Genomic DNA, 55,907 nt, shown 5'->3' with positions numbered 1-55,907 from the left:
CAGGGCTTGAGCAGGGTCTTGATGGCGCGGCGCTCGTCCATCGCCTTGTAGCCCTCGGCGACCTGCTCCAGGGGGAGGGTGAGATCGAAGACCTTGCCCGGGTTGATGCGGCCGGACAGGACCAGGTCGATCAGCTCGGGCAGGTAGCGCCGCACGGGGGCGGGGCCGCCGCGCAGGCCGACCTGGGAGAAGAACAGTTCCAGGCCGTCGACGGCGACCTCGTGCGGGACGCCGACGAAGCCGACGTTGCCGCCCGGGCGGGTCACGTGCAGGGCCTGCTGCATCGACTGGGCGGTGCCCACGCACTCAAGCACGCTGTCGGCGCCGATCCCGCCGGTCAGCTCCCTGATCCGGGCGATGCCCTCCTCGCCGCGCTCGGCCACGATGTCGGTGGCACCGAACTCGACGGCCAGCTTCTGCCGCGACTCGTGCCGGGACATGGCGATGATCCGCTCCGCGCCGAGTTCCTTGGCGGCGATGACCCCGCACAATCCGACCGCTCCGTCGCCCACCACCACGGCCGTCGAGCCGGGCTCGACCTCGGCGGCCAGCGCGGCCCACCAGCCGGTGCCCATCACGTCCGAGACAGCCAGCAGACCGGGCACCAGCTCGGCGTCCGGGTGCTCGTCGGTGGCCACCAGGGTGCCGTGGGCGTTGGGGATGCGCACGTAGTCGGCCTGGCAGGTGCTCATGAACTCGCGGTTCAGGCAGGAGGACTGCCAGCCCTTGCGGCAGTTGGCACAGGTGTTGTCGGAGGTCGCGAAGGAGCCCACGACGAACTGGCCCGGCTTGACGTGGGTGACCTCGGACCCGGTCTCCTCGACGATGCCGACGTACTCGTGACCCATCGGGTGCGGATCACCGATGGGTTCCGCGCCACGGTAGGGCCACAGGTCAGAGCCGCACACGCAGGTGGCGACCGTACGGATGATCGCGTCCGTCGGCTTGAGGATCCTGGGCTCGGGGGCGTCCTCCAGCCGGATGTCGCCGGGGGCGTGGATCACGGTTGAGCGCATGTCTTTTCTCCTGATGCCTTTCACGGGTGGCCCTTGCCGGTCGGTGGCCGCTTCAGGAGTTCCATCGTGAATCTCGCCGGATTCCTCGACGGTGGCCGATGAAGATGGCCAATGGGGATGCAGAAGCGTCGACGGCCTGTCAGGAATAATCGCCGGTTTACGACTCTGTCACCGCCCGCAGGGCCCGTACGGCAGAGCATTCCACTCCATGGCAGGCGTATCCAGGGATAAAACCCTCCTACCCAGCCGAGTGGCGGACCGCGCACACTGGCCAGTATGAACAGCAGCGCGCACCGTAAGGAGCTGGGCGAATTCCTGAAGGCCCGCCGGGCCGAGCTCAGCCCCCGTACGGTCGGGCTGCCCGAAGCCGACCGGCGCCGGCGCGCGGCGGGGCTTCGCCGTGACGAGGTCGCCGTGCTTGCCGGCATCAGCACCAGCCACTACACGCGCCTGGAGCAGGGCCGTACGACCACCTCCGCGTCCGTGCTCTCCGAACTCGTACGAGTCCTGCACCTGAGCGACGACCACCGTGACCGTCTGTTCGAACTGGCCGGGCGGGAGCCCGGCGGGGCGCGGCGGCGGGCCCCGCAGAAGGCGCACCCCCGCCTGCGCACTGTCCTGAACGAGCTCAGCTTGGCCCCCGGCATGATCCTGAGCCGACACCTGGACATGCTGGCGTGGAACCCGATGGCCGCCGCCCTGCTGGGCACCGACTTCGCGAAAGTCCCCGGGCCGGAGCGCAACTACGTCCGGCGGCTCTTCACCGACCCGGCCATGAGGGCCCTGTATGCCGACTGGGAGGACTCCGCCCGCAACGCCGTGGCGGTCCTGCGGCAGCAGGCCGCGGCCTGCTGCGACGACCGGAGGCTGACCGCGCTCGTCGGGGATCTCTCGGTGCGGGACGACCAGTTCCGCCAGTGGTGGGGAGGCCGCCATGTGCCGCCCCGGACCGGCGGCACCAAGGTGCTGAACCACCCGGTCGCCGGCGAACTCACCCTCGCCTGGGACGCCCTCACCTGCGTGGCCGACCCCGACCAGAAGCTGATCGTCTGGAGCGCCGAACCGGGCTCGCGCACTTACGACGGACTGCGCTTTCTCGCCTCATGGTCGACGACCCGAACCATGAATTCGTAAAACCAGCAGACAGGTCCGGACCGAAACGGGGACGGCAAAGCCAGGGACCAATCCTTCCTACCTTCGCATTTGAATTCCGTGCCATCCTTCCAGAGCGCACGATTCACGCAACTCTTTTCGAGGAGCAATACCCCCATGTCCTCTCCCTCCCGTCCCATGGTCGCCGTCGCCTTCCATTCCGGATACGGCCACACCGCTGTCATCGCCGAGGCCGTGGCGCGCGGTGCCGCGGAAGCCGGTGCCGATGTGATCTCCATTCCCGTGGACACGATCACCGACGAGCAGTGGGCGCGGCTCGACGCCGCCGACGCGATCATCTTCGGTGCCCCCACCTACATGGGCACCGCCTCCGCCGCCTTCCACGCCTTCGCCGAGGCCAGCAGCAAGCGCTGGTACAGCCAGACCTGGGCCGACAAGCTCGCCGCCGGTTTCACCAACTCCGGTGCCAAGAACGGCGACAAGTCCTCCACCCTGGGCTACTTCTTCACGATGGCCGCCCAGCACGGCATGCACTGGGTCAGCCTCGGCGTCCAGCCCGGCTGGGCCTCCAGCGAGGGCAGCGAGGACGACATCAACCGCCTGGGCTACTTCGTCGGAGCCGGCGCCCAGACCCCGGTCGACGCCGGCCCCGAGGCCGTCCACAAGTCGGACATCGCCACCGCCGAGGGCCTCGGCGCCCGGGTCGCGCAGCAGACCGCGTACTTCCGCGCGGGCCGCACGGTCCTCGCCGCCTGAGCCCGGGACAACCCCGTACAACCCCAAGGAGCACAGCCATGTCCGACTCCCCGAACGTCGCCCTGGTCCGTCGTCTCTACGACTCCGGCATGGCCGCCGACGTGGTTGCCGAGGTCATCGACCCCGACATCGTCTGGGACATCACGCCCGGCTTCCCCTACGGCGGTGTCTACAAGACCTGGGCGAGCGCCGGCGCCGACTTCTTCGGCCGGCTCGCGCCCCGCTTCACCTCCTTCGGCGCGGTGGCCGAGGAGTTCTACGGCGCCGACGGTGACCACGTCTTCGTACGCGGCCACTACCACGCCGTGTCCAAGTCCGGTGAGGAGGCGGACGCCCGCTTCATCCACCTGTGGAAGGTGAGCGGCGGCAAGCTCACCCACCTTGTCCAGGCTGCCGACAGCCACGTCGTCCAGCAGGCCGCGAACAACTGACCGCCCCCACCTCATCCCGCAGGGAGACACTCATGGCGAAGATCCTCTTCCTCATCACCGCCGCCGACCACTGGACCCTGGCCGACGGGTTCGAGCAGCCGGCCGGCTTCTGGGCCGAGGAGGCCATCGGCCCGTACGGCGTCTTCAAGGAGGCCGGATACGAGATCGCCGCGGCCACCCCGGGCGGCGTCCCGCCCACCGCCGACGCCCTCAGCCTCACACCGGACTTCAACGGCGGCGAGGAGGGCGCGGAGAAGATGAAGACCGCGCTGCGCGAGGCCACCGAGCTGGCCAACCCGATCCGCATCGAGGACGTGAACATCGACGACTACGACGCGGTGTTCGTGCCCGGCGGCTGGGGCCCGATGGAGGACCTCTCCGACGACGCCGCGGCCGGCAAGCTGCTGGTCGACTGGCTCGCCTCCGGCAAGATCGTCTCGCTGGTCTGCCACGGCCCCGCCGCTCTGCTGTCCACCGTGGACGCCGACGGCAAGTCCCCCTTCGCCGGCTACCGCCTGACCGGCCTGTCCAACTCCGAGGAGATCCAGAACGGCCTCGCCGACCGCGCGAAGTGGCTGCTCCAGGACCGCCTCGTCGCGGACGTCGGCGCGGACTACCACAAGGGCGAGGAGAACTTCGCCCCGCACCTCGAGGTGGACCGCACCCTCATCACCGGCCAGAACCCCGCCTCCGCCGTCCCCCTGGCCCAGCAGGTCGTCAAGGCCCTCGGCTGACGAGACCCCGCACCACCGCTCAGAGAAAGAGGTAGTACTGATGGACAGCAACGCGACTCTCCCCAGCGTGGGGCAGACCTGGCTGGCGGACCTCGGCCCCGACACCCCGCTCGGCCACTTCACCGTCGAGATCACCTTCGACTCGGCCACCCAGGTCAGCTTCGAGGTCACCGGCGGTGCCATCAAGGGCCGCAAGCAGACGATGGAGTACACCACAACGCAGCTGCGCGACGGCCTGTACGTCGTGCGCTGGACCGAGCCCGACGCCGGTGACCACGTCACCCACATCGAGGACTACACCGAGGGTACCTGCATGGCCAGCTCCGTCATCGGGGGCGAGTTCGTGCAGCTCCACGGGAAGTGGACGCGCGTCCGCTGAACCCACTCTTGGCGGTGGCGATCCAGGGACAAATCTCTCCCCCTGACAACGCAGGCATTCAGTGCCAGGGTGAGGGCATGAACCGCGATCCTCACCGCCACGATCTGGGGGAATTCCTCAAAGCGCGCCGCGCCGAGCTCGACCCGGCCGCCGTCGGTCTGCCCGACGGCGGCTCGCGGCGCGTGGCGGGCCTGCGCCGTGAGGAGGTCGCCGTACTCGCGGCGATCAGTACCGACTACTACGCGCGCCTCGAACAGGGCCGTATCCAGCCCTCGCCGTCTGTGCTGGAGTCCCTCGCGCGCGTCCTGCACCTGGACGACGACCAGCGGGCCTACCTGTACGAGCTCGCGGCCAAGGAGGAGTTCCGCCCGCCGCCCCGCCGTCGGCCGCGCCCCAGGACGCAGCCGCAGCTGCAGCGCATGATCGACGACATGGCGCACACCCCGGCCTTCGTGATCGGGCCGCGCACCGAGATCGTCGCCTGGAACGCCATGGGCGCCGCCCTGATCACCGACTTCGCGCAGATCCCGGAGAAGCAGCGCTACTACATCAGGCTGCTCATCACCGACCCCGCGATGCGCGAGCTGTATGCGGACTGGGAGGGCGTCACCCGGCTGGCCATCGCCCAGATGCGGATGCACAACACCAACAACCCCGGGGATGCGCAGCTCGCCGCCCTGGTGGGCGAACTCTCCGTCCGCGACGACCAGTTCCGCCAGTGGTGGGGCGCCCACCACGTCGCGGTCCGGGACACCGGCACCAAACACCTGCGCCACCCCGTGGTCGGCGACCTCCACCTGGACTGGAGCGCCGTCACCTGGGCCGCCGACCCCGACCTGCAGATCATCGTGTGGACCGCCGAGTCCGGCACCGCGACCCACGACAGCCTGCGCATGCTGGCCTCCTGGGCGGCCGACCCCAGCCGCTCCACGACCAACTCCGCCTGACAGACCCCGATATACCTCCGTCGCTGCGCCTGCGGCGGAGCCCGGCTCAGCGGTGAGCCCGGATTGCGCATGGGGATGGTGGTAGCCGGTCGCGCGGTGCAACTGGCGACATCCGGCTCGTCGTTGCGGAACGGGGAGGCTGTCCCTCGCAGCCTCCGATCGAGGTTCGGCGCCTTGCGTGACCTGGGTAGCAGTCCGCAGGCCCGTCCAGCCGTGGACACCCACCGTGCATGCGTTGCTTCGGCACCTGGAGAAGGTCGGCTTTGCCTACGCGCCGAGGCCGCTGGGAATCGACGACGAAGGGCGTGAGGTCCTCACCTTCATCGAGGGTGAATCCGGCCCGTCGGGTTGGGCCAAGGTCGTGGACCGGCAAGGCCTGAGGAACTTCGCCCGGCTGTTGCGCGACTACCACGACGCTTGCCGGAGCTTTTCACCCCCGCAGGAGGCGACCTGGTCCACGGACGAAGGGAACCCGGGCAACGATGTCGTCTGCCATGGGGACTTCGGCCCCTGGAACGGCACCACGCCTGCACGACGTGGCCTATGCGCTGGAATACGTCGCGCCGTTCCGCGACGACGCCGAGTGCCTGCGCTGGCTGCGGCACCCGGCTCCGCCCGACCGCCGTTCGCGGCTGGAAGACTTCCGCAGCGCGTACGGCCTCGACTCGACCGTGGGGATCGTCGACGCCGTGATCGCCAGACAGATACACAATGCCGACCTCGTACGCCTACTGGCCGAGCGAGGGCACGAGCCTCAGGCCACCTGGGCCGCCGAGGGGCTCCTGACCGAACTCGAGAACAGAATCGAGTGGAGCAAGGCCCACCGGCATCTGGTCGAGTAGGTCGCTCCCTCCGTCGCGCCAACTCACTGAGGAGTTACGAAATCACGGGCCGCCCGCCGATGGCCAGGCCACATGTCGTCGTACGCCGCGTCGAAGAAATGCGCCTGCGGCCCGCGCAACGCGGACCCGTCGGATGTCCCGTCCTTGGCTGCCTCCGCAAGGCTGGCGGTATACCGATAGGCAGCTCCCCGCAGGAGTTCGTTTCGGGCTGCCAAGTCGATCTCAGCGTGCGCCAGCCACAAGTCATCGACGAGCTGGTCGAGCCCGGCACCGGCACCGGCGGCTGCGGCGCCCGAGCATGCGAGCGCCGCCTTCTCCACCTGCGACGCGAGGCGCAGGAACTTCAGGACCGCGTCCTTGAGTTCCGCCCGCACCGAGCACAACACCTGCCAGCGATAACAACGCCGGCCCCAAGGTTCCCCAAGATCCCATGACTGGAGTCTCTCAACAGGGGGCTCGGCGCTGCGGCACGCGCAGTGAGAGCCAACGTCCAACGACCTGGACTTTACGGCGAGTTCGCAGACCCCCTCGCCGAAGCAGCGCGACAGGGCGTACTCACCGCTTCAGGAGTGGCCGACAGTCATCGGTTCACGTGCGTGCGGTCCTCGCGGCCGACCGTCAGGCGAGCCGGGTAGTAGGGGACGTAAGCCGCGCCGTCCAGTCCGAGCGCCGTCGCGGACTTCTGGAGTGCGCCCGGCGTTGCCGCGTCGTCCCAGTGGCCGGTGTCGACGCGGTGTTCGAGGGCGTGAAGGGCGGCGACGGTCTCGGCGGTGGTGAAGGCGCAGTGGCCCTGCCGCTCCACGAAGGCCTGACGGAGCAGGGCGCCGTCGCCGGCGGCGCGTATGCGTGCGGCGAAGCGGTTTTCCTGCTGGGCGGGTACGAGGTTGTCGGCGGTGGTGTGGATGTCGAGGAGAGGTACGCCGAGGCCCTGGCCGGCGGAGGAGGTGCGCTGGGCGGTACGGACCGCGGCCGGGTCGGCGGTGATGGCGGCGCCCTTGGTCAGGGATGTCAGGTCGGCGCGCAGGTCGAGACCGGCTGCCTGGTAGAGGGCGCGGACCTGGGGCGCGTGTTCGGAACCGGCGAGCAGACGGACGTAATCGATGCCCTTGTTCCAGGAGTTGTTGCCGCCGACGGACTGCTCGATCGCGTACCGGCCACCCTCGACGAAGGAAAGGATGCCCTGCGCGAACCAGTCGTACTGCTGCGCCTCCTGGCCCGCCCAGTCGGTCGGGGCGGGTTTCGTCTTGCCGGGTGACCAGGCGGGCAGGTTGAGGAACGCCGCGGCGAGCGCGATGCGGGCGCGGCCCTGCGCGGTGGCCTGCGCGGCGGTGACGGCGTCGGTGAGCGTCTTGGCGGTGGCCGCGGCTTCGTCGAAGGAGCCGAAGTGGACCAACTTGACGTCCTGCTCCGGCAGGAACAGGCGGGCGATGGTGTACTCGGCGTCCAGTTGGTAGTTCTCCAGGTCGTTGGCGCCGGCGACCAGGCCGCACTGGCCGAGCGCGCCGTCGATGCGGCCGGCGCCGTCGCGGGCGAGCTGGGCGTTGACGAGTCCGCCCATGGACTGGCCGATGGCGAGGGTGCGGTGGGGTGTGCCGATCTTCGCGGTGACGGCGTCGATGGTGGCGAACTGGTCGCGTTCGGCGCTGTTCAGGGCCCACATCGAGCCGTTGGGGTCGTAGGAGGATCCGGCCATGGCGTAGCCCTGGGCGAGGAGTTGGGTGCGTACGGCGTCGGTGGGGGCGTCCTGGGCGACGGTGGGGCCGAAGCCGTGGCTGAAGATCAGCAGGGTGCCGTTCCACTGCTCGGGGACGTCCGCGACCCAGGTGGCGCCGTCGGCGAGGGTGCCGGTGAGCCGACCGGAAACGGCAGTGTCCGGCTGAGCCGCCGAGGGGAGGGTGGTGAGGGCGGCGGATGTCAGGGTGGCGAGGGCGGCCAGGGCGATGCGCAGACGGGTGCGGCGGGGACGACGGATGTGGGTGTGGGTGTGGGTGCGGGTGTCGGCGGGCATGGGGCGGCTCCTGGGGGCGGGGGTGGAGCAGAGGCTCAGTGCACTGAACGAAGCGTCAGGGAATCTAGGGCTGATTCCTTGCGGTCGTCAATAAGTTGCACAACATCGGAGTCGAGGCTCGCCGGGCTGAACTGAGCCCCCCGGACAGGGACTTCCCGACGGCGGCCGACTGCGGCCGGCGCCGGCACTGGCGCTGCGGGCGAGGAGGTCGCCGTACCCGGGTCGGGGGCTGGAACCCGACCAGCCGTCGCCCAGCTGCCCACGATGCGTGCCCGCCACCCGGATGCCCCGCGGCGTGCCGCCCTGGCCGACGAACTCCCCGCGCGGGACAGGCTGTTCCGGTCGGACACGGCCGGCAGCAACGCCCACACGGCAAGGCCCGTCACCGCGTTCACCGCCAGCACGACGACCGGCGAACGCACCTGCCACCTCAGGACGCAGACCCGTGTGACAACCAGCGCCAAGGCCACGATCAGCCGCCCGACCCCCACCGCACACCCCGAGCCACCGGGGCCGACAGTTCACCCTGAGCCTCGCCGACAAATCCGTCGTACGGCCGCATGCTGCTGTCCCCCGGTGACGACGTCATCCTCGGCCCCGATGGCGAACGGCGCGGCCGGACAGCCATACGGCGTCCGGCCGCGCCGCCCCTCGCACCGCGTCAGCTCGTCGCGCGTACCGCGTCGCGGATCAGGTCGGCGACAGCCTTCGGCTGGGACACCGCCACGGCGTGCGAGGCACCCTCCAGTTCGACGATCGTGGCCCCGGCCCGCTTTGCGCCGAAGCGCTCGACCTCGGGGTTGATCGCCTCGTCGGCGCCGGCGACGAGCGCCCAGGACGGCTTGGTACGCCACGCCGCAGCGGGCGCGGTCTCCTCGAACGCCGCCGCGACCAGCGGGCGTTGGGCCGCCGCGAGGACCTTGGTGACGTCCGCGGGCACATCGGCGGCGAACACCGACGGGAAGGCGGCCTCGGCGATGGTGACCTCCACGGCCGGGTCGCCGCCCGGGACCGGGTACGTCCACTCCTTGAGGTTGCTGACGAGCGGCGACAGCGGGAAGCGGCCCTGCAACTCGCCGAGGCTCTCGCCCTCTTCGAGGACGTAGGCCGCCACGTAGACGAGGCCGACGACGTTCTCGGTGACGCCGGCGACGGTGATGAGCGCGCCGCCGTAGGAGTGGCCGACGAGGACGACCGGGCCGTCGATCTGGGACGCCACGGAGGCGATGTAGGCCGCGTCAGAACCCAGACCGCGCAGCGGGTTGGGTGGCGCGATCACCGGGATGCCGTGGCTCTGCAGTTCCGCGATGACCCCGGACCAGCTGCCGGCGTCGGCGAAGGCGCCGTGCACGAGCAGGACGGTGGGAGTGGTGGGCATGGTCGGTTCTCCTTCTCGGTTCAGCCGTGCAGTGCGGTGCGCAGGGTGTCGATGGCCTGTTTGATGGCGGCGTCGGCGGCGTGGGTTTCGCGCAGGGCGTTGAGCATGACGAAGTCGTGGATGATGCCCTGGTAGCGGATGGCGGTGACGGGGACGCCGGCGGCGCGCAGTTTGGCGGCATAGGCCTCGCCCTCGTCGCGCAGGACGTCGGCCTCGCCGGTGATGACCAGGGCCGGGGGCAGCCCGGCGAGCTGGCCGGTGCTGGCGCGCAGCGGGGAGGCGGTGATCTGGGCGCGTTCGGCTGCGTCGGTCGTGTACTGCTGCCAGAACCACTGCATGGCGTCGCGGCGCAGGAAGTAGCCCTCGGCGAACTGGTGGTAGGAGGGGGTGTCGAAGCGCGCGTCGGTGACCGGGTAGAACAGCACCTGCTGGATCAGGGGGACATCGCCGCGCTGCTTGGCCATCAACGTCAGCGCGGCGCTCATGTTGCCGCCGACGGAGTCGCCGGCCACCGCGATGCGGGTGGCGTCCAGGTGCTGGGCCGTACCGTGCTGGACGATCCATTGGGCGACGGCGTAGTTCTGCTCGATGGCGATCGGGTAGCGGGCCTCGGGTGAGAGGTCGTACTCGGGAAAGACCACGGCTGCCCTCGCGCCCACGGCGAGTTCGCGGACCAGGCGGTCGTGGGTGTGGGCGTTGCCGAAGACCCAGCCCGCGCCGTGGATGTAGAGGATCACCGGGAGGGTGCTGGTGGCGCCTTCGGGTCGGATGATGCGGGTTTGGATGCTGCCGGTGGGGCCGCCCTCGACGGTGATCCACTCCTCGTCGACGGCGGGCAGGGCGATCTCCCCGGACTGCACCTCGTCGACCGCCTTGCGGCCCTCCACCGGGCCGAGATCGAAGAGGTAGGGCGGGTTCGCGGTCGCCTCCGCGAAGGCGGCTGCTGCCGGCTCCAGCACCGGCCGGACCGGTTCGACGGCGTCGGACATGTGGTTCTCCTCAGTGTTCGGATGAGCTCTGTCGGGACGTTAGGACGACGGGAGCGGCGGACTTTGCGCGCCAGTGCACCGGTACTGGTCCGGCAGTGCACTCGGGAGACCCGGCCGCTGCCCGCGGTACTGCGCGGGGGACATCCCGTACTCCTTTCGGAAGGCATGGCTGAAGTGGGCGGGGCTGACGAATCCCCACCGGCCGGCCACGGCGGCGATGGTCAGGTCGGCCGCCGTGGGACGGCCGAGTTCGGCCCTGCACACCTCCAGCCGGCGTCGGCGGATCCAGCCGCCGACCGTGGCGCCCTGCTCCTGGAACAGCTTGTGCAGATAGCGCACCGAGATGCCGTGCTCGTCGGCGAGTGCACGGGGCGTCAACTCGGGTTCGCCGAGGCGGGTTTCGATGGTGGCCTTGACGCGGTCGACCATCGTGTTCTGCCCGGCGTCGGCCGGCTCGGTGGTGCCCAGCCGGTCCGCCGCCAGTGTGGCGAGGACGTCCGAGACCGCGCCGGCGAGCTCCTCGCGGGCGGCCGGTACGGCGGCCAGGATCTCCTGCGTCAGTCCGGACAGGAGCGGGAGCAACAGCTCGGCCGGTCCGCCGGGCGTGCCGCCGATGACCTTCGCGGTGACACTGCGTATCTCGGTCTCCGCCAGCCGCAGCGTCGGACGCGGAACCATCAGGCCTTGTGCCCGCTGTCGCTGCGGCAGCATGAGGCGGAAGGGCCGGCTCGCGTCGTAGAAGGCCAGGGCTCCCGGGTGCAGGTGTGTGCGGCGGCCGTCCTGGACCAGGAGGGCGGTGTCTTCCAGTTGGAGGCGGGCGAAGAGGTGTGTCCTGCCGTCCGCCGTGTCCCGTGCCGTTCGCGCGGCCTCCACGGCGTCGCACTCCTCGGCCGCGACCTGGAGTGCGCCGAGTTGGAGCAGGCGGAGGGAGCCCTGCCAGGATTCCGGGTCCGCACGGGTGGTCAGCCGGAGGTCGCCGTAGGCGGTCGAGAAGAGCCGCTTTCCGCGCGGCAGTCCGCTCAGGTCGCCCGGCACCAGTCCTCCTCCGCGAAACGCCGCGCCCGCTCGCCCTGCAGCCAGTCGGTGGGGGAGGTGCCGTACTCCCGGCGGAACGCCCGTCCGAAGTGCGCGGTGCCGCTGAATCCCCAGCGGCGGGCGACGCTGCCCATGCTCGCGGCTCCGGTCAGCTCCCTGCGGCACTCCTGGAGCCGTAGCCGGCGGATCCAGTGGCAGACCGTCGTGCCCTCCTGCTCGAACAGCCGGTGCAGATAGCGCACCGAGATGCCGTGGGCGCGGGCGATGACCGCGGGGCTGAGGTCGGGCTCCGCCAGGTGCCAGCGGATGAAGCTCTGGACGCGCAGCAGGAACACCCGGTCGGCGCCGGGAAGCCCGGCCGGTTCGTCGCCCAGGTGCTGTGCGGCGGCCGCGGCCAGCAGGCTCACGGCGCTGTCGGCCATCCGGCCGGCCACCGGTCCGGAGTAGGACCCGCACGTGTCGGCCAGTCGCGACATGAACGGTGACAGCAGGGCCGCGAGCCCGCTCACCGGACGTATGGCCCGTGCCGTGATCCGTGCCAGGGCCGCCTCCGAGTGGCCGAGGAGGTCGCGTGGCACGGCGAAGACCTTCTGCTGGAACCGTTGCGGAAACCGTGTGCGGTAGGGGCGGAGCGTCTCGAAGAACGCGATGTCGCCGGGCCTCAGTTCCGTGCACCGGCCGTCCTGCTCGACCTGGGCCGTGCCGCTGTCCTGCACGGCGACGAAGACGTGCTCGCCGTCGCCGCGGGCGACATGGCGCGGGGAGCGGTGGATCTCTCCCGGGTCGCAGTCGACCGTGGTGACGCGGAGGACGCCGAGACGGTCCGTACGCATGGTGGCGTCGACGGCCCCGGCCTCGGTGGTGATGTCCATTCCCACGAGCGTGGCGAGTACGGCGTCACGCCAGAAGTCCAGGCTCTCGCGCACCGGCACGCAGCTGGTGGAGAACACCTGGCCGTGTGACCGTACCGCGGAGTCGTCCTCTGTGAAGGAATCGTGGACGGCTGGCATACCCGTCAGCCTGGTGCCGGTCTCGCCCGGCACGAGCAGGGGCTGCGGCCCGTCGATGCAGTGCTGCACCGCATCGAACGCCGCTTGCCGACCCACTGCCGAACTCCCGCTTCCTGTGACCCACCCGATGACCGGGATGCTGTCAGGGCCGCGCCGAGCGCCGCTTCTGTCATGTGACCGGTCATGCGCGGCGGCCTGGCAGGATGGGGGTGCAAGGGGGGAGCGGATCTTCATGGACTCGGGTGCCTTCGGTGCCGGGCGGGCGCACGGGCCGGCGATCCTCGGCAGGGATCGTGAACTGGCGCGCATGACGCGGCTGATCGACGCCGCGGCCGGCGACGGCCCCAAGGTGCTCGTGCTGACCGGTGAGCCGGGGGCGGGCAAGAGCACCCTGGTCGACCGGGCCGCCGTACAGGCCGCGGAGCGCGGCCTGCGTGTGCTGCGGGTCCGTGGCTGCGAGGGTGAGCAGGACCTCGGCTTCGCCGGGGTGCACCAGCTGCTGCGGCCGGTCCTCGGCGCGATCGACGGGCTGCCCGGGCGCCAACGGGACGCCCTGTCCCATGCGCTGGGTCTGGGCGAGGCCGACGAAGCGGCGGCACCGGACCCGCTGTTGATCAGGACCGCGGTGCTGACGCTGCTCTCGGAGGCGGCGGCGGAGCGTCCGCTGCTGATCGTCGTGGACGACGCCCACTGGCTGGACGTCGGCTCCCTGGACGCGCTCGCCTTCGTCGCACGGCGTCTCGACGGGGAACCCGCCGCCCTGCTGCTGGCGGCACGCGAGGAAGCGGTGCCGGCCCGCTTCGACCGTGACTTTCCCCATCTGGCGGCCGGCCCGCTGGACCGGGCCGCGGCCGGGCTGCTACTGGACAGCGGGCCACGGCCGCCGCAGGGCCGGGTCCGGGCGCGGATCCTGGAACTGGCGGCGGGCAACCCCCTCGCCCTCATGGAGCTCGCCCGGGCCTTCGCCAGGGATCCGGGCATCCGGGACTTCGGCGCCGCGGGTTCGCTGCCCCTCACCGCCCGGCTGGAGCAGCTCTTCGCCGCCGACCTGCCCGCCCTCCCCGCCCCGACGCGCCGCGTCCTGCTCGTGGCGGCGGCCGCGGGCACCGCACAGCTCTCGGACGTCCTGGACGCCGTGCCCGACGCGGGCACACCGCAGGTCTGGGAACCCGCCGAACAGGCGGGTCTGGTGCGGGTGGAGGCCGGCCAGGTCCGGCTGCGCCACCCCCTGGTCGGCTCCGCCGTCTACCAGGCGGCGTCCTTCGCCGAACGCCGCGAGGCCCACCTGACTCTCGCCGCCGCGCTCACCCACGAACCGGACCGTCGTGCCTGGCACCTGGCCGCCGCCGCATCCGGACCGGACGAGGACGTGGCCCGCACCCTGGCCGAGAGCGCGGAGCGCTTCCAGCAGCGTGGCGGACACGCGGCCGCGGCCACCGCACTCGAACGCGCCGCCGAACTCACCCCCGATCCGCGGCAGCGGGCCCGGCGGCTGCTCGCCGCGGCCACGTCGGCCATGTACGCCGGGCATCCGCAGTGGGTGGGGGAGAGCGCCGGCCGCGTCACCACACTGACCGACGACCCCCAGCTCCTCGCCGAAGCCTCCCTGCGCGCCGGCTGGTCCCTCGCCGTGACGCTGCGGCACGACGACTCCCTGGCCTTCCTGCTGCCCGTGGCCGAATCGATGGCCGCCTCGGCACCGGCGCTCGCCCTGAGCGCGCTGGGCACGGCCGCGACACCGGCGTACAACTCGGGCGAGCCCCGCTACCGGCACGAACTCCAGCGGATCAGCGACCTCATCGCACCGCAGCCGGACGAGACCGACCGTGTCTGGCCCCGGGCGGCCGGCAGCCCCTTCACGGACCGGCAACAGAACCTGAAGAACCTCGCCCACGTCGTGGACACCCTGCCCGAGGGCTCGCTGACCGGGCTCGTCTCACTCGGCGGCGCGGCCTGGATCCTGGACGAGACCGACGAGGCCGTACGCCTGCTCGGGCAGGCCATGGACCAGCTGCGCCGCGCCGCCACCGCCGGCGCCAACTGCACCGTCGCGCAGGCCCTCGCCCTGGCCCACTTCGAGAGCGGAGCCTGGGACGCGGCCCGATCCGCCGCCGAGGAAGCCTTCTGGATGGCCACCGAGGCGGGCGCGGACAACGTCGCCGTGGGCTCACCGCTCCTCCAGGCCACCCTGCTCGCCGCCCGAGGGGACCACGCGGGCGCGCGAGCACAGGCGGAGGACGCCGTACGCGGCCGGGACCTGCGCAAGTCCCGCAGCCTGTACGTGCGTCACCGCCACGCCCTCGCCCTGGCGGCCCTGGCGCAGAGTGACCACGAGTCGGCGTACGGCCACCTTCGCCGCACGTTCACCGACGATGCCCGCCCGGCCCCCGTCCACTACCACGCCTCCCTCTACCACCTCGCCGATCTCGCCGCCGCGGCCGTCCGCACCGGACAGACGGACGACGCCCGCACCGTGCTCCACGCCGCCGAACGAACCCTGGAGGAGGACCGCTCCGCCCGCCTCGCCGCGATCGTGCACCGGGCCCGGGCCCTGCTCAGCGACCCCGAGGACGCCGAGCCTCACTTCCGCGCGGCCGTCCAGGACCCGGCCACCGCGCGGTGGCCCTTCGAACACGCCCTCGCCCACCTCGACTTCGCCGAGTGGCTACGGCGCCGCCGACGCAACGCCGAAGCCCGCCCCCACCTCACCACCGCCCTCGACATCTTCGGACGACTGGACGCCCGCCCCTGGGCCGAGCGCGCCACCGCGGAGCTGCGCGCAACGGGCGTGACGGTGACCGCTCCCGCCGCACACGAAGCCCTGGCCGACCTGACACCGCAGGAGTTGCAGATCGCCCACCTGGCCGCGGAAGGCCTCACGAACCGCGACATCGGGGCCCGGCTCTACCTCTCTCCCCGCACCATCGGCTTCCACCTGCACAAGATCTTCCCCAAGCTCGGCATCACGGCCCGCGCCCAACTGCGCGACGCCCTCGGCGGCGTCCCACGGCAGGACTGACGCCGGCGCCTGCGGGCGGCACCGAGCGGCGGAATGGAGCACCAACTTGCCGCCTTCGTAGGGCTGTTGCGACTGGCCCCTCTCCCTGCCTTGCCCGTTCCATCTCGATCTGGACGGATCGCGGGTGCCAGGGGGGGCGGACGTGAACACAGGACGCCGGAGAGCCGTCCTACTCCGCGCGACATTGGGGACGGTCGCCCTGCGCGACCGCCGTCGCCACCTGGGCGATGTTGCGGACCTGGGAGGTGAGGTTGCCGGCCATGGCGTTGACCGAGTCGGTCAGGTCCGCCCAGGTGCCCAAGACCCCCCGCACGTCGGCCTGGCCGCCGAGGGTGCCCTCGGTGCCCACCTCGCGCGCCACGCGCGTGACTTCGGAGGTGAGTCAACGGGGGAGGGCGTCCCGGACGGTCGGGTGACAGCTGACGACGGTGTCGAGTCCCACGAGCTGCATCGTCCGCAGTACGGCGCCCCCCCACGCCCGCGAGCCGCGGCCACGCCCGGGCGGCCCGGGCGAGAGCGGCGACGCTCTGGTGATCGATCTCGCCGTGGAGGCTGAGGACGACGACACCGTCGGCCTCGGTCCGGACCACGGACAGCCGACCGCGACCCGCTGCTTCCTGGTTGTCCGTCACTCGTATCCCTTGCGCACTCGACGGGACTGGCCATGTGTCCGTTGGCAACGTTGCCCCGGGATACCGTGCGCGACGCGTGCACATGGCCCACACATGTACGCGCGGCGCGGGTGTAGTGCGCGATTTTCGGGGAAGTGGCGCGTTCATGAACGGGGTACCGCACATGGTCGGCAGGGAGCGTGTCCTGTTGGAGGAGTGTTCCCGGATGCCGGATGACGCGCCCGCCGAGGTGACCGTGGCCCTGGACGGAGAGGTCGGATGTATCGCCGATGCGAGGTCCAGGGCGTCGGAGCTCCTCGCACGGGTCCAGTCCAAGCACGGTCTGCCGGTGTCGGCACGCACCACGGGCCTGACACAGCTGGTGGTCAGCGAACTGGTGACCAACGCCCTGAAGTACGCGCTCGGACCCGTGCTGCTGCAGCTACGGGTCACCGGTGGCTCGGTGGAGATCGCCGTGTGGGACACGGAGGCGACCCTGCCCGCGGCCCGGACCACCGACGCCGGACGGGTCGGGCAGCACGGCCTGGAGATCGTCATGGCGGTGGTCGACGGGTTCGCCGCACAGCGAGAGCCCGTCGGCAAGCGCATCACCGCCCGGCTTGCCCTGTTCGATCATCCACTGCTGGGCCTCGACGGCTGAGATGGTGACCTGAAGGCCGAGTGGGGCACTCGGGTGACATCGGCGCGCGGGTGGCGATGTGGGACGGGAGTGGGGGCACGTGGCCGAGTCCGATGCGTTCACCGACCGGCTCGATCCCGAGATGTGCGTGGTCACGACCGCCGTCGGCGAGCGACCGACGGGCTGTCTGGTGGGATTCTTCTCGCAGTGCTCCATCGAGCCGGTGCGCTTCACCGTGTGGCTCTCCAAGGCGAACCACACCTACGAGGCCGCCCGTGCCGCGGGTTGCCTGGGCGTCCATCTGCTGACCCGCGAGCAGCACGATCTGGCCGCCCTCTTCGGCGGTGAGTGCGGTGCCGGGTACGACAAGTTCGCACAGGCGCGGTGGACACCGGGTTACGGCGGGGCTCCCGTCCTGACGGACGCGGCGGCCTGGTTCGTCGGCAAGGTCGAGCTACGCCTCGACGCGGGGGGTGATCACGTCGGGTTCGTGGTCGAACCGGTGCAGTGGGGCGCGGGGCGGGAGGGTGCCTTGCTGAGGCTGCGGCACGCGGTCGACATCGACCCCGGCCATCCACCGGACCGGCGGCCGGCAACTTCCGGCGGCTGAAAACCGCAGGTCCCGCACAGCGGGCTGGACGGGAACCAGCGGCCGGTCACGACGAGTTCACGCTCGTACGTCTCCCTGTGTCACGCGCCCATCAGGGGCCGTTTCAGGGGCGTACGTCGACATAGTCGCCGGGGGCCTTGGCCGGCCCGGTGGTGCTGGTGCCGGTGAACTGCCAACGCCAGTAACCGTCCTTGACCGCCTTGACGGTCGTGCGCAGGCTGCCCGTACTGCTGGTCTTCACGGTGGCGATCGTGGTGTAGGTGCTGCTGCCCTTCGGACGGAACTGCAGCTTCACCGCCTGGCCCGCATATCCCGCGTACCGATAGGTGTCCCAGTTGGCCCGCACCAGCTTGCCGGTGACGGTGATGAGCGCGCCCTTGGCCACGGGCTCCGGTGACGCGTTCACCGTGAGACGCGCGGCACGCTTGAGGCTGAACGACCCCACGCCGGGGGCGAAGACGGAATCACCGTCGTTGGCGTCGGCCAGGGCGTCCACCGACCAGGTGCCCGCGTTGGCATTGGCCAGATCGACCGGATCGTCACTGCCGGGAGCAGGGTGGGCGTTGACGGTGAAGGAGGTGGTGCAGGCTGTCGCGGTCTCGCAGAAAGCGTCCGTGGTGTAGAAACCGCCGTGCGGTCCCTTCAGGTCCACATCGACGAAAGACAGTCCGGAGTCGTCTGATCCAGAGACGGTCACCGGGAACACCACGTTGTGCGTGATCCCGACGATGACGTCATGCCCGGAGTTGACGACGGCACCGCTGACCACCGGTTCGCCCTGCGCGGCATCGGCCACGGCGTCGGCCGAAGCTCCCGCTCCCACCAGCAGGACGGCGATGGCCCCCACCACGGCCCCGCGGCTTGTCACGCCGCCGCCGGGGGATGTGCGCCACAGGGCGCGTACGGCGGTCACGGACCGGGCGGTCTCGTGCCCGCCGCCTCGTCTGTCGCGAAGTGGGGCGGCGAAGCGACTCATGAATCCTCCACGGGGCAGCGCACCCGGTCCTCGGCAACCCCCGAACGACCGGAAGTTGGCATCGGGCACGACTATCGGACTTAATGGCGCCCTGTTTGACCATCGAACCCGCCCGACCGTTGCCCCTGGAGGGCCACCCGGTGTGCCGCACACGGTGACACCCACCACCAACTCGCCGCATGACACGACGCCTTGGGACGGGACGCGATGTCCGGAGGTCCTCAGCGGTGCCCAAGGGCGTAGGTGTTCCAGAGCTCGCCGGCCAAGAAGCGGCCGAAGCGCGTGAGAGCCGCGGTGCCGTGCGGGCCCGTTGTGCGGAACGTGGTGAGAAGGCGCGCGAGATCGGTGGCGCCGAGATGCGCCGTTCCCGTGCCCAGGAGACCGGCGTCGGTCCCGCCCGGTTCGTGGACGTGTCCGTTCAGGACGCGGAAGGTCAGCCGAGTCGTGTCGGCCCACAGGCGGACCGGGGCGCCGGGCGCCGGGTCCTTGCGGCCGGTGAAGGTGCGGGGGAGACCGTCGGTGTCGGTGCAGTGGAGCCGGTAGCGGACGGTGCCGTGCAGGACGGGGCGGCGTCCTCCGAAGGAGGGGCTGTCGATCCAGCCGTCCGCGCGCGCCTCGTGGTCGGGTTCCTCCAGGAAGGCGTCCACGTCGTCGGCCGTGACGGTGAGCCGAAACGCGAACGGTTCGGTCAGGGACCCGTCCGCACCTGGTGCGTAGCGTCCCCGCAGTCCCTCCGTGAACTGCAGAGAGGTGCGACGGGGGTACGCGCGGTGCGCGAGCGCCGGTGGCGCGGCGGGACGTGCTCCAGCAGGGGGGTGCACATACGGTCGGCCAGGGCCATGATGGTGAGGGCCGGGTTGGGGCCCACCGGGCCGGGCATGGGCGCCCCGTCGGCGACGTACAGGCCTGGGTGGCCGAAGACCTCGCCGTACGGATCGCAGACCCCGATGCCGGGGTGCCGGCCGATGGGGGCGCCGCCGAGGGGTGCACGGTGAGGACGCGCCGCCGGTGCCACAGCGGATGGTCGGCGTATCCGCCGCCGAGCGCGTCGGCGATTTGCCGCATGATGCCGCGCATCCGCTCGAACTGGGCCGCGCTGCCGTCCCGTACCGTCCAGGTACTGTCCAACCGGCCGCTGCGCATGCGTAGTTCGCCGTCCGGCACGTCTCGGCCCATCGCGAGCAGCGGCAGGGACGTACCGGTGAACGCGCCGTTGCCGAGGAGATCGGCGAACGCGCCCGCGAGGTTGGGGTCCGGGGCGTGGGAGATTCGGTCGAGCAGCAGCCTCCCGTCCAGGAAGGGGGCCGCCCGGGAGACTCCCTGCGGTGCGTGAGCGCCTTCGACGAGCCACACCACGAACCCCGGGTGTCCCGCGTCCTGGATGTACCCTCCGCGTGCCGTGCCCGGTACGCCGTCCAGTGCGTCGGACAGCCGGATGGAGCTGGTGATGACCGGACCGCGGCTGGGCCGCATCGGCCGGGGCTCGTTGCCCTGCCTGGCCCGGAGTACGAACGCGAGGTGGTCGCCGTTCGTCGAGAACCGGCTGCCGATCGCCGGGCTCAGACGGGGCAGGTTCCGGCGGCGAGGACCAGACGGTCGCAGCTGATGCTGTGGAGCGTTCGGGACTCCAGTCCCTCTTCCTCGTCCGGTTCATGTCTGACGTAGTCCACCGCGTATCCGCCACGCGCGAGCGCCCGCACAGCGCGCACCTCGTGCCCGGTGCGCCTGTCGGCGCCGTGCCGCCGTGCCGCCGACAGACAGGTGTGGTCGAGGCTGTTCTTGGCACCGTCGTTGCAGCCGAGGTCGCACTCGCCGCACAGCCGGCAGGTACGGCGGCCGACACCGTGCAGGTTGTCCTCCTCGGCGTCGGCCAGCGGCAGTCCGGGCCCGGGGGCGGCGCCCGGTTCCGGGGCGAAGCTGATCGCGAGCGGCGGCCGTTCCGCCGTCAGGCCCAGCCGTTCGGCCGCTTCACGCATCGCGTGCGCCCGGGGTGTGTCCGTGTAGCCGGGGCGGTCGAGCCGGTAGGGCACCGGGCGGAGCATCCGCTCGACCTCGTGCGGGTCCGCTGGCGACGACGGAGTCGAAGGCGCGGAAGCTCCACACGTCGAACAGGCCCTGCAGCCCTGCCTTCGGGTCCCTGAACGCACGGCCGATCTCGGCCGGGGAACGGGCGAAGGTGCCGGGCGGGTAGGCGCGTCCGCGTTCCAGCAGGACCACCTGCTGCCCGGCCGCGGCCAGCCGGTACGCCGTCACGGAGCCGCCGAATCCCGAGCCGACGACGACGGTGTGGACGTGCTCGGCGTGCGACTGCGCCACCTCATACCGCCCTTCGGCGGAGGAAGTCGATGAGGCGCGGGAACACGTCCCGGTGCGCGTTCCGGGCGATGAACATGTCCACATAGCCGTAGCGGGGGCGACGAACCGTTCGTAGCGGTCGGGGTCGCCGGTCGCCCGCGACATCTCCTCGTGCTCCTGTACGACGGAGTCCCCGAAGACGCGGTTGTGCTTGCCGGTCAGGAACAGCACCGGTGGGCCGCCCTCGGCCGCCGCCGCGAGGTAGTCCTCCGGGAGGCGCGCGTGACGCGGCTCGTCGGCGTCGTACTTCATGGCACGACCCGATCGTACGATTCTGTGGATGTGCCGGTGGTAGCCCAGCCCGACAGGGCCGAGCAGGGCTGCGATCCGGTCGTGGGTGACGGGGTCGAGATTGCCGTGGCTGTAGAGCGCGGGCCGGCCGGTGCCCCACAGGAAACTCACCATGTGGCAGCCCGGGTTGTCGCACTCGGGGTGGGCCAGTGACACCAGGCGGGCGAACAACCCGCTCCGGCTGAACCAGGCCGCGTCGCCGCCGCGCGGGTCGAGCCGGGACAGCCCGAGCATGCCCTCGACGAGCGCGGACCGTACGCCAGCTTCCAGCGCGACCAGGCCGGTACGCGCATCAGCAGGCCGACCGTGTTGGCGACGACGCTCGTGATGTCCCGTACGACGCCGGCGTACAGGCTCATGAGGAAGGTCAACGACCCGAGGCAGTGCGCCACGACGTGCACGCACCGGTCGCCGACTTGAAGCGGCTGCTCATCCGCATGTCGAGCGTCCGTACGTCCGTGAAACCGTTGTCGAGGAGGCAGGCCGCCAGATTCCGGTGCTCGGGCATGATGAACAGGTCGCTGGACGCGGTCAGTCCATGGACGAGGAGTACGACGTCGTCGCACTCCGCCCGGCGAAAACGGGTCAGTTGAAGGCCGAGCCCGTCCTCCGTGGTGACGGGGTGGACGCTGACCCGGGCGTCGGGAACACCGGTCGTGGTGTGACGGGGGACGACGGCGCCCTCCTGGATCGGCATGATGGTCCCCCTCGATCGGCCGGCCGCCTCACGAGGGCGCCGACGATCAGACAGAGGTCATCGTGGCGCTGCCGTCTTCGGCGAACCTGCACCAAACCTGAAATCGGCAGGTCACAGCGCCGACGCCAGGCCAGGCGCGGTTTCCTCGCGGCTCAGGGCACTTCGCCGCGGCTGCGTGCCACCGCTGCATCAAAGGGATGTCTGGACCGATACCGGGAATCAGGCCGCGACGAGCTCCTGCTCGCGGTCCGGCGTCTCGACCTTGGGCTTCTGGTTCGGCAGGGAGAGCCGGAAGACCTTGCGCCACGCGGAGAACACCTGCTGGGGGAGTGGCCCGGTGACGTAGTCGAGTTCGTACTTCTCGAACAGCGCGCGCACCTTCACCGCGACCTCGGCGTACCGGTTGCTCGGCAGGTCCGGGAACAGGTGGTGTTCGATCTGGTGGGAGAGGTTGCCGGTCATGAAGTGCATGGCTTTGCTGCCGCTGATGTTGGCGGAGCCCATCATCTGGCGCAGGTACCACTGACCGCGCGTCTCGCCCTTGATGGAGCGGCGTTCGAAGACCTGCACGCCCTCGGGGAAGTGCCCGCACATGATCACCGAGTGGGACCAGAGGTTGCGGACCAGGTTCGCGGTGAACGTGGCGGCGAGCGTGGGCAGGAACGACGGGCCCGACAGCAGCGGGTGGATCACGTAGTCCTTGAGCACCTGCTTGCGGATCTTGCGGCCCACGGCCTTGGCCCGCGCGCGGAACTCCGGGTCCTTGCGGCGGCGCTTGCGCAGGTTCTTGCCGAGCTCCAGGTCGTAGGCGGCGATCCCGTACTCGAAGAAGCAGGCGTTGATGAAGTTCCACAGCGGCTGGCCGAGGTGGAAGGGGTACCACTTCTGGTCCTCGTCGACGCGCATGATGCCGTAGCCGAGGTCGTTGTCCTTGCCGATGACGTTGGTGTACGTGTGGTGCAGCTCGTTGTGGGAGTGCTTCCACTGGTCGGCCGGCGAGACGTGGTCCCACTCCCAGGTGGTGGAGTGGATCTTCGGGTCTCGCATCCAGTCCCACTGGCCGTGCAGGATGTTGTGGCCGATCTCCATGTTGTCCATGATCTTCGCCACGGACAGCCCGGCGGTGCCGAGCAGCCACGCGGGCGGGAAGATCGAGAACAGCAGCACGCCCCTGCTGGCCAGCTCCAGCTTGCGCTGCGCCGAGATGACCTTGCGGATGTAGGCGGCGTCCTTCTCGCCACGGCTCGCGATCACCTCGTCGCGGATCGCGTCCAGCTCGCGGCCGAGCTCCTCGATCTGCTCCGCGGTCAGATGGGCGGTGGGGTCGATGGCGGTCACGGTGCTCCTACCGTTCGATGTCGCAGGGGCCCGCCGCGGCGGACACACAGGTCTGGATGAGGACGCCCGGCTCGGCCTGGGTGATCTCGCCGGTGCGCAGGTCGCGTACGGCGCCCGCCTTGAGCGGCGTGACGCAGCCGAAGCAGATGCCCATCCGGCACCCGGAGGGCATGAGCACACCGGCCTCCTCGCCGATGTCCAGCAACGGCGTGGCGCCATCCGCGTCGACGCTCTTGCCGGTGGCGCTGAACGTGACCTCGCCGCCGTCGCCGGTGGCGACGACGCTGGGGCGGAAGCGTTCGGTGTGCAGGCGCTCTGGTACGCCGTGCTCGCTCCAGTGCTTTTCGGCGGCATCCAGCAGGCCCGCGGGCCCGCAGGCCCAGGTCTCGCGCTCGGCCCAGTCGGGCACGAGTTCGTCGAGACGGGCGATGTCGAGCATGCCGTCCGTGTCGGTGTGCACCTCGGTGAGCCGCAGCTTGTTCGCCGCGACCAGGCCGTGCAGTTCGCCGCGGAAGATCACGTCCTGCGGTCGTGGCGCGCAGTGGACCATGACGACGTCGTCGAACGCGGTGTCGCGCAGCATGCCCATCACGGGCGTGATGCCGCTGCCGGCCGTCAGGTAGAGCACCTTGGCGGGCGGGGCCTTGGGCAGCACGAAGTCACCGGTCGCCTGGTCGAGCTGGATCAGCGTGCCCGGTTTCGCCCTGCGGACCAGGTGGTTGCTGACCTTGCCGTCCTCGATCGCCTTCACCGTGATCGTGATACGGCCGTCCCGGCGGTCTGTCGGTGAGGTGAGGGAGTAGGCACGCCACAGGCGCACCCCGTCGACGTCGATTCCGACCCGCACGTACTGACCGGCCGTGTGGCCGCGCCAGCCCCGTCCCGGCCGGATCACGATGGTCGCGGCGTCCGGCGTCTCGGGGCGTACGGCCTCGATGCGCCCGCGCAGATCGGCGCCCGCACGCAGCGGGCTGACCAGGTCGAGGTAGTCCGACGGTAGCAGTGGCGTCGTGACCATCTCCAGCAGTTTCCACGCCCTGCTGCGGAGGGCTGCACTCGTCATGACTCCAGCTTGATGCGCCTTGAGGTGTAAAGTCCTGACCGCAGGATGTGAATCTGGTCGGTGGAATTGTTCGCAGGGAATAAAAGACGTGAGCCATGCCATGCGGAGGGTCAGCGAACTGGCCCTGGACGAGACGACGGTCACAGCACTGCGGGCCGCGCTGAGGGCCACCGCCGACGAGGTCGTCCAGGCGATCATCGACGAGGTCCCGTCCTACGCCAATGCCCTGGCGGGCCCCATGGGCGCCACCATCCGCCGAGCCGTGCGCACCGCCCTGGGGCACTACCTGGACCTCGCGAGCGGGAACGCCACCGGCGGCGATGCCGGTGACGCCGCCTACGAGCTGGGGCGCGGCGAGGTACGCGACGGCCGATCGATGGACGCCCTGCTCAGCGCCTACCGCGTCGGCGCCCGCGTGGCGTGGCGATGCCTGGCAGCGGGTGCCGTACCTGCAGGTCTGCCCGCCGCCGAGGTGGCCAAGTTCGCCGAGCTGACCTTCGCCTACATCGACGAGCTGTCCGCAGCGAGTGCCGCGGGCCACGCCGACGAACTGGCTGCCCGGGGCCGGGCCCACGAGCGCCACCTGGAACAGCTGGCCCGCGACCTGCTCGCCGGCGCGAGCCCGGACGTGCTGCTGGTCTCTGCCCAACGGGCCGGGTGGCAGCCCCCGGTCTCCCTGACCGCCATCCTGCTGCCCGCCGCCCAGGCCCGGCCCGCCTACCGAGTGCTCGACCCCAGCACCCTCGTCCTCGACGATCTCCCGGACGCCACCGGCGTACTGCTCGTCCCCGACGCCGACCGCTCCCATCTCGTGCGGCAGCTGGCCGACCGCACCGCCGTCATCGGCCCGGCCCGTCCCTGGACGCGTGCGTCCGCCTCCTACCAACGCGCCGTGCGTGCACGCGTGCTCTCCCCAGACATCCGCGACACCGAGGACCACCTGCCCGAACTGGTGCTCAGCGCCGACGCGGACGCGTTCGCAGACCTGCGTGCCCGGGCCCTCGCACCATTGCGGACCTTGCCGGTTGCGACCGCACGGCGGCTGGAGGAGACGTTGCGGGAGTGGCTGCTGCACCAGGGCAGGCGGGAGGAGGTGGCGGCGGCGTTGTTCGTCCATCCCCAGACCGTCCGGTACCGGATGGCGCAGCTGCGGGAGCTGTTTCCGGATCTCGCATCGCCGCACAGGGTGCTTGAACTGACGCTGGCGGTGGGTCTTCGGGCCGGCTGACGCGTACGTCGACCATGTTCGCCGGCATGCGATCCATGCTGTGGCCGGCGGTCACCGTCTCATCGTCTGTCCGCACGCCCTTCGGTGATCAACGGTGCCCACCACGAGTCTCCTCGGACGGCCCGGACAGGCTGTCGGTGGCAGTTGCAACGAATATCGGCGTGACCGACGACGAGACCATCCACAGGAGGCGGCAACAGGCTGCGGTCGGCGAACTGCAGGCGCCTGCGCCGCCCGAGGCCGTGGCTGGGGCCGTGCTTGAGGCTGCGGTGGGGCATCCGATGCCGCCGCTGGGTCATCGAACGCACCACCGCCGCCTGGCCCGCGAAGCCACCTCATCCTCGCGGCGAGCACGACCGGTGGACGAATCGAGGAGACCCACACACTCTGGGAGGGCCTGGAGGACATCGCGGCAGCCGGTCCCGACAGTCAAGTTGCGTGCGCCGAGATAGCTCCGGCGACTTCTTCGCCCCGACAGGCCAGCGGGGTACTGGCGGTGGGCGTCCTGCAACGTTGACCGATCTGTCGCGGGAGAAGCGGTTCGCTTCGGGCGAGGGCGAGCTTCGCAGACGAGGTCAGCGAGACAGCGCCGCCGGCCCGGACGTCGACGACGAACTGGGACGCGGGGCATGGCTTCGAACTCATGCTCAGCGACGGCCGGGCCCGCCGGTCAGGCAATGCCTTCGATGATGCGGAAGTCGCGCTCGACGCCGTCGGGGAGGGCCACCAGCGCCTTCTGGTATGCCTCGCTCTCGTATGCCGCGACGGCCTGCTCAAAGCTGTCGAACTCGATCAGAACGACGCGTTGCGTGATTCCGGCCTCGTGGGCGACGACTCGACCGCCACGGGACAGGGTGCGCCCGCCCCCAGCCTGGACAGCCGGACGGGCCAGCTTGTTGTAGGCAGTCAGCGTCTCAGGGTCGGAAATGGCGGGGTAGACACTGACCCAGTAGCCCTTAGCCATGGAAACCTCCTGTGTTCGACCGGCCACGTCAGACGTCGAATTGACACGCGGACCGATCGATCCCGGCGACGGATACTGCGGTCAGTTGAATCGTCATATGCGCAGGTTAGGGCTTGATATGCGGTCGAGGGAAAGACCGGTACGGCCTAGGCTCAGAACGGATCGTTATCAATCGGCGGGGAGGGCACGTGGCGCCGGATACGGTGAGCCTGCGGTACTTCCTGGTACTGGCGCAGGAGTTGAACTTCACCCGCGCGGCCGCACGGATCGGTATCGCACAACCCGCACTCAGCGCCCGGATGCGCCGACTGGAGGCGGAACTCGGTACGGCCCTGCTGGTCCGTAACACGCGCAGCGTCGTATTGACCACGGCAGGTGCGGCGTTGGCGGAATCCGCGCCGCCCGCGCTGGCGGCGCTGGACCGGGCATGGGACACCGCCCGGAGCGCGGCGGCCGGTGAACTGGGCACGCTGCGCATCGGATACAGCCTCAGCACCGGCGCCGAGACGACACCGGCCCTGGTGGACAGGCTGATTCGCAGCAGCCCGGGACTCGAGGTCGGCGCGGTCCCGATGCCGACACCGGAGATCTCCCCCGCGGTGGCCGACGGCCGCATCGATGCCGGGATCACCCGCGGTGAACAACCGGGCCGTGGCGTGCGCCGGTTCCTGCTGCGGCGTGCGCGCATCGGAGTCCAACTGGCACAGCACCATCCGCTGGCCGAACACCCGGAGATCGAGATCGCCGACGCGGCCGCGTATCCGCTGCGACTCCCCGACCGTACGGCCAACCCCGTAATCCACGATCAGCTGTCCGCACTGTTCCGAGACACCCGACCACACCCCCGATTCCACACGACCGCAGCCTTTTTCGACATGTCTCAGCGCGACCTGCGCGACGGGGTCACCCTCGCCCCGGCCGGAGAAGCCGCGGCCACCGCACAACCGACCGGTCTCACCTGGCGACCACTGCGGGGCGCCCCCAGCCTGACGATCCACCTGGTCCTCCCACGCGAGCAGTCGCCGCTACACCACCGCATCCATACCGTCGCCAAGACCCTCGCGCACGAACTGCACTGGCTGCCGGACTGAAACGCAAGAGGTGCAGCGAGACGGCTACCGGTCGCCGGTGCGATCGCGCACCGTGCGGCGAGCAGTTCCCGGATACGGAAGGCGGTGGCGTCGTCGGCGGTGACGTCATGTGGCGCTTCCTCGCGCTCACCGCTTCACCGCCTGAGGTGATCGGCTCGCTCCACGGCAAGTCCAGCACGGTTCCCTGCAGCCGGATTCGGTAGGGATACCTGGGCGTGGCGCGAAGGCCGGAGCAACACCGGCTGGGGCTCCTTCACCCTCGGTTGCCCTCGCGCACCGGAAGGGGGCCCGCCCAGCAGCGGCCGCCCGGCCAGCCCGCGTCCTGGGACCTGCCGGCTTTCCCGGACACCGTCGCGAACCTCCTTTCGGTCATAGCTGAAACGTCTGGTGGCTGTGGGGCCCCGGTGTGAGTCTTGGCGCGCGAGTCCGACCACTCAGACATCCGGGGGATGACATGTAGTCGCTCAAGACGGCCGCGGCGGCCCTGCTCTGCGCAGGCGCACTGGTCACCACGACCGGCAGCGCCGAGGCCGCACAGGAGTCCCAGGACAGCGGGAGCACTGTCCTGGTCGTGAACACCTTCCAGAGCCTCGGCACACCGCGCTGCATGGACGACAGCCGGGAATACGGGTTCCGTACGTTCCCCCTGCAACAGCGGCCGCTACCAGCAGTGGGACGTCCACGCCTTCAACGACGGCACGCGCCGCCTGGGCACGCTACTACCGCGGCCAGCGCGCCTACAGCCAGTCGAAGATCACGTTCGGGCTGTGCGGTGTGGAACTCAACCGGCGCAGCGAGGAAGGCGATTGGGGCATCACCAGCAACATCTCCCACCCTGGCGTCGCACCGACCAGCCTGCTGTCCGCCCGCCCCGAGATGGGGCGGGACAAGGACACCCTCGGTGTCCGCGTGATCCATTTCCTGTCCGCCCGCGGCATCCTCCTCGGAACCGTCGAGAGCGCGAAATTCCCCGCCCTGTACGCCGCCACGTCCCCGGATGCCAAGCCCGGGCGGTTCTACGGACCCAGCGGACCGCTCCACCTGGGTGGCCCACCCGCCGAGCAAAAGCTCTACAGCCGCCTCACCAGCACCCAAGAGGCCACCCGAGTATGGGAAACCTCCGAACAACTCACCGGCCTGCGCCTCCAGGGAGCCCGCCAGGTGGCGCGGGGGAGGACAGACGGGTCAATGCCACGGGCCTGGTCGGCCGTGCGTCGGTGACGCTCCGTCACGAGTCGCGGCACTGTCGGCGAGTGCGACGACGTTGTACGGATTCCGCCTCCGCACCACCGCGGCCAATAGCAACGGGTCAAGAAGGCCATCGCACCCCTACGCCGCGGCCTGCCGATCGACACCCCAGGCGAACGGCCGCCCCTGCCGCGCGACGTCACCCGCTGGATCCCGACCGCGCCATCCCGCCGCAGCCCGCGCGCAGCCGAGGCACTCCCGCGGCTGTTCGAGCACTGTCCAGAACCGGACCGCGCCCACGATCTGGTACGTCAGTTCGCTGCCGAGGGTGAGCCCGGCGACCTCGGTCACGGGCCCACCGTCGTCCAACCGGGTCCTGGTCTGCCACTTCTGTTGCCTACCGGTGCGTGCTCAGGCCGTCGAGGATGAGCCCGAGCATGTGGGGGGCGCGGTCCTCAGGGGTGGACGCTGCGCGCCAGAGTGCCCCGGTGAGCTGGAGGAAATCGCCGGGGTCGGCGTCCTGGCGGATGCTGTCGTCCTTCTTGCCGGCGTCCAGGAGCTGGGTGAGGGCGGCGATGACGGGGCCGTAGCTCTCCTCGGTGATCGCCTGATGCGCCCCGGCGCTGAGGGCGTCACCCAGGCCGTGCTTCTTGCGCATGGCTTCGACGAGGTCCGTGGTCCAGTGGCGCAGCGCCTCCAGTGGCGGCATCTCGGCCAGCAGGTCCGGCACGGTGCCGGTGATGCGCGCCACCTCGTCCTGGTAGACGGCCAGCACCAGGGCCTCGCGGGTGGGGAAGTTGCGGTACAGCGTGCCCGCCCCGACTCCGGCGCGCTGAGCCACCTGGTTCATCGAGGCGTTGCCGTCCTCGCTGATCGCCTCGCGGGCGGCCGCGAGGATGCGTGCCCGGTTCTCGCGAGCGTCTGAACGGACCACGGGGACCTCACCTTGCTAAGTGGAGAACTCTCCACTACGGTATTCGGAGAGCTCTCCACTTACTTTAGAGGGGCGTCATGCACTACATCAAGCTCGGCACCACCGGCATGGACGTGTCACCGATCGCGATCGGCGCGATGACCTATGGCGATCCCGACCGCGGGCACCCCGTCTGGTCGAAGGGCGAGCAGGACGCCCGGCCGCTCATCCGGCACGCGGTGGAGGCGGGGATCAACTTCTTCGACACCGCGAACATGTACTCCAACGGTTCCAGCGAGGAAATCCTCGGCCGCGCGCTGAAGGACTACGCCGACCGCGACGCCGTGGTCATCGCCACGAAGCTGCGCCACCCGATGCGCCTCGGCCCGAACGGACGGGGGCTGTCGCGCAAGGCGATCATGACGGAGGTCGACCACTCCCTGCGCCGCCTGGGAACGGACTACATCGACCTCTACCAGATCCACCGCAACGACCACTCCACCCCCTGGGAGGAGACGCTCGAAGCGCTCAACGACCTCGTGAAGGCCGGCAAGGTCCGCTACCTCGGTGCCTCCTCCATGCACGCATGGGAGTTCGCGAAGGCCCTGCACCTGCAGAAGCAGAACGGCTGGGCGCGCTTCGTGTCGATGCAGAACCACTACAACCTCCTCGCCCGCGAGGAGGAGCGCGAAATGATCCCGCTGTGCCTGGACGAGGGTGTCGGCACAGTCATCTGGTCGCCCCTGGCGCGCGGACGCCTGGCCCGCGCGTGGGACGACGCCCGCGCCACGGCACGCTCCGAGACGGACGGAGCGTACGCGGACCTCCTCTACTCACCCGAGGAGGAGGCGTCCAACAAGGCGATAGTCGACGCGGTCGGGCAGGTGGCGGACGCGCGCGGCGTCACCCGTGCGCAGGTCGCACTCGCCTGGCTGCAACGTCAGCCGGTCGTCACCGCACCGCTGGTCGGCGCCGGGTCGATCCGGCAGATCGACGAGGCCGTGGCCTCCCTGGAAGTCGAGCTCACCGACGACGAGGTGCGCGCCCTGGAGGCCCCATACACGCCGCGGTACGACTGGCAGGGCGTCTCGGACGAAGCCGAGATGGAGGCCATCCGCCGACGCGTCCCCGGAATGGCCCTGGCATGAAGCCCATGGAGCCCGTGAAGCCCATCGTCCGCTCCGGCGCTGCCACCAACGCCGGGGCCCTCCTCATCCTCCTCGGCCCGCTCCTGTCCTGGCTCGCCGAGTTCATCACCGCTGCCGCCTGGCAGGACCCGCCGTACTCACCCCTCTACAACTGGGTCAGTCACCTCGGCCTGACCGGTCCGGCACAGACCGCGTTCGGGCAGGTCGCGAACTCCCCTCTCGGGGCCGTCATGGACACGGGCTGGGTCCTCTACGGCATCCTCCTGATCGTCGGCTCGTTCCTCGTGTTCGACCCCCGCAGGGGCCCCCGCCCGGTCATTGTCCTGGTCCTCGCCGTCCTCGCCGGCATCGGAGTCGCGCTCGTCGGCATCGTCCAGGGCTCCAACGCCAACGTCGACAACGGCCTCATCGCGTTCCACACCCTCGGCGCGCAGACCGTCATGATCGCCGGCAACACCATGGCGATCGTCGTCGGAGCCAATGGAGCCCGCGCCGGTCTCGGCAGGGGCAGGTCGCTCGCGAGCGTCGCACTCGGCACCCTCGGACTGATCGCGTTCCCGCTCTTCATGGCCGACGTCCTCACCGGCTGGATGTGGAACGTCGGCATGTTCGAGCGCGCCGTGATCTACCCGATCATGATCGGCCACGCCCTCCTCGGAAGCGGCCTGGCCGCTTCCGCCCCGCGTCGTCACGCGACGCGCCCGCTACCCCCTTTCGATGCGCACGTCGCGCGCTGAGGAGACACAGATGTCACAGGTACTGGTCACCGGAGGAACAGGTTTCATCGGCAGCTGGTGCGTCCTGACCCTGCTCGAAGCCGGACACGCCGTACGCACCACGGTTCGCGACCTGCGGCGTGAACCGGCACTGCGCTCATGGCTCCACGAGGCCGGTCCGTTCGACGACGACCGCCTCACGGTCGTACGCGCCGACCTCGAACACCCCGAGGACTGGGACGACGCCGTCGCCGACTGCGACTACGTCCTGCACGTCGCCTCCCCGACCCTGCGTCACACCCCGGCGAACGACGACGACCTGGTCGTCCCGGCACGGGAGGGCGTTGTACGAGTGCTGCGCGCCGCCCGTGACGCCAAAGTCCGCCGGGTCGTCCTCACCAGTGCCTTCGGTGCCATCGGGATCGGGCACCCACCGCGCTCGACCCCGTTCACCGAGGAGGACTGGACCGACCTCGACAGCGACATCCCGCCCTACCAGCGCTCCAAGACCCTGGCCGAGCGCGCCGCCTGGCAGTTCGTCCAAGAAGAAGGTGATGGTCTGGAGCTGACAGCGGTGCATCCCGTGGGCGTCTTCGGCCCCCTGCTCGGCCCGGACGACCCGCCGTCCCTGCGTCTGGTGCGCAGAATGCTCGAGGGACGGGTCCCGGCGTGCCCGCCCTTCGCCATGGGCTACGTGGATGTGCGCGACGTCGCCGACCTGCACGTGCGTGCGATGACCGATCCGGCAGCCGCCGGCGAGCGCTTCCTTGCCGTCGCCGGGCACAGCCTGCGCGTCGTCGAGATAGCCCGCATACTGCGTGACCGCCTGGGTGAGCGCGCCGCGAAGGCCCCGACCCGTGAACTGCCCGTCTGGCTCGCCCGCGCGCTGGGTGTCGTGAACCCGGAACTACGACTGCTCAGGCACCAGCTCGGCCGCGATCTCGACGCCACGAGCGCCAAGGCCGAGCGACTCCTGGGGTGGCGGGCCCGGCCGATCGAGGACACCATCGCCGAGACGGCCGAGAGTCTCCTTGCACACGGCATCGGCCTATGACCGAGACGGCAGCGCGCTTCCATGGATGCACAGCGCCGGGCAGAACAGACCTGCCCACAAAGGCCATTGACGTTGCCCCGACCCGTGCACCGGAGTCCTGAATCGCCGTCTGCCGGCCGCCTGCCGTCACCGGTCCAAGCTTGGTGAACTACCGCTGAAGCGAAGGGACCGTCTGCCGTGCAGGTGCGTGACCCCTGACCGGACGATCGCCCTCAAGCGCACCGTGGGCACGGGGCGGGGCGAAGGTGCCGTAGGCCGGACCGAGTTCGCAGCGGAGTCAGGAGCAGTCCGGCTTCGAGCGGGGCGGCAGTCCGCCACGGCGGCAGCAGCGGGTCGACGAAGGCCGACGTGCCACCCGGGCAACGCACAGCGGAAAGCCCGGAACAACCACTGCCAGCCTGTGCGGTCCGCGCACAGGATCGCGTTCATGATCTCGCGCAGTTCGTGCCGGGCCAGCTCGCATACACATGACGGCCGTTCATGACCTGGGCGTACCGCGCACTGGAGGCGTGTGCCCGGGCGTGTGTTCCACCTCGCAACAGCGCACCCAACTCACCAAGGGCGAGCGGAACTTGTCTCGCTCGCCCGGAGGGCCAGATCGCCGCGGCCGAGGTGGCAGCGAGCCGCCGCTCTGCTCGCGGCCGTGGCACTGGCCGCCCTTGCCGCGGCCCCGAGCTGGCCGTACGCCTTCGCCGCGGCAGGGTGTGCCGGCCTCGGAGTCGCCGCCCTCACCCCGCTGTGCGTCGCAGCGGCGGGCCGACTGCGACCCGGCGCCCCCGAGACGGTGCTGGCCCGGCTCAACGTCTTCAACTACGTCGGCGTCCTCGTCGGAGCCGGAGCGAGCGGGGGGGGGCTCGGGGCGACGGGCCACTTCCGCATCGCCTATGCGGTTCCCGCCGCACTCGCCCTGCTCCTGGTGGCCGCGGCACGCTTCTTCCGGCCCGGCGACCTTCCGCCCCGCAGCCCTTGATTCGTTCATTCGACGCGAGGTCCGCCGCGTCGAGGGCAATGAGGTCCCGGTTGTGTTCGGCCCACTGGCCCGACTCTGGTCCATGCCCCGGCCAATTCGGCGGAGACCATGCCTGGCTCCTCGCCGCCCACTTCCACCCGCCCCCGAACCACTGGGGTGTAACCCCGGTGCGAGAGCAGCGGAGTTTCCGGTTTCGTGTGCGGATGTCGGGTCAGCACACCCACACACGAGAGGTCCCGCCGTGACCGTCCCCCTTCCCGTGGTCTTCATCCACGGCCTTTGGCTGCACAGCTCCTCCTGGCAACCGTGGATCGATCTGTTCCGCGCGGAGGGCTACGACCCTTCCGCGCCGGGGTGGCCCGGCGACCCCGACACTGTCGAGGAGGCGCGTCAGAACCCCGAGAGCGTGGCCGGATACGGCATCGACGACGTCGTGGACCACTACGCGACCCTGTTCGAGACCCTGCCCGCGCGGCCCCTCGTGATCGGGCACTCCTTCGGCGGGATGATCGCCCAGAAGCTGCTCGGCCAGGACCGCGCCGCCGCCGCGGTCGCGATCGACGCCGCACAGATCAAGGGCGTCCTGCCACTGCCCCTGTCCGCACTGAAGGCGACGCTCCCGGTCTTCAAGAACCCGGCCAACAAGCGCCGGTCGGTCTCCCTGACCCCGGAGCAGTTCAGGTTCGCCTTCGGCAACGCCATCGCGGAGGAGGAATCGGCGGCCCTGTACGAGCGCTGGACCATCCCCGCGCCGGGCAAGCCGCTCTACGAGGCAGCCGCCGCCAACTTCAACCCCCACTCGCCCGCGAAGGTCGACACGGACAACAGCGGACGCGGCCCGCTGCTGCTCATCTCCGGCGGCAAGGACCACACCGTGCCCGAGGTCGTCACCCGGGCCACCCTCAAGCAGTACCGGCATTCCGAGGCCGTCACGGACATCATCAACTTCCCCGACCGCGGGCACTCCCTGACGATCGACGGCGGCTGGCGCGAGGTCGCGGACACCGTTCTCACCTGGCTGCGGCAGCAGAGTCCGGAGACCGCACGATGACGTCGCCCTCCCGGAGCACCGCAACCCCCGGTGCCGACGCGGGCCTTGTGGGACAGGCCGTCGTGGTCACCGGTGCCGGGCGCGGTATCGGACTGGCCGTCGTCGAGGCCTTCCTCGCGGCCGGTTCCAGCGTCGTCGCCGGATCGAGGGAACGTACCGAAGCCCTCGACGCGCTGGTGAAGCAGGGCGCCGAACTCACCGTCGTGGAAGTCGACCTGGCGACCCCCGACGGTCCGGCCGCGCTGGTCGCCGAAGCCGTAGCCGTCCACGGTGGTGTCGACGTCCTCGTGAACAACGTCGGCGCGGTACGGCCGCGGGTCGACGGCTTCCTGAGCGTGACGGACGAGGACTGGGAGTGGACGTTCACGGTCAACCTCATGGCCGCCGTCCGCACCACCCGGGCCGCCCTGCCACACCTGCTCGCCACCGGCGCGGGACGCATCGTCACCGTCTCCTCCGTCAACGCCAGGCTGCCGGACCCGCTGGTCATCGACTACGGCGCGGCGAAGGCGGCCTTGACCAACTTCTGCAAGGCCCTGTCCAAGGAAGTGGGGCCGCAGGGCGTGCGGGTGAACACCGTCGGACCGGGCCCGGTGGAGACGGCGCTGTGGCAGGGCGCCGACGGTGTCGCCGCCACGGTCGGCGCCTCCCGGGGCGTCGATCCCCGTGAGGTGGCCCGCGGTGCGGCAGGCCAGTCGGTGACCGGTCGCTTCACCCGTCCGGCCGAGGTGGCCGATCTCGTCGTCTACCTCGCCGGTCCCGCGGCAACGAACATCACCGGCGCCGACTTCATCATCGACGGCGGCCTCGTCGAGTCCCTCTGACCCGCCGTCACGTAGCAGGCCCGCCACCGGCATCGCCGCTTATCGCTCACCCCCTCACATCCCTTGGATGGACCAGTGAGACTCCGCCTGCCCGGATCCCGCCGCCTGGCGGCGGCGATCCTCGCCCTGGCCGTCGGCCTCGGCACGACCACCCTCACGGCCGCGGCCTCAGCCAAGCCGGCATCGTCGGCCGGCGAGCGGATGCCCGCCGGCTTCAGCGAAAACAAGTCCCAGGTCGCCGGAACCGGCATCAACTACGTCATCGGCGGCCACGGCCCGACGCTGGTCCTGATCCACGGCTACCCGCAGACCTGGTACGAGTGGCACGGCATCATGCCCGCGCTCGCCGAGCACTACACGGTCATCGCCCCGGACCTGCCCGGCGCGGGCCACAGCGACGCCCCGGCGTCCGGCTACGACAAGAAGACCATGGCCGCCAAGCTGCACGCACTTCTCGCGTCCCTCGGCAAGGACCACGACGTGAACGTCGTCGGCCACGACATCGGCACGATGGTCGCCTACGCCTACGCCGCGCAATACCCGCACAGCGTCAGGAAACTGGTCCTCAGCGAGGCGCCGATCCCCGACCAGGGCATCTACCAATTTCCGTCGCTGACGGCCCAGGGACCGGGCGCATGGCACTTCGGCTTCTTCTCCCTGCAGACCGGCCTCCCGGAGAGCCTGATCCGGGGCCGTGAGCTGACCTGGACGTCGGGCTTCATGCGGGGCCTCGCCGTACACAAGGAAGCCCTGACCCCGGACGACCTCCAGGTCTTCGCCTCCTACCTGCGCGACCACGCACGCCTCGAAGCGAGCTTCGCGTGGTTCAGGACCTTCCCCCAGGACATCGCCGACAACGCACGGTTCCAGCAGAAGCCGCTGACCATGCCGGTGCTCGCGATCGGCGCCTCCGGCAGCCTCGGTTCGTCCGTCGCGAAGCAGGTACGCCGCTACGCCACCCACGTCACCCCGGCCGTCGTCCCCGACTCCGGCCACTGGATCTACGAGGAGCACCCCGAAGAAATGACCGACATGCTGCTGCATTTCCTGGGCGGGCACCGATGACGTCAGGAGCGAAAGTGACCCGGTTCTTCCCGACCTTTGCGCCGACGGCCGAACGTGAACCCTTCTGGTTCCTCGGCGGCCAGGCCAGGATCCTGCTGCCCGGCACCGCGACCGACAACCGGCTCAGCCTGATGGAGTTCGCCGACCCGGTCGGCCACGCGCCCCCGCACCATGTCCACGAGGACGAGGAGGAGGTCTGGTTCGTCCTCGACGGCGAGGTGACGTTCTTCGTCGGCGACCAGCGCCACGACCTGGTGCCCGGACAGGTCGCGTACGGGCCGCGCGGGGTCCCGCACAGCTATCTGGTGCGCTCGCCGGAAGGGGCGCGGATCGCGGTGCTGTTCAGCCCGGCCTGGATAGAGGAGTACTTCAGGTCCAACGGCACCCCTGTCGCCGAAGCGGGAGACCTGCCGCCGGAGTTCGATCTCGCGGCGGTCGTGGCCTCGGCCGAGGCCTTCCACCTGCGGGTCACCGGACCGCCGCCGTCCTTGTGAGTCAGACCGCCCCGTGAGAGCGGGAAAGACGAGGAGCACAGCCATGACAGGCACCGAACCCGTCCCCGTCCGTCCATCCACGCGCGCCGTGCACCGCAAGAAGCTGATGCTCTCGGCGATGGCCGCCGCAACGCTGCTCGCGATCCCGGCACTGACCGCCGCCACGCCCACCGGCGCCCAGGCGGTGACGGAGTCGGCCAAACCGAGCACCCCAAGACCCACCGTGGTCCTCGTCCACGGCGCGTTCGCCGACTCGTCGAGCTGGGACGCGGTCACGTCACGGCTCCAGCGGCAGGGCTATCCGGTCATCGGCGTCGCGAACCCGCTCCGCGGTCTGGCCGGCGACTCGGCCTACGTGTCGAGTGTCCTGGACACCATCGCGGGGCCGGTCATCCTGGTCGGCCACTCCTACGGAGGCGCCGTCATCACCGACGCCGCGGTCGGCCACCCCAATGTGAAGGCCCTGGTCTACATCGCCGCGTTCGCCCCCGACCAGGGCGAGTCCGGCCTGGCGATCCTCGGAAAGTACCCAGGCAGTCAGCTCCCACCGGCGCTGACGGTCCGCCCCTTCCCGGGCGGCCAGGACGCCTACGTCAGCCCCGCGGACTTCCGCCAGGTCTTCGCCGCCGACGTACCGGACGGCAAGGCCCGCCTGATGGCGGCCGGGCAACGGCCGGTGGCGCTGGCCGCCTTCGAGGAACCCAGCAGCACGCCGGCATGGAAGACCGTGCCGTCCTGGTTCCTGGTCGCAGGCGCCGACCACGCCATCCCACCCGCTGCGGAACAGGCGATGGCCCAGCGCGCGGGCTCTCACACCGAGGTGATCCGCACCGCCTCGCACGCGGTCCTCGTCTCCCACCCCGAAGCGACCGCACACATCATCGAAACCGCCGCCCGCGCCACCTCCTGACTCGGCACCAAGCCCATCCGTCAAGCTCCGAAGGGAACCGACATGCCCTACATCACCGTCGGACAGGAGAACTCCGCCGACATCGAGCTGTATTACGAGGACCACGGGAGTGGACAACCCGTCGTCCTGATCCACGGCTACCCGCTCGACGGCCACTCCTGGGAGAAACAGCTCCCGGCCCTGCTCGACGCCGGCCACCGGGTCATCACCTACGACCGGCGCGGCTTCGGCCGGTCCTCGCAGCCGACCACGGGCTACGACTACGACACCTTCGCCGCCGACCTCGACACACTCCTGACCGAGCTCGACCTCACCGACGCCGTACTCGTCGGATTCTCCATGGGCACGGGAGAAGTCGGCCGCTACCTCGGCACGTACGGTTCACAGCGCGTCGCCAAGGCCGCCTTCCTGGCCTCCCTCGAACCCTTCCTCCTCAAGACCGACGACAACCCCGGCGGCGTCGACCAGTCCGTCTTCGACGGAATCCTGGAGGCGGTCACCAAAGACCGTTACGCCTACTTCACCGGTTTCTACGAGGCGTTCTACAACCTCGACGAGACGCTCGGCAGCCGCATCAGCGAGGAGGCAGTGCGGGCCAGCTGGAACGTGGCGGCGGGGGCCTCGGCGTACGCGTCGGTGGCGTGCGTGCCGACCTGGCTCACCGACTTCCGCGCCGACGTCGCCAAGATCGACGTACCGACGTTGATACTGCACGGCACGGCGGACCGGATCCTGCCGGTCGACGCCACCGGGCGGCCCTTCCACGCGCTGCTGCCTTCGGCGCAGTACGTCGAGGTCGAGGGTGCCCCGCACGGTCTGCTGTGGACGCACGCCGAGGAGGTGAACGCCGCACTGCTGGCCTTCCTGAGCAAGTGACAACAGCCTCAAGGAGAGTCAGCCATCGGTCGCCGGGCCCGGTTCGCCGATCGCGCGGGGGATCTGCCTGCGGGAGGTGATGCCGAGCTTGCGGAACACCCTGCTCAGATGGAACTCGACGGTCGACGCCGTGACGAACAACCTGGTCGCGATCTCCGTGTTGGTCAGCCCGGCGGCCGCCATGGAGGCCACCTGCCGTTCCCGCGACGTGAGATCGAACCTGGTCTCCTCGGACCGCCTGCGCGCCCTCGCCCCGGTGGCGAGAAGCTCCAACCGGGCACGCTCGGCGTACGGCAGCGCACCGAAGGCGTCGAAGCTGTCGTACGCGGCGCGCAACTGCGTCCTGGCGTCGGAGCGCCGCCTGCAGCGGCGCAGCCACTCGCCGAACAGGAGCCGCGCACGGGCCTGTTCCAGGGCCAGTGAACTCTGATCGAGCAGGTCGAGCGACTCCTGGTAGAACTTCTCCGCGTCGTCGCCGTCGGCTGTCAGTGCCCGGCCGAGGGCCAGGCTGCCCAGTGCCCACGGGGTGGCGGCGAGCGGGGCGCGTTCCTCCAGCCGGGCCAGGGCTTCGCTCGCGCCGGCTCGGTCGCCGGTACGGACACAGGCCTCGACGAGCGCCGTCAGGATGAGGTTGCCGCAGGCCGGTGGGTCCTTCTCGAAGACTGTTCGCGCGTGCTTCAGCGCCTGCCCGTAGCGGCCATGCCCCAGCTCGAACACGGTCAGGGCGTGCTGCGCCAGGAGTTGGAGCACGCCGTGGCCCATGCTCCGCATCTCGGCGGTCCGCCGCACCGCCGAGCGCAGCTCCGCCTCCTGGCCGGTCAGGGCGAACAGGTGGAGCCGGTTGATGTCTCCGCCGCCGGGGAAGCCGGTGTCGGCGGCGATGTCGTCGAACTCGGCGTAGCGGACCTCCGCCTCCCTGAACTGCCCGTCCCACAGGTCGTAGCGTGCCTGGACGAGCAGCGTGATGCTCAGCGCGTACAGTGCGCAGGTGCCGCGGTCGGCCGCCGCCAGGCGGTCGGTGAGGTCACGCCCGGCCTGGACCTCCCACAGATCGTCGCAGGCCATGGACAGCATCACCGCGAAGGGACTGCGCGCGACACTGATCGCGCGGCCGCGCCGCAACCCGTCCAGCGCGGTGCGCAGCGCGGGCGCGCCGCGTTCGTAGCCGTCGGCCACGCGACGGGCCAACGCCTCCATCAGAAGGTCGCGGCCGTCCAGGGACGATGCGTCCGCGATGTGCTGCCGCGCGGCGATCGCGGCCGCGGCGACCTCGGCCGGCGATGTGACCTGCGTGGAGTCGTGGGCGACCAGTGCGGCGTGGAGGGCCTCGCAGAGCAGCTCCCAGGACAGCGCCGGCTCCCGGGGGCCGAGCCTGGTCACGGCGGCCATGAGCATCGCGGGGACGTCGGCCACGGCGATCCTGAACATCTGCGCGGTCGCTCGTATCCGTAGCTCGCGTGCGCCCAGCACCGGGCCACGGATGTCGGTGGCCGCGAGATCCAGCGCGGTCTGCGCGGCCAGCGGGTCGCCGGACATCAGATGGGCCTGCGCTGCGTCGAGCAGGCGTTCGGCGCGGGTGTCCGGGGCTTTGGTGAAGGCCGCGGCGCGGGACAGGTACAGGGCTTGCTGGGAGTAGCCGCCGCGGGAGCGGGCTCGCTCGGAGGCCGCCGCAAGATCGTCGGCGACGCCGTCGTCCAGGCCCTCGGCGGCCTCGGCCCGGTGCCAGGCGCGGCGGTCGGCGTCGCGTACGGGGTCGCAGGCCGCGGCGAGTGCCGTGTGTGCCCGGCGCAGTTCCTCGGGTCGGGCTCCGGCGTACAGCGTCGAGCGGATCAGGGGATGGCGGAAGGCCGGCGGCGTGTCCCGGGCGAGGATTCCCGCGGCGATGGCCGGTTGCACGGCGCGGGCCGACAGGCCCAGCCGCCCGGCGGCCCGCCACATCATCGCCGTGTCGCCCGCGGGGACCATGGCGAGGAGCAGCAACAGGGTCGTGGTCTCGGGTGGCATGGCGTGGACCAGGCGTCGGAAATGGCCCTCGAGCAGTCGGCTCACCGGCAGCGGGTCGGGCAACGGCGCAATGCCGGCCAGTTGTTCGGCGGCGAGGGCCTCGGTCAGCTCCAGCAGGGCGAGCGGGTTGCCGCCGGTGCCGGCGACGATCCGCTCGGCCACTGCCGTATCCAGCCGTCGGGCGGCGAGGGAGAGCAGGGCCTTGGCATCCGCCTCCGGCAGACCGGTCACGCGATGCACGCTCAGTGCCTCGAACAGTCCGTTGTCCTCGGGCCCGTCCCGGAGGGCGACGATCAGGCCCAGCGAGTCGGCATGCAGTCGGCGAGCGGCGAACGCGAGCGCCTCGGCCGACTCCCGGTCCAGCCAGTGAGCGTCGTCCACCAGCAACAACAGCGGCTGCTCGGCGGCGGAGTCCGACAACAGCGTCAGCGTCGCAAGCCCGACCAGATAGCGGTCCGGGGGCGGCCCCGCCACCAGGCCCAGGGCCGCCTCCAGCGCGGCCCGCTGCGGCCCGGGCAGCCGGTCCGTCCGGTTCAGGAACGGCCGCAGCAACCGGTGCAGCGCGCCGAAGCCGAGACTGGTCTCGGTCTCGACCGGCGTCAGGCGGATCACGCGAAGGTCCGCGGCCCGCTGGGCGGCGTACTCCAGCAGCCGGGTCTTGCCGATCCCGGCCTCGCCGGTCAGGACGAGGACGGCGCTGAGGCCGTCGCGCACGGCGTCGAGCAGGTGACCGATGGCTTCGCGTTCGGTGTGGCGCCCGACCATCGGCGGCCCGGGTGCCTGGTGGACGTCGTTCCACGCCATGGGACCGATCCCCCCTTGTCGATGTGCTGACGTGGGGAACGCTAGGAGCGCCGTGCGGGCGGTATCGAGCGTCATGTGACGGTGGTCAGCGCAGTGCGCTGACCACCGTTCGCAGCTCGGCGCGCGAGACCACGCCCAGTTTGGGGAAGATCCGGTGGAGATGTGAGCTGACGGTCCGGTGCGACAGGTAGAGCCGCTGGCCTATCTCGCGGTTGGTCAGACCGTCGGCGGCGAGCTGGACGATCTGCAGTTCGTGGGCGGTCAGTTGGTCCCGGGCGTCCGGGGCCCGGCGGCGGCTGGTCTCGCCCGAGGCCCGCAGTTCGCGGCGAGCCCTCTCACCCCAGGGGATCGCGCCGAGTGCGTCGAACATGTCCCGGGCGGCCCGGAGATGGTCGCGGGACTCGACACTGCGCCGTCTGCGCCGCAGCCATTCGCCGTAGGCCAGATGGGTACGGGCTCTGATCAGGGGCCAGGCGCCGAGGTCGGCACTCAACGCGGCCCCGAAGAGGGGGTCGGCGTCCTCGTCGGCGGCCAGCAGTGCCCGGACCAGGCGCAGTTCGGCGTGCAGGACCGGCGCGGAGGTCACGGTGGCGACCTCCTCCAGTTCCGTCACGATCGCCAGCACGGCGTCCAGCCGCCCGCAGTGCGTGGCCGCGTCGACGAGGTCGCCCACGACCGTGAGCCGCAGGGCGACCTGGTAGGCGGGGTCCGCCGGATCGTGCAGCCGGCGGAAATGTCCCAAGGCCTCCTCGAACCGCCCCGCGCCGAGCGCGGCCAGTCCGCGCGCCATCGTCGCGGTGGCCAGCACGGGACGTGCCCCGGCCGGCAGCCCGATCTCCTCCGCCTCCTCGGCCAGCTCCAGGGCGGAATCCACCTCACCGCGCAGCGCGGCCAGCTTGGCCGCTGTGGCGGTCATCAACGCGTACATCATCGTCTGGCTGGTTTCGCGCGCCAGCCGTCGTGACTCCTCGGTCGCGGCGATCGCCGCGCCGAGATCGCCGACCACGAGAGCGCTCCACGCGTCCGCACCCACCGTCCGGGCCAGTAGCCCCAGGCGTCCCTGGGCGCGCAGCGGCGCCCCGCCGGCCGCCGAGAAGGCCCGCGCCAGATCGAAACCGCCGACGAGGAGGGATGCGGTGCTGAGCATGCGGTAGGCACGGCCGTCGTCGCCCTCCTTCAGGGCGACGTGCCGGGCCCGCTCCAGGACGAAGGTGCCGCGCTCGACCGGGGCGGCGTAGGCGCAGATGGCCAGCCGCCACGGGTCGAGTTCGTCGAGCCCCAGTCGCTCCGCGGCCTGCAGGACCGTACGGCGCCCCTCCGGGCCTGGATCGGACCAGAAGCACAACTGCGCTGCGCTCCACAGAATCCGCAGCGCCAGCGCACGGTCCTCCACCAGCATCTCCTCGGCGAGGGCTGTCAGCGAGTTGGCGCCCGAGGCGTGGCTGTGCAGCCCTTCGTCGAAGCTGCCGCGCAGCCAGACGACCGTGGCGTGCTGCCGCCGCGAGAGGGGGCCGGTCAGGGCCTGGTCCAGCAGGCGGGTCACCGTCTCGGGCCGGCCGAGTTCGACGGCGAAGTCGGCGGCGCGCAACAGCCGTTCCGCCCGGCGCTCGGTGTCCTCGCTGAGCGCGGCCGCCTGTTCGAGGGTGGTGACGGCCGCGGCGATGCCGCCACGGCGTGCGGCCCGGTGAGCGGCATCCTCTAACGCCACGGCGACGCTCTCGTCCGGGTCGTCGGCCGCGGCGGCCCGGTGCCGCAGCTGCCGGTCCGGTTGTTCGTCGAGTACGGCGGCGAGTGCGGCGTGCGCGGCATGGCGGAGGTCGGCGGGCATGGTCTGGTGGATCGCCGACCGCATCAGCGGATGCCCGAAGCGCAGCTCCGCGCCCACGGCGTGGACGAGCCGGGAGCGTACGGCGGGGTCGAGTTCCGCGGTTCCTGCTGACCTGCCGGTGAGCTGCCGGGTCGCGCGGTAGATCTCGGTGAGCGACGGGCTGTCGTTGAGGGCGGCGATCCGCAGCAGACTGCGGGTGATGTCGGGGAGGCTTTCCAGACGGTCGGTGAAGGCCCGTTCGAGGCGCTCGGTGAGCGGCAGTTGGGAGAGGTGGGGATCGGCCGACGCGCCGAGGGTGCGGGAGAGCTCGGTCAGCGCCAGGGGATTCCCGGCCGCCTCGGCCAGCAGCCGGCGATGCGCGGTCGGCCGCAGCTTCGGCGCATGGTCGGCCAGGAGCTGCGTGGCCTGGGTGTCGGTGAGCGGGCTCAGGGGTACGGAGGTGAGTTCGTCGGAGTTGAGACGTGACCGGTAGCCGTCGCGGGCGGCTCCCACCAGGACCACCGGCTCCGTGCCGATCCTTCGCGCCACGAAGGCGAGGACACTGGCGGTGGCGTCGTCGAGCCACTGGACGTCGTCGACCAGGACGAGCACCGGTGCGGCCGCGGAGGCGTCGGCCAGGAGGTTGAGCACCGCCAGACCGACCAGGAAGACGTCGGGGACACCGGCCTCGGCGTGTCCAAGAGCGGTCTGCAGTGCCTGCCGGTGCGATGCGGCGAGCTCGGCGGCTCCTGTGGCAAGGGGACGCAGGATGAGCTGCAGACCGGCGTAGGGGATGTCGCTCTCGGCTTCGACACCGCTGGTACGCAGCACCTGGTAACCGAGTTGCGCGGCGAGGGCGGCGGTCTGGGCGAGCAGTGCCGTCTTCCCGATGCCGGGGGCACCCTGGACGAGCACCGCGGCTCCGTGACGGTGCGGCTCGGCCAGCAGTCGGCGCAACAGATCCAGCTGATCATCCCGACCGATGAGCTCCACGTTCCCCCCATCAGACCGGGTCGCCGGACCCGCTCTGTTCGAAGGTCAGGGTACTGTGCCGCCTTCGACGATCTGAACGACAGCCAGGGCCGCGACAGCCTTGCTTCCAAGAGCGACTCACGGCAATCGAACACTGCTGTGACGCCGTGCGACCGCTGTCCGAGGTCTGTGCCAGAGCCCGCTGAACAACGTCACGGCAAGTACAGGCCTTCCGCCGACCGACGTGCTCGGCCAGGAAGCTCTTCGCGACCGACGGCCCGCGCAAACACGTGCCACGCCCTGTATGCGCCACGGGGAGCGCTCCATACGGTGACCGCATGGACAGTTCCGTCATCTTCAATGTCGTCACCACGGGCATCGCCGTTGTCGCAGTGGTGACCTCCGTCGTCTTCAGCGCCCGACAGGCTCGCATCGCGCAGCACGCCAACCACATATCCGTCATGGTCGATCTGCTCCAGGAGTTCCGCTCGGTGGACTTCCACGAGCAGCACGACTACCTCTGCACGCGCCTGGGCGCAGAGCACGACCCAGAAGGCGGAGTACGGGGTTTGCCCGCTGAAGCCAAGGCGGCCTTCTACAACGTCGTGTACTACTACCAGTCCTTTGCGAACCTCGCCGTGTTCGAACTGCTCGACGAGACCCTGATGGTCACGGTGCTGCGTACCCGGATCGTCTCGGTCTGGCAGGCCGTGCGGCCGTTCGTGGAACGTGAGCGGGAGTTGCGCGGCGAGACCGGCGGCGGCTCATACATGTCAATCTTCGAGGAACTGGCACGACTGGCGGCTGCGCTGCCGCCAGGACACGTCCACGACGCAATGGCACAGACCCGACGACAAGCAGCACGCTCCCGGCTGCTTCGCTGAACGCCCTCACACCGTCGGGTTGCCGCAACGGACGACCAGGTTTGCAGGACGGCACGGCTCACGTCGTTCTTCCGCAGGCAGTTCCTCTGGTCACACGGCACTCTCGGCAGTTGCTCGAACCCCCGCTGCGGCTTGCTTCCCGTGGAGTCCGGCGCGCGAGCCGACTGAGCACCTGGAGATACGGACGAGTCTGCGCGCCCTCGACCTCGGAAGCGTCCTGGGCGGCCTCGCCGGCCTCTTGGACGACTCTCTGTATGGGGACGAAGGCGGGGGTTGGCGACACTCACCGTGGACATGAGTGTCGATCTTGGTGAGCATTCTGATCTTGCTTCGTGCACGATGACGCGGTGGGCACGAGGTGGAGATACGGAGTCATGGTTGTCGGCACCGTAGTCGTGGGCGTGGAACGCCGGCTGCTGGCAGGCTAGTTGGGCTGTCCGTCGTGCGGAACGGCCCTCGCGCCGCCGGGGCAGGGCTGGCCGCAGGAAGTACACGGTGATCTCGGGGGTCGTTACTTCGCACGTTCTCGCCGGTGTATTGCGATAGACGGATCGCTTTGCCGATGCGGCGTCAGTGAGAGGGCATCCCTCCACTGGTGGCCGTGGCGCCGGCCGTCGTCCTGCTGGTGGTGGGAATGCGTCGACTACCGTGCTTTGGATGGCTGTTTTGCCTCTGCCCCCCACTGACGGTTTGCCTCATGCTCCTCGTATGTGGGTCAGGGGGCGAGCTTCATGTGGATGGCCAGGACCCCGAGGGTCTGGGGTCGATCGTGGTCGGCCGCTAGCCGTCGAGCAGAGTCTCGAAGTCGGGATACTCGGTGACCCGCTTGACCCTCACCTCGCAGGTATCCGTGCCCTTGGCCCGGAAACGGATGACGTCTCCTGCAGTGAGATCGGCGAGGTGCGGGTCCTTCACCCACACCGCGATGGTCTTGGCGCCCGCGGCGACGAGGTCGTACGGGACTCGGCACAGATACTCGCCCGGTGCACCGGCACGCACGTGCCGAACTGGATTAACACCGCCCGCGCCGCGCAGCGGCCTGGGAACGCCGACTTCGCCTGTGGGCTGACTTCCGACCTCGAAGCTGTGATCGCCGAACTGACCCTGCAATGGAGTTCCGGGGGCGCGGAGGATGCCGTGACACGCGGGAAAAAGATCAGGAGGCGGCTCTATGGCCGAGCCGGATTCGAACGAGTCCGCAAGATGATCCTGCTCCAGTGACTCTCCGCGACCGCTCCCTCAGATCGTGCCGGAACCCGTCGACGGACGCCCTGGCCACACGAGTGTCCGGGATGCGGCATCCGGTGTGTTTGGGCTTTCCTGAGGCGTGTACGCGAAGAGCATGACCCGATCCAAGCGTGAGACAGAGCGAAAATACGATGCTCCGTCGGCCGACGACACCTCGTGGTTCCCGGAGCTCACCGGTGTGGACGGCATCGCGGCGGTGGTGGAACGGGGCATCGATGAACTGGACGCGGTGTACTACGACACCGACCGCCTGTGTCTGGCCGGCGCGTCGGCCACCCTTCGGCGGCGGACCGGTGGGGCCGATGCGGGCTGGCACCTGAAGCTGCCGCTGTCCGGGGACAGCCGGGAGGAGGTACAGGCCCCGCTGTCCGACACGGTTCCGGACACTCTGCGTGACCTGGTACTTTCCCGTTCCCGCGGAGCGGAGCTGACGCCGGCTGTGCGTATCCGCTCCACCCGCAGGACGTGGCACCTCGTCGATTCCGACAGCGCCGTACGCGCCGAACTGACCCTCGACCGGGTCCGCGCCGAGTCCCTGCGGGGTACCAGCACCCTGGCCGCCTGGACCGAGATGGAGGTCGAGCTCGCCGAGGACACCGATCCCGGCCTGCTGGACCAGGTGGACAAGACGCTGCACAACAACGGCGTCGACCGCGCGGGCAACCCGTCGAAGCTGGCCCGGGCACTGGACGTGACAGGACTGGGTGCGCCGCGCTTGCCGGACGCGCGGGCGCAGGACGTCGTACCGGGCTCGGCCGGCGACGACGTCCTCAGGTATCTGGACAAGCAGGTGCGCGCCCTGGTGGACCTCGATCCCGCGGTACGCCGCGACCGCCCTGACTCGGTGCACAAGATGCGCGTCGCCTGTCGCCGACTGCGCAGCACCCTGCGTTCCTACAGGTCGGTGCTGGCCCGGGAAGCCACCGATCCAATCCGGGACGACCTCAAGTGGCTGGGCGGCGAACTGGGCGCGGAACGCGACCAGGAGGTCCTGATGGAACGGCTCGGCACGCGCATCGCGGCCGAACCCCCCGAACTGGTCCTCGGGCCCGTCGTCGCCAGGCTGAAGGCGTGGAACGTCACCAATACGGCCGAGGCGCGTCGACGCACCCTCGAAGCACTGCGCTCACCCCGCTATCTGAGCCTTCTGGACTCGCTGGCCGCACTCACCGAGCGGCCGCCGTTGCGCCGCAAGGCCGCACGCAACCCGAAGAAGGTGATCGTCAAAGGGATCCTCAAGGAGTACGACCAGCTGACCGAGCGGATGGCACACGCGCTGGAGCTCTCTCCCGGGACCGAACGGGACACGGCGCTGCACGAGGCCCGCAAGTCGGCCAAGAAGACGCGCTACGCCACCGAACCGGCGCGTGCCTCGCTCGGCAAGCCCGCGAAGCGGCTGGGCAAGCGCGTGAAAGCCGTACAGAAGGTGCTCGGGGACCATCAGGACAGCGTCGTGGCCCGGGACGCCCTGCGGGATCTGGCTCTGGCGGCGCACACGGTCGGCGAACCCGGTTTCACCTGGGGCCTGTTGTACGGCAGGGAGCAGGCGGTGGCCGCGGACCGCGAACGGGAGCTGCCCTCCTTGTGGGCCGATGCGTCCAGGTCTCGGCTGCGCAAGGCGCTCACCCGCTGACGACCGCCCTGCGGGGGTGGGCCCGAGCCAACGCCGTGTCCGCTCCTCGGACGGCGACGTGTAGAAGTCGCCGAGGGACGTTTAGATGCCTTACCGGATGGCGCAGCTGCGGGAGCTGTTTCCGGACCTCGCATCACCTCACGTCGACCGTCCACGACTGTCGGCCTGCTGCCGCTGCACGATGACGGGCTGCGTTTCTGGGTGCTGCCGAGAATGACCTCGTCGGCAATGTTCACCGGCATGCTGAACTGGCCGAGGCTGCCTACCGGATGGCGGAAGCCTGGAGGTAACCGGCTCGATAGTCGAGATACTCGGCCTGGGCTGGTCCAGACCGGTGTTGACCCACCTTTCCGCGCACGCCTCCCGCCGCGGCCGCGAGGGTGACGTGCGGGTCGTCGTGGGCGGCGACGAAGCGCCCGAACTCCTCTTCCTCGTTACGCGCGGTACGGCACAAGCTGTTTACTCTCGTGACTCTGACCAGGGCTTTTCTGCGCATACGTGTTGGTTGTGGGTCTGGAATGCGCACAGCATCTACCTGGGGCCTCCCGGAAGTTCCCGCGAAAATGTGCACTGGATGTGCACTGGTGCCGGGTGGGCCGGATGGCGGGTCCGATGAGCGTGGATGCACCTGCAAACGATCAGCTCCACTACGAAGCCCTGTCGGTCCGACCCCAAGCGGCACCGCCTTCGGAGTGATCGACCGTCCCATCTCCGCCGTGCTCGAAGGTTTCGGCGCCCGATGGGATTCGCCGCGATTCTCGCCTTGCAGGGCCGGGAGTTCTCTTCAGTGTTCGCGCACTGGTGCCGGCCCACGCGGCCAGTACCGCGGTCAGGCAGATCGTCCCGCAGACGGTGAGGGCGCTGCGGGCGCCGGCCCGGTCGGCGAGCCAGCCGGTCAGTAGTGCTCCGAAGGGCGTCGTTCCTTGTACGAGGAAGGTGTAGAGGGCCATGACACGGCCGCGATAGGCCGGATCCGAGCCGAGTTGGATGCGGTGGTTGGCAGACTGTGCGAAGGCCACCATGGCGCAGCCGGTGAGGCCGAGGCAGAGCAGCGCCGTGGTGAAGTCGGGCGCCAGTCCGGACACGATCACCAGAACGGCGAAGGCCGCCGCGGTGACGAGTACCGTCCGCTCGTTCGGCCGCCCGCGGCGCAGAGTGGTGGCCAGCGCGGCCAGCAGCGAGCCGACCGACATGCCGGCGGTCAGCAGTCCGAAGGAGGAGGCGTTGGTATGGAACACGGTGCGGGCCAGCAACGGGAGAGTCACCTGGAAGTTGAACCCGACCAGGGCGACGACAGCCGTCAGGCACAGCGGCAGGGCCAGATCTCGGCGGGCGGCCACGTACCGCAGTCCCTCCGCCACTCCACCGCGTTCCGGGCGCCCTCGTGCTCGGCGCAGCTCGGAGGGACGCACACGCAACAGCCCGGCCATCGTGGCCAAGTAGCTTGCCGCGTTGAGCAGCATGACACCGCTGACTCCGACGGAACCGACGAGCAGGCCCGCCGTAGCCGGTCCGAGCACGCGGGCGACATTGAAGTACGCGGCACTCAGGGCTGAGGCGTTCGGCACCAGATCCGGGTCCACCAGTTCGCTGATGAACGACATCCTCGCCGGGATCTCGACGGCGTTGACGGCACCGGCACCGACAGCGCAGACGATGACGTGCCACAGCTCCACCTGATCAGCTGCCACGTCGATACCCAGAGCCAACGCGAGCAGTCCGTTCGCAAGATTCGCAATGATCAGCAGCCGTCTGCGGTCCAGCCGATCGGCCAGCCCGCCGGCCGCCAGGGTCAGCAGCAGGACCGGAGTGAACTGGGCCGCCGTGACCGCGCTGAGCCATGGCGCGGAGTCGTCCGTCATGCGCAGTACGAGCCAGTCCTGGGCGGTGACCATCATCCAGGTACCCGTCACCGAGGCGAGCTGCCCCAGCGCGAAGTACCGGAAGTTGCGGACTCGCAGCGAGGCGGCCATGTCGCCCAGGAGCCCTCCGCCCCTCATGGCGTCTCGGTCAGCGTCAGGCACTCCTCCAGGAAGGCGAGCATCCGCAGATGGTAGGAGCGGGCCGTGCGGCCGAGGCTGATGTTGTGGCCCGCGTCCGCGAGGCGCTCGCTGCGGGACAACGGTGATCCCAGCCGGTTCAGCATGGCCCGAACGGTGTGCGGATCGCTGCGCCACCACTGTTCGTGTTCGGCGAAGGTGAAGCGCACCGGCACCCGGACGTCCCTGGCCACCTCCGGGTACACCCTCGGCCAGTCGGGGATCTCACGGGCCTCTCGCTCCGGAAGCGGCGCGATCAGCGATTCGGCCAGCCGGAAGGTGCCGGGCGGATAGAGGGCCAGCGGTCCCCAGTGCATCCGGTGCGAGGATCGCCGCTGCTGGCCGTTCAGTTGCCGTGCGGCGACGGCCCACCGGTCGCCGATGCCTGAGACGTCCACCCCCAGCAGCCCGCTGTCCGTCCAGCCGGACGCCATGTGCAGTGCGACCCTGCCGCCCAGTGAGTGCCCGACGAGGAAGACGCCGGCACCGTTGGGATGAGCCGGCCCATAGGCGCGTACCGCCTCGCGCAATTGGTCCGCCTGCTCCAACATGCTCATGCCGTGGGGCAGTTGCGCGGCAGAGCGGCCGTAGCCCGGGCGGTCGAGGGCGAGGGCCGTGTACCCGCACGAGGCGGCCAGAGTCAGGAGCGAGGTGGCCGGGTCGGCTCGGCCGTGGAAGTATCCGGCTCGCATCCCGCCGCCGTGCAGGGCGAGCAGCAGGGCGCGGGGCGGGGCCGCTGGCTCGGCGAGCAGTCCGGAGAGGGTGATGCCCTTCCCGTCCAACGTGATCTCGCGGACCGGGGTGAGGTCACCGCGCGGCGGCACGGCGACGAGGCTGGGGGGCAGGGGCATGACGACGGACTCCCTTGGCTGTCAGGCGAGATCGGATCAGTCGAGGCCCCTGACGATGTGCGGTTCGAGGGCCGACTCGTCCTCGGCGTCCATCGAAGCGGGGGAAGCCTTCGTGGGCGGGCGGGCGGTGACCTCGTCCACTGTGCTGGTGTCCGATGAATCTTGCTCGTGGTCCATGAGATCTCCTGTCCTACGGCGGAAACCGGAAAGCCGTGCATTCCTGTGGCACGACGACGGCGACCGCCGACGCGTTGGAGGCGTCGGCGGTCGCGAGGTGGGCGTGGTCGTGAGATTGGCTCTTGCTTGTGGACGACCTGGGTGACTACATGTGCACGGCGGGAGCGCCCTCGGCCGAGTCCTCGCCCTGCTCCGGCTTCGGCAAGTTGCTGGTGAAAAGGATCACCAGACCGGCGAGCAGCAGAATGCCGACGGTCCACCACACGGCGACGGCGTAGCCGTGGACCGCCGCCTTGTTCTGCAGGTCGGCGCCGCCGGCGTGGGAGGCCAGCCAAGCGGCGGTGCTGCTGGCCGCGATGGTGTTGAGCAGGGCAGTTCCGATCGAGCCGCCCAGCTGCTGAGAGGCGTTGATCATCGCCGAGGCGACACCGGTCTCGTTGTCGTCCACCCCGTGGGTGGCCAGACTCATCGCCGGAGTGAAGGCGAGGCCGAGGCCGATACCGAAGAGCAGCTGACCGGGCAGGACCAGCAGCGGGTAGGAGGAGTCCACGTCCAGCTGGGTCAGCAGCAGCATGCCGAGAGCGGCGACAAGGAAACCGGGGCTCATGATCCACCGCGGTGCCATCTTCGGCATCATGCGACTGGCGAACTGCCCCGCCCCGATGAGCATGCCGGCGACCATCGGAAGGAACGCCACGCCCGACATGAGGGGGCTGTAGCCGCGGACCTCCTGGAAGTAGTACGTCAGGAACAGCAGCAGGCCGAACATCGTGATCACGGCGAGCGCCTGGGAGGCGAACACGCCGGCCCGGTTGCGCTCGGTCACGATCCGCAGGGGCAGCAGCGGGGTCTCGCTCCGCTTCTCCACCACGACGAAGAGCGTCAGCAGAACGACGCAGGCCACGAAAAGGGCCAGCGTGGGCGTCGCCGTCCAGCCCTCCGTGTCGGCGAGGGTGAAGCCGTACACGAGGGCCACGACTCCCGCGACGGACAGCAGCGCGCCGGCGATGTCGAGCTTCTCCCGGTTCGGCTCGCGGTCCGTGTCCCGGACGACGGAGAGGGCACCGGCGGCCACGACAACCGCGAACCCAACGTTGACGAACAGCGACCAGCGCCAGTTGAGGTACTCGGTCAGCACGCCGCCGAGGATCAGGCCGACAGCGGAACCGCTGCCTGCGATCGCGCTGAACACACCGAAGGCCTTGGCGCGTTCGCCCGGCTGGGTGAACGTGACCGCCAGCAACGACAGGCCCGCCGGTGCCAGGAGTGCGCCGAAGGCACCCTGCAGGGCGCGGGCGGCCAGCAGCATGCCGGCGTTCACCGCCACCCCGCCGAGCGCGGAGGCCAGTCCGAAACCGATCACGCCGATGAGGAAGGCCCGCTTGCGGCCGATGGTGTCGCTGATCCGGCCCCCGAGCAGCAGCAGCCCGCCGAAGGCGAGCATGTAGGCGGTGACGACCCACTGCCGGTTGCTGTCGGAGATGTCGAGCGCCCGCTGGGCGGAGGGGAGGGCGATGTTCACGATGGTCGAGTCCACCGAGACCATCAGCTGTGCGACGGCGATGTAGACCAGGGCCTGCCAGCGCCGAGGGTCCGGGTCGACGGCATCGGCTGGGGGTGCGGCGGTTCGAGCTTCAGCCATGGAGTTTCTCACTTCTGGGCGGCAGGACGTGCAACAGTCGTGGGCTTGTCACATGCGCCGTCAACCTGCCTCGCCCGCGGGGGATTTCGTTGGTCACAAGGCAGGCTGACGACATTTATTGTGCCAACCAATGTTGGCCCGCATAACAATACGGGCTGACCGTTGGTCGGTGCAACACTGTCCCGTAGACTTCCTGCCATGACCGTGTATGGACGCTTGGCCGAACTGGACGTGTGGCTGTTGTCCGGCGCCGCCCTGCGGGCCCAGCGACTGCTCTGTGACTACCTCGACACGACCGGCCTGCGGATGCAGCACTACCGCGTGATGGCGGGTCTGGCCGAGCTCGGCGAGTCCACCCAGGCCGAGCTGGGCCGGGCACTGGGACTGGACGCCGGAAACCTGGTCGTGCTCCTGGGTGACCTGGAGGACCGCGGCGCCGTCACCCGTAAACCCGATCCGGCCAACCGGCGCCGGAACATCGTCAAGCACACCGCGCGGGGCCGGAAGCTCTACGAGGAGATGGACCGGGCGGTGGAACAGGCCAACGAGGTCATGTTCGCGGCGTTCACCCAGGCCGAGCGCGAGGAGTTCCACAAGGTCCTGGTCCGCCTCGCGCAGGGCAGCCAGTGAACCGGACGGCCGTGGATCCTCGGCGCGGCGAACTGACGGTCGGAGAGCTGGCGCGGCGCAGTGGGGTGCCCGCCTCCACGGTCCGGTTCTACGAACGTGAAGGGCTGATCCACAGCCGCCGCACCGGCGGCAACCAGCGCCGTTACGCCAGAGACACGCTCCGCCGGATCGCCTTCGTCCGGGCTTCCCAACGGCTCGGTATCCGGCTCGCCGACATCCGGGACGCACTGAGCCTGCTGCCGCTGGGGCGCACTCCCACCCAGGAGGACTGGGCCCGGGTCTCCAGCCGCTGGCACGGCGAACTGACCCTGCGTATCGAACTGCTGCTGAAGTTACGGGACAAGCTCACCGACTGCATCGGCTGCGGGTGTCTCTCGCTCGACGGCTGCGCGCTGGTCAACCCGTGCGACGTCCTCGGGGAGACCGGCTCGGGTGCCTGCGGCCTGGCGGCCCTGCCGACGGATACGGCCTACGAGTCGCCCGCCGTCCGGGACGCCTCATAGGCCGGTCCTGATCTGGATCAGTTGCCGTACGGGCGCTTCTCCACGGCCTCCCGGAGCGACACGCCCCACCAGACGAGCTGATCGAGGAGAGTCTTCGCCGCTGCGCTCGCAGCCGCGGGCTCCGTGAGGGCGCCCGACCCGTCGAACTGACCCCACACGTTGTGGAAGCTCACGCAGTCCCGCACGGTCACCGCGTGCAACTCGGCGAAGACGAGGCGCAGTTGCTCGACCGAGCGAAGACCCCCGGCCAGGCCGCCGTACGAGACGAAGCCGACCGGCTTGGCCTGCCACTCCGTGCGGTGCCAGTCGATGAGGCTCTTCAGCGAGGCCGGGAAGCTGTGGTTGTACTCCGGTGTCACCACGACAAACGCCTCGGCTCGCGCCAGGCGCGGCGAGACCTCCGAGAGTTGAGCGGCCACTTCCTCGCCGGGGGAGTGCGACAGCTCGTGCGGCAGAGTGTGGTCGGCGAGGTCGATCAGGTCGACGTCCAGGTCCGCGCGCTGCTCGGTCTGCGTGACGAACCAGCGGGCCACTGTCGGACCGAACCGGCCTTCCCGGACACTGCTGTTGATCACGGCGAGGCGCAGGGGTGTGGCGGACATAAGTCTCCTCGAGTACCTGTGTGCAGAGGTGAGCGGAGGGCTCTCAGCCGAGTCTCGAAGTTGAACCAAGGTTGAAGTCAAGCCCGGCCGGGTGAGCTCGCGGAGTGCGGCCGCCCCGCCCCGCGCTCGCGGCCCCAGCCGCGGGCGCCGCTGTGGCGCAGGGCCCGTTCCAGGCGCTGCCAGTTGGGCACGCGGTGCCGGGGCGGCCGGGCGGGTTCGGCCGCTCCGGCACGGGCAACCAGCACCGCGACCAGCGCGGCGAGTTCCTCGGGAATGGCCTGGCCGCGGCGGACCTGGATCGTCGGGACAGCGGTGTCGGGCAGGGAGGTCATGGAGGTCTCCGTCACAGGGGTGGGTTGCCATGTTTGCGGGAGGGCAGGTGAGCGTGCTTGTCCCGCAGCATGGAGAGGGAGCTGATGAGGATCTCGCGGGTCCGACGAGGGTCGATGACGTCGTCGACCAGGCCGCGCTCGGCGGCGTAGTACGGATGCATGAGCTGGGCGCGGTACTCCTCGATCTTCTGCCGCCGTACCGCGTCCGGGTCGTCCGCGCCGTTGATCTCCCGCCGGAAGATGACGTTCGCGGCGCCCTCCGCCCCCATCACCGCGATCTCGTTGCCCGGCCAGGCGAAGGCCAGGTCGGTTCCGATGGAACGGGAGTCCATCACGATGTACGCCCCGCCGTAGGCCTTGCGGATCACGACGGAAACCCGGGGCACGGTGGCGTTGCAGTAGGCGTACAGCAGCTTGGCGCCGTGACGGATGATGCCGTTGTGCTCCTGGTCGATACCGGGCAGGAAGCCGGGTACGTCGATCAGGGTGACCAGCGGGATGTTGAAGGCGTCGCAGAACTGCACGAACCGGGCCGCCTTCTCGCTGGCCTGGATGTCCAGGACACCCGCGGTGGCGGCCGGCTGGTTGGCGACGACACCGACGACCTCGCCTCCGAGCCGGGCCAGGACGCAGAGTGCGTTGCCCGCCCAGGCGGAGTGGATCTCGAAGAAGTCGCCGTTGTCGACGATCTCCTCGACGACCGCGCGCATGTCGTAGACCCGCCCGGGATCGTCGGGGACCAGGTCGAGGAGCACGTCGCCGGGCCGGTCGTGGGGGTCCTCGGAGGGGACCGACGGGGGCAGTTCACGGTTGTTGGAGGGCAGCAGGGAGAGCAGGAAGCGCACGTCGTCCAGACAGCTGCGTTCGTCGTCGTACGAGAAGTGCGCCACTCCTGAGACAGCGGCGTGCACGTCGGCGCCGCCCAGGCCGTTCTGGGTGATCTCCTCGCCGGTGACGGCCTTGACCACGTCCGGGCCGGTGATGAACATCTGCGAGGTCTCGCGGACCATGAACACGAAGTCCGTGAGGGCGGGGCTGTAGGCCGCGCC

Annotated in this window: 56 protein-coding genes and 2 pseudogenes (1 of these 58 running past the window's edge); 28 read left to right on the top strand and 30 right to left on the bottom strand. The window is 70.3% G+C overall.

Annotation, left to right across the window (positions count from 1 at the left end):
* On the bottom strand, positions 1–1,016 hold the 5' portion of the coding sequence (locus ABZ848_RS41860) for a zinc-dependent alcohol dehydrogenase family protein (protein WP_360840592.1). The gene continues 1 nt to the left of window position 1, outside the view; only the first 1,016 of its 1,017 coding nucleotides appear in the window; its start codon is at positions 1,014–1,016; the stop codon is cut by the window's left edge — 2 of its three bases fall inside, at positions 1–2.
* A gap of 276 nt (positions 1,017–1,292) precedes the next feature.
* On the opposite strand from ABZ848_RS41860, the gene ABZ848_RS41855 reads away from it, so the two are divergent.
* The 7 genes from ABZ848_RS41855 to ABZ848_RS41825 all read left to right on the top strand — a co-directional run bounded on the left by ABZ848_RS41855 (position 1,293) and on the right by ABZ848_RS41825 (position 6,218).
* Positions 1,293–2,150 carry a helix-turn-helix domain-containing protein gene (locus ABZ848_RS41855; RefSeq protein WP_360840590.1) on the top strand — a complete coding sequence of 286 codons (858 nt, stop codon included), beginning with the start codon at positions 1,293–1,295 and terminating at the stop codon, positions 2,148–2,150.
* A gap of 135 nt (positions 2,151–2,285) precedes the next feature.
* Positions 2,286–2,885 carry a flavodoxin family protein gene (locus tag ABZ848_RS41850; RefSeq protein ID WP_360840589.1) on the top strand — a complete coding sequence of 200 codons (600 nt, stop codon included), beginning with the start codon at positions 2,286–2,288 and terminating at the stop codon, positions 2,883–2,885.
* A 38-nt stretch (positions 2,886–2,923) separates the two neighbouring features.
* Entirely contained in the window at positions 2,924–3,316 is a 393-nt protein-coding gene (locus ABZ848_RS41845) for a nuclear transport factor 2 family protein (RefSeq protein WP_360840587.1), read from the top strand.
* Positions 3,317–3,348: 32 nt separating this feature from the next.
* On the top strand, positions 3,349–4,050 hold the full coding sequence (locus ABZ848_RS41840; protein WP_360840585.1) for a type 1 glutamine amidotransferase domain-containing protein: 702 nt from the start codon (positions 3,349–3,351) through the stop codon (positions 4,048–4,050).
* 40 nt (positions 4,051–4,090) lie between these two features.
* Positions 4,091–4,429, top strand: a complete 339-nt coding sequence (locus ABZ848_RS41835; protein WP_360840583.1) for a hypothetical protein — start codon at positions 4,091–4,093, stop codon at positions 4,427–4,429.
* A 77-nt stretch (positions 4,430–4,506) separates the two neighbouring features.
* Positions 4,507–5,376: a helix-turn-helix transcriptional regulator gene (locus ABZ848_RS41830; RefSeq protein ID WP_360840582.1), complete on the top strand. Its 870-nt coding sequence runs from the start codon at positions 4,507–4,509 to the stop codon at positions 5,374–5,376.
* A gap of 536 nt (positions 5,377–5,912) precedes the next feature.
* Positions 5,913–6,218 (top strand): hypothetical protein, encoded by a 306-nt coding sequence (locus ABZ848_RS41825; RefSeq protein WP_360840580.1) that lies wholly within the window; start codon positions 5,913–5,915, stop codon positions 6,216–6,218.
* 23 nt (positions 6,219–6,241) lie between these two features.
* On the opposite strand, the gene ABZ848_RS41820 is transcribed toward ABZ848_RS41825, so the two are convergent.
* The 6 genes from ABZ848_RS41820 to ABZ848_RS41795 form a co-directional block, all read right to left on the bottom strand.
* Positions 6,242–6,592 (bottom strand): hypothetical protein, encoded by a 351-nt coding sequence (locus tag ABZ848_RS41820; RefSeq protein WP_360840578.1) that lies wholly within the window; start codon positions 6,590–6,592, stop codon positions 6,242–6,244.
* Positions 6,593–6,798: 206 nt separating this feature from the next.
* The gene (locus tag ABZ848_RS41815) at positions 6,799–8,226 is read right to left on the bottom strand and encodes an alpha/beta hydrolase (protein WP_360840577.1); all 1,428 of its coding nucleotides are present in this window, start codon (positions 8,224–8,226) and stop codon (positions 6,799–6,801) included.
* A gap of 661 nt (positions 8,227–8,887) precedes the next feature.
* Entirely contained in the window at positions 8,888–9,604 is a 717-nt protein-coding gene (locus ABZ848_RS41810) for an alpha/beta hydrolase (protein WP_360840575.1), read from the bottom strand.
* Between the two features lie 20 nt (positions 9,605–9,624).
* Positions 9,625–10,593, bottom strand: coding sequence for an alpha/beta hydrolase (locus tag ABZ848_RS41805; RefSeq protein WP_360840573.1), 969 nt, complete (start codon positions 10,591–10,593; stop codon positions 9,625–9,627).
* Between the two features lie 39 nt (positions 10,594–10,632).
* Positions 10,633–11,628, bottom strand: coding sequence for a helix-turn-helix domain-containing protein (locus ABZ848_RS41800; protein ID WP_360840571.1), 996 nt, complete (start codon positions 11,626–11,628; stop codon positions 10,633–10,635).
* Entirely contained in the window at positions 11,613–12,734 is a 1,122-nt protein-coding gene (locus ABZ848_RS41795; protein WP_360840570.1) for a helix-turn-helix domain-containing protein, read from the bottom strand. The genes ABZ848_RS41800 and ABZ848_RS41795 overlap by 16 nt, the downstream gene beginning before the upstream one ends.
* 136 nt (positions 12,735–12,870) lie before the next feature.
* Between ABZ848_RS41795 and ABZ848_RS41790 the strand changes: the two genes are divergently transcribed.
* Positions 12,871–15,657: an AAA family ATPase gene (locus ABZ848_RS41790; protein ID WP_360840569.1), complete on the top strand. Its 2,787-nt coding sequence runs from the start codon at positions 12,871–12,873 to the stop codon at positions 15,655–15,657.
* Between the two features lie 169 nt (positions 15,658–15,826).
* On the opposite strand, the gene ABZ848_RS41785 is transcribed toward ABZ848_RS41790, so the two are convergent.
* Complete coding sequence (locus ABZ848_RS41785) at positions 15,827–16,018, bottom strand: hypothetical protein (RefSeq protein ID WP_360840568.1); 192 nt, start codon at positions 16,016–16,018, stop codon at positions 15,827–15,829.
* A 476-nt stretch (positions 16,019–16,494) separates the two neighbouring features.
* On the opposite strand from ABZ848_RS41785, the gene ABZ848_RS41780 reads away from it, so the two are divergent.
* Together ABZ848_RS41780 and ABZ848_RS41775 are read left to right on the top strand one after the other, a co-directional pair.
* The gene (locus ABZ848_RS41780; RefSeq protein ID WP_360840567.1) at positions 16,495–16,929 is read left to right on the top strand and encodes an ATP-binding protein; all 435 of its coding nucleotides are present in this window, start codon (positions 16,495–16,497) and stop codon (positions 16,927–16,929) included.
* A 79-nt stretch (positions 16,930–17,008) separates the two neighbouring features.
* A complete protein-coding gene (locus tag ABZ848_RS41775) occupies positions 17,009–17,518 on the top strand; it encodes a flavin reductase family protein (RefSeq protein WP_360840565.1) in 510 nt (169 codons plus the stop codon).
* Positions 17,519–17,621: 103 nt separating this feature from the next.
* Here ABZ848_RS41775 and ABZ848_RS41770 read toward each other — a convergent pair whose 3' ends face one another.
* From ABZ848_RS41770 to ABZ848_RS41735, 8 genes are all read right to left on the bottom strand, one after another.
* Complete coding sequence (locus tag ABZ848_RS41770) at positions 17,622–18,494, bottom strand: calcium-binding protein (protein ID WP_360840564.1); 873 nt, start codon at positions 18,492–18,494, stop codon at positions 17,622–17,624.
* Between the two features lie 221 nt (positions 18,495–18,715).
* Positions 18,716–19,141 (bottom strand): hypothetical protein, encoded by a 426-nt coding sequence (locus ABZ848_RS41765; RefSeq protein ID WP_360840562.1) that lies wholly within the window; start codon positions 19,139–19,141, stop codon positions 18,716–18,718.
* Positions 19,142–19,182: 41 nt separating this feature from the next.
* A complete protein-coding gene (locus tag ABZ848_RS41760; protein WP_360840561.1) occupies positions 19,183–20,148 on the bottom strand; it encodes a GMC oxidoreductase in 966 nt (321 codons plus the stop codon).
* The gene (locus ABZ848_RS41755) at positions 20,054–20,470 is read right to left on the bottom strand and encodes a hypothetical protein (RefSeq protein ID WP_360840560.1); all 417 of its coding nucleotides are present in this window, start codon (positions 20,468–20,470) and stop codon (positions 20,054–20,056) included. The genes ABZ848_RS41760 and ABZ848_RS41755 overlap by 95 nt, the downstream gene beginning before the upstream one ends.
* Positions 20,463–21,374: an FAD-dependent oxidoreductase gene (locus tag ABZ848_RS41750; RefSeq protein WP_360840558.1), complete on the bottom strand. Its 912-nt coding sequence runs from the start codon at positions 21,372–21,374 to the stop codon at positions 20,463–20,465. The genes ABZ848_RS41755 and ABZ848_RS41750 overlap by 8 nt, the downstream gene beginning before the upstream one ends.
* A gap of 133 nt (positions 21,375–21,507) precedes the next feature.
* A complete protein-coding gene (locus tag ABZ848_RS41745; protein ID WP_360840557.1) occupies positions 21,508–21,837 on the bottom strand; it encodes a hypothetical protein in 330 nt (109 codons plus the stop codon).
* Positions 21,838–22,056: 219 nt separating this feature from the next.
* Positions 22,057–23,175: an acyl-CoA desaturase gene (locus ABZ848_RS41740; protein ID WP_360840556.1), complete on the bottom strand. Its 1,119-nt coding sequence runs from the start codon at positions 23,173–23,175 to the stop codon at positions 22,057–22,059.
* A 7-nt stretch (positions 23,176–23,182) separates the two neighbouring features.
* Positions 23,183–24,238 carry a ferredoxin reductase gene (locus ABZ848_RS41735; RefSeq protein WP_360840555.1) on the bottom strand — a complete coding sequence of 352 codons (1,056 nt, stop codon included), beginning with the start codon at positions 24,236–24,238 and terminating at the stop codon, positions 23,183–23,185.
* Positions 24,239–24,326: 88 nt separating this feature from the next.
* Between ABZ848_RS41735 and ABZ848_RS41730 the strand changes: the two genes are divergently transcribed.
* On the top strand, positions 24,327–25,466 hold the full coding sequence (locus tag ABZ848_RS41730) for a helix-turn-helix domain-containing protein (RefSeq protein WP_360840554.1): 1,140 nt from the start codon (positions 24,327–24,329) through the stop codon (positions 25,464–25,466).
* A gap of 670 nt (positions 25,467–26,136) precedes the next feature.
* Here the strand turns inward: ABZ848_RS41730 and ABZ848_RS41725 are convergent.
* Positions 26,137–26,430, bottom strand: coding sequence for a DUF1330 domain-containing protein (locus ABZ848_RS41725; RefSeq protein WP_360840552.1), 294 nt, complete (start codon positions 26,428–26,430; stop codon positions 26,137–26,139).
* A 188-nt stretch (positions 26,431–26,618) separates the two neighbouring features.
* On the opposite strand from ABZ848_RS41725, the gene ABZ848_RS41720 reads away from it, so the two are divergent.
* Positions 26,619–27,521, top strand: a complete 903-nt coding sequence (locus ABZ848_RS41720; protein ID WP_360840551.1) for a LysR family transcriptional regulator — start codon at positions 26,619–26,621, stop codon at positions 27,519–27,521.
* Positions 27,522–28,241: 720 nt separating this feature from the next.
* Positions 28,242–28,742, top strand: a pseudogene (locus ABZ848_RS41715) (hypothetical protein); the annotation flags it as partial.
* A 108-nt stretch (positions 28,743–28,850) separates the two neighbouring features.
* On the opposite strand, the gene ABZ848_RS41710 reads toward ABZ848_RS41715, so the two are convergent.
* Positions 28,851–29,060, bottom strand: coding sequence for a hypothetical protein (locus tag ABZ848_RS41710; protein ID WP_360840549.1), 210 nt, complete (start codon positions 29,058–29,060; stop codon positions 28,851–28,853).
* 46 nt (positions 29,061–29,106) lie between these two features.
* A complete protein-coding gene (locus ABZ848_RS41705; RefSeq protein ID WP_360840547.1) occupies positions 29,107–29,643 on the bottom strand; it encodes a TetR/AcrR family transcriptional regulator in 537 nt (178 codons plus the stop codon).
* Positions 29,644–29,720: 77 nt separating this feature from the next.
* Between ABZ848_RS41705 and ABZ848_RS41700 the strand changes: the two genes are divergently transcribed.
* From ABZ848_RS41700 to ABZ848_RS41655, 10 genes are all read left to right on the top strand, one after another.
* Positions 29,721–30,770: an aldo/keto reductase gene (locus tag ABZ848_RS41700; protein WP_360840546.1), complete on the top strand. Its 1,050-nt coding sequence runs from the start codon at positions 29,721–29,723 to the stop codon at positions 30,768–30,770.
* A 14-nt stretch (positions 30,771–30,784) separates the two neighbouring features.
* On the top strand, positions 30,785–31,507 hold the full coding sequence (locus ABZ848_RS41695; RefSeq protein WP_360840544.1) for a DUF998 domain-containing protein: 723 nt from the start codon (positions 30,785–30,787) through the stop codon (positions 31,505–31,507).
* Positions 31,508–31,517: 10 nt separating this feature from the next.
* Positions 31,518–32,540: an aldehyde reductase gene (locus ABZ848_RS41690; protein ID WP_360840543.1), complete on the top strand. Its 1,023-nt coding sequence runs from the start codon at positions 31,518–31,520 to the stop codon at positions 32,538–32,540.
* Between the two features lie 511 nt (positions 32,541–33,051).
* Positions 33,052–33,510, top strand: coding sequence for an MFS transporter (locus ABZ848_RS41685; protein ID WP_360840541.1), 459 nt, complete (start codon positions 33,052–33,054; stop codon positions 33,508–33,510).
* 241 nt (positions 33,511–33,751) lie between these two features.
* Entirely contained in the window at positions 33,752–34,561 is an 810-nt protein-coding gene (locus tag ABZ848_RS41680; protein ID WP_360840539.1) for an alpha/beta hydrolase, read from the top strand.
* Complete coding sequence (locus ABZ848_RS41675; RefSeq protein ID WP_360840537.1) at positions 34,558–35,385, top strand: SDR family oxidoreductase; 828 nt, start codon at positions 34,558–34,560, stop codon at positions 35,383–35,385. The genes ABZ848_RS41680 and ABZ848_RS41675 overlap by 4 nt, the downstream gene beginning before the upstream one ends.
* A gap of 75 nt (positions 35,386–35,460) precedes the next feature.
* Entirely contained in the window at positions 35,461–36,450 is a 990-nt protein-coding gene (locus ABZ848_RS41670) for an alpha/beta hydrolase (RefSeq protein ID WP_360840535.1), read from the top strand.
* A 14-nt stretch (positions 36,451–36,464) separates the two neighbouring features.
* Entirely contained in the window at positions 36,465–36,944 is a 480-nt protein-coding gene (locus tag ABZ848_RS41665) for a cupin domain-containing protein (protein ID WP_360840534.1), read from the top strand.
* Positions 36,945–36,987: 43 nt separating this feature from the next.
* Positions 36,988–37,854 carry an alpha/beta hydrolase gene (locus tag ABZ848_RS41660; protein WP_360840532.1) on the top strand — a complete coding sequence of 289 codons (867 nt, stop codon included), beginning with the start codon at positions 36,988–36,990 and terminating at the stop codon, positions 37,852–37,854.
* Positions 37,855–37,896: 42 nt separating this feature from the next.
* Positions 37,897–38,730 (top strand): alpha/beta hydrolase, encoded by an 834-nt coding sequence (locus ABZ848_RS41655; RefSeq protein WP_360840530.1) that lies wholly within the window; start codon positions 37,897–37,899, stop codon positions 38,728–38,730.
* A gap of 18 nt (positions 38,731–38,748) precedes the next feature.
* On the opposite strand, the gene ABZ848_RS41650 is transcribed toward ABZ848_RS41655, so the two are convergent.
* Both ABZ848_RS41650 and ABZ848_RS41645 read right to left on the bottom strand, forming a co-directional pair.
* On the bottom strand, positions 38,749–41,538 hold the full coding sequence (locus ABZ848_RS41650) for an AAA family ATPase (protein ID WP_360840528.1): 2,790 nt from the start codon (positions 41,536–41,538) through the stop codon (positions 38,749–38,751).
* Between the two features lie 85 nt (positions 41,539–41,623).
* Complete coding sequence (locus ABZ848_RS41645; RefSeq protein WP_360840527.1) at positions 41,624–44,338, bottom strand: AAA family ATPase; 2,715 nt, start codon at positions 44,336–44,338, stop codon at positions 41,624–41,626.
* A gap of 317 nt (positions 44,339–44,655) precedes the next feature.
* On the opposite strand from ABZ848_RS41645, the gene ABZ848_RS41640 reads away from it, so the two are divergent.
* A complete protein-coding gene (locus ABZ848_RS41640) occupies positions 44,656–45,201 on the top strand; it encodes a hypothetical protein (RefSeq protein WP_360840525.1) in 546 nt (181 codons plus the stop codon).
* Between the two features lie 783 nt (positions 45,202–45,984).
* Here the strand turns inward: ABZ848_RS41640 and ABZ848_RS41635 are convergent.
* Positions 45,985–46,200, bottom strand: a pseudogene (locus ABZ848_RS41635) (ASCH domain-containing protein); the annotation flags it as partial.
* Between ABZ848_RS41635 and ABZ848_RS41630 the strand changes: the two are divergent.
* Both ABZ848_RS41630 and ABZ848_RS41625 read left to right on the top strand, forming a co-directional pair.
* A complete protein-coding gene (locus ABZ848_RS41630; RefSeq protein ID WP_360840524.1) occupies positions 46,201–46,422 on the top strand; it encodes a hypothetical protein in 222 nt (73 codons plus the stop codon).
* Between the two features lie 121 nt (positions 46,423–46,543).
* Positions 46,544–48,082, top strand: a complete 1,539-nt coding sequence (locus ABZ848_RS41625) for a CYTH and CHAD domain-containing protein (RefSeq protein WP_360840522.1) — start codon at positions 46,544–46,546, stop codon at positions 48,080–48,082.
* A 262-nt stretch (positions 48,083–48,344) separates the two neighbouring features.
* Here ABZ848_RS41625 and ABZ848_RS41620 read toward each other — a convergent pair whose 3' ends face one another.
* From ABZ848_RS41620 to ABZ848_RS41600, 5 genes are all read right to left on the bottom strand, one after another.
* Positions 48,345–48,536, bottom strand: a complete 192-nt coding sequence (locus ABZ848_RS41620; protein WP_360840520.1) for a hypothetical protein — start codon at positions 48,534–48,536, stop codon at positions 48,345–48,347.
* Between the two features lie 193 nt (positions 48,537–48,729).
* Positions 48,730–50,082, bottom strand: a complete 1,353-nt coding sequence (locus ABZ848_RS41615) for an MFS transporter (protein ID WP_360840518.1) — start codon at positions 50,080–50,082, stop codon at positions 48,730–48,732.
* The gene (locus ABZ848_RS41610) at positions 50,079–50,972 is read right to left on the bottom strand and encodes an alpha/beta hydrolase family protein (RefSeq protein ID WP_360840517.1); all 894 of its coding nucleotides are present in this window, start codon (positions 50,970–50,972) and stop codon (positions 50,079–50,081) included. Before ABZ848_RS41610 ends, ABZ848_RS41615 begins: the two co-directional genes overlap by 4 nt.
* Before the next feature lie 36 nt (positions 50,973–51,008).
* Positions 51,009–51,149, bottom strand: coding sequence for a hypothetical protein (locus tag ABZ848_RS41605; protein ID WP_360840515.1), 141 nt, complete (start codon positions 51,147–51,149; stop codon positions 51,009–51,011).
* Between the two features lie 145 nt (positions 51,150–51,294).
* Positions 51,295–52,791, bottom strand: coding sequence for an MFS transporter (locus tag ABZ848_RS41600; RefSeq protein WP_360840514.1), 1,497 nt, complete (start codon positions 52,789–52,791; stop codon positions 51,295–51,297).
* Positions 52,792–52,989: 198 nt separating this feature from the next.
* Between ABZ848_RS41600 and ABZ848_RS41595 the strand changes: the two genes are divergently transcribed.
* Positions 52,990–53,421, top strand: coding sequence for a MarR family transcriptional regulator (locus tag ABZ848_RS41595; RefSeq protein ID WP_360840512.1), 432 nt, complete (start codon positions 52,990–52,992; stop codon positions 53,419–53,421).
* Positions 53,418–53,924, top strand: coding sequence for a redox-sensitive transcriptional activator SoxR (gene soxR / locus ABZ848_RS41590; RefSeq protein WP_360840510.1), 507 nt, complete (start codon positions 53,418–53,420; stop codon positions 53,922–53,924). Before ABZ848_RS41595 ends, soxR begins: the two co-directional genes overlap by 4 nt.
* A 17-nt stretch (positions 53,925–53,941) precedes the next feature.
* Here the strand turns inward: soxR and ABZ848_RS41585 are convergent, their stop codons facing one another.
* The 3 genes from ABZ848_RS41585 to ABZ848_RS41575 form a co-directional block, all read right to left on the bottom strand.
* Complete coding sequence (locus ABZ848_RS41585; protein ID WP_360840509.1) at positions 53,942–54,526, bottom strand: NAD(P)H-dependent oxidoreductase; 585 nt, start codon at positions 54,524–54,526, stop codon at positions 53,942–53,944.
* A 77-nt stretch (positions 54,527–54,603) separates the two neighbouring features.
* The gene (locus tag ABZ848_RS41580) at positions 54,604–54,858 is read right to left on the bottom strand and encodes an acyl-CoA carboxylase epsilon subunit (protein ID WP_360840507.1); all 255 of its coding nucleotides are present in this window, start codon (positions 54,856–54,858) and stop codon (positions 54,604–54,606) included.
* Between the two features lie 11 nt (positions 54,859–54,869).
* The coding region (locus tag ABZ848_RS41575) for a carboxyl transferase domain-containing protein (protein WP_360840506.1) at positions 54,870–55,907 on the bottom strand (1,038 nt) is incomplete at its 5' end.

The sequence above is a fragment of the Streptomyces sp. NPDC047081 genome, from assembly GCF_040643775.1.
GTDB lineage: Bacteria > Actinomycetota > Actinomycetes > Streptomycetales > Streptomycetaceae > Streptomyces.
The sequence above is the reverse complement of the archived record's forward strand: the minus strand, read 5'-3'. Positions and strand labels throughout refer to the sequence as shown.

Coding starts and splice junctions, on each gene's coding strand:
- ABZ848_RS41855 (WP_360840590.1), top strand. CDS start 1,293: ATGAACAGCAGCGCGCACCGTAAGGAGCTGGGCGAATTCCTGAAGGCC.
- ABZ848_RS41850 (WP_360840589.1), top strand. CDS start 2,286: ATGTCCTCTCCCTCCCGTCCCATGGTCGCCGTCGCCTTCCATTCCGGA.
- ABZ848_RS41845 (WP_360840587.1), top strand. CDS start 2,924: ATGTCCGACTCCCCGAACGTCGCCCTGGTCCGTCGTCTCTACGACTCC.
- ABZ848_RS41840 (WP_360840585.1), top strand. CDS start 3,349: ATGGCGAAGATCCTCTTCCTCATCACCGCCGCCGACCACTGGACCCTG.
- ABZ848_RS41835 (WP_360840583.1), top strand. CDS start 4,091: ATGGACAGCAACGCGACTCTCCCCAGCGTGGGGCAGACCTGGCTGGCG.
- ABZ848_RS41830 (WP_360840582.1), top strand. CDS start 4,507: ATGAACCGCGATCCTCACCGCCACGATCTGGGGGAATTCCTCAAAGCG.
- ABZ848_RS41815 (WP_360840577.1), bottom strand. CDS start 8,226: ATGCCCGCCGACACCCGCACCCACACCCACACCCACATCCGTCGTCCC.
- ABZ848_RS41810 (WP_360840575.1), bottom strand. CDS start 9,604: ATGCCCACCACTCCCACCGTCCTGCTCGTGCACGGCGCCTTCGCCGAC.
- ABZ848_RS41805 (WP_360840573.1), bottom strand. CDS start 10,593: ATGTCCGACGCCGTCGAACCGGTCCGGCCGGTGCTGGAGCCGGCAGCA.
- ABZ848_RS41790 (WP_360840569.1), top strand. CDS start 12,871: ATGGACTCGGGTGCCTTCGGTGCCGGGCGGGCGCACGGGCCGGCGATC.
- ABZ848_RS41780 (WP_360840567.1), top strand. CDS start 16,495: ATGCCGGATGACGCGCCCGCCGAGGTGACCGTGGCCCTGGACGGAGAG.
- ABZ848_RS41770 (WP_360840564.1), bottom strand. CDS start 18,494: ATGAGTCGCTTCGCCGCCCCACTTCGCGACAGACGAGGCGGCGGGCAC.
- ABZ848_RS41760 (WP_360840561.1), bottom strand. CDS start 20,148: ATGAACCGGACGAGGAAGAGGGACTGGAGTCCCGAACGCTCCACAGCA.
- ABZ848_RS41755 (WP_360840560.1), bottom strand. CDS start 20,470: ATGCGTGAAGCGGCCGAACGGCTGGGCCTGACGGCGGAACGGCCGCCG.
- ABZ848_RS41750 (WP_360840558.1), bottom strand. CDS start 21,374: ATGCTCGGGCTGTCCCGGCTCGACCCGCGCGGCGGCGACGCGGCCTGG.
- ABZ848_RS41745 (WP_360840557.1), bottom strand. CDS start 21,837: ATGCCGATCCAGGAGGGCGCCGTCGTCCCCCGTCACACCACGACCGGT.
- ABZ848_RS41735 (WP_360840555.1), bottom strand. CDS start 24,238: ATGACGAGTGCAGCCCTCCGCAGCAGGGCGTGGAAACTGCTGGAGATG.
- ABZ848_RS41725 (WP_360840552.1), bottom strand. CDS start 26,430: ATGGCTAAGGGCTACTGGGTCAGTGTCTACCCCGCCATTTCCGACCCT.
- ABZ848_RS41700 (WP_360840546.1), top strand. CDS start 29,721: ATGCACTACATCAAGCTCGGCACCACCGGCATGGACGTGTCACCGATC.
- ABZ848_RS41690 (WP_360840543.1), top strand. CDS start 31,518: ATGTCACAGGTACTGGTCACCGGAGGAACAGGTTTCATCGGCAGCTGG.
- ABZ848_RS41675 (WP_360840537.1), top strand. CDS start 34,558: ATGACGTCGCCCTCCCGGAGCACCGCAACCCCCGGTGCCGACGCGGGC.
- ABZ848_RS41660 (WP_360840532.1), top strand. CDS start 36,988: ATGACAGGCACCGAACCCGTCCCCGTCCGTCCATCCACGCGCGCCGTG.
- ABZ848_RS41655 (WP_360840530.1), top strand. CDS start 37,897: ATGCCCTACATCACCGTCGGACAGGAGAACTCCGCCGACATCGAGCTG.
- ABZ848_RS41650 (WP_360840528.1), bottom strand. CDS start 41,538: ATGGCGTGGAACGACGTCCACCAGGCACCCGGGCCGCCGATGGTCGGG.
- ABZ848_RS41640 (WP_360840525.1), top strand. CDS start 44,656: ATGGACAGTTCCGTCATCTTCAATGTCGTCACCACGGGCATCGCCGTT.
- ABZ848_RS41625 (WP_360840522.1), top strand. CDS start 46,544: ATGACCCGATCCAAGCGTGAGACAGAGCGAAAATACGATGCTCCGTCG.
- ABZ848_RS41615 (WP_360840518.1), bottom strand. CDS start 50,082: ATGAGGGGCGGAGGGCTCCTGGGCGACATGGCCGCCTCGCTGCGAGTC.
- ABZ848_RS41610 (WP_360840517.1), bottom strand. CDS start 50,972: ATGCCCCTGCCCCCCAGCCTCGTCGCCGTGCCGCCGCGCGGTGACCTC.
- ABZ848_RS41605 (WP_360840515.1), bottom strand. CDS start 51,149: ATGGACCACGAGCAAGATTCATCGGACACCAGCACAGTGGACGAGGTC.
- ABZ848_RS41600 (WP_360840514.1), bottom strand. CDS start 52,791: ATGGCTGAAGCTCGAACCGCCGCACCCCCAGCCGATGCCGTCGACCCG.
- ABZ848_RS41595 (WP_360840512.1), top strand. CDS start 52,990: ATGACCGTGTATGGACGCTTGGCCGAACTGGACGTGTGGCTGTTGTCC.
- ABZ848_RS41585 (WP_360840509.1), bottom strand. CDS start 54,526: ATGTCCGCCACACCCCTGCGCCTCGCCGTGATCAACAGCAGTGTCCGG.
- ABZ848_RS41580 (WP_360840507.1), bottom strand. CDS start 54,858: ATGACCTCCCTGCCCGACACCGCTGTCCCGACGATCCAGGTCCGCCGC.